This window comes from Thermococcus coalescens (assembly GCF_055392585.1).
The window spans coordinates 275,500-329,118 of sequence record NZ_AP043764.1 but is presented as its reverse complement, the minus strand read 5'-3'; the positions used below and the strand labels follow the sequence as shown (position 1 = coordinate 329,118).

Genomic DNA, 53,619 nt, shown 5'->3' with positions numbered 1-53,619 from the left:
CTTTCCATTAAAGCGGTCGTTCTCACCTATGTAGATGCGAAGGCGAAGCGTGTTCCAGTGCTCGACTTCAACCACAAGATCACCTCCTTGCAAGGACAAACCCGAGGAATATTAGGCCTATTGTGATTATAACGTTTGCCGAGATGTTCAGAAGGGCCAAAGAGTACTCCCTCTCGCGCAGGAGTGAAAAAGTCTCGTAGGAGAACGTCGAAAAAGTGCTTAGTGCCCCGCAGAAGCCCGTTCCAAAGAAGAGCCTCCACTCGGTTGAGATGCCTATGACCCAGAAGAGCAGGCCGTACAGATAACCCAGAATCAGGCTGGCTATGCTGTTTACGAGGAGGGTTCCAACTGGAAAGTCCCTGTAAACCGGAAGTATACCTGAGATATAGAACCTCGCCAGCGCGCCCAAGGCCCCACCGAGCATTATTGCGGCAATTATCCTGACGTTCATTTTTCTCACCCTGCGTTCTGGCCTTCCCGTTTCCCCGGGGTGCGTCGTGCGACCCCTACTTAAGATTTTGGGATGTCGAGATAGGGATCCCAACCTCTTCCATAGTCGTTTTCCCTTCGTACTGACGTTCCCTCTGGTATTCATTCCTGTTCTCCTGGGGACCTGTTTTGAGTCCACTGTGGTTGGTCGGATGTGCAGGCCACTTCAACTGTGGTGGCACTGGTTGGGAGGTTCGCGGCCGGAGTTCTGGATCCCTCTATTCTCCACAGAAAGCTTCTGGTTTGGGCTTTCCTCATTTTTTCCGCCGAAGTTGAGGTAGTAGTGTATCTTCTCCTCGACTTCGCTGTAGTCCCTCTTCGGAAGCCCCAGGTGTTCCCGGAGTCGTTTGTTCTCGGCGATCATAGCCGAAAGCTGTATCGCAAGGTTCTGGTTGTCCATTGCAATATAGTATGAGCGGAACTTTAGGGGGGACCATTTGCCTTCCAGCTCGTAGAGCTCCCCATCAAGCCGAGCTATCTCCTCCTGGAGCTTTTTAAACGTCGTCTCGTTGGCCTTGGGATCGTCATCAATGTAGCCGTGCAGGAGGATTATCCTGATCGCCTCCTCAACCCGGAAATCGTAGCGTTCACAGAGTTCCCTAATTTTCTCAAAGGTCCCGTCCGCAATCTTGAACGTTACCCGTCGCCAGCCCCTCTTTGGCCTTACCGTGATCTTCATTTCTTCATGGCCTCCAGCTCCGCTCTAAGCCTCTTGTTCTCCTCGCTGAGCTCTTTCCGGAATGCCATCAGAAATTCCTTGTCCCGCTTTGCCATCTTTTCAAACTCCACGAGTTCGGCATAGCTTGCCCTCATCTCAGCAAGCTTTTTCTCCACCCTGTCCTTTCCTTCGAGAAGGAGGCGGAGCTTCAGAACCCTGAGCGTCCTCTCCAGCCCCTCCAGGTCTCGGAACCTTCTCTCTATCTCGTGCTTGTTATCCCTTATGGCCTTCAGTTCCTCGTTTGTGACCTCTATCTCCACGGGAACACCCTCCTTGACTTTTTGTTGCCGGTTCTCTTCACTGTCACGCCCGTTTCAAGACCCTTCAGGGCTTCTATCGTCAGCGGAAGTGCCGATATCTCCTCCTTCGTTGGCCGCTCCCTGGCCCTGTAGTCGAACTTGTCAATGAACGCACCAAGCCTTTCCCTGAGTATCCTCAGCTTTTCAATATGGACCCTCTTCAGCCTTTCAGCCGCAGTGGGATTCTCCCGCTGGAGAATTTGAAGGAGCATTCTGTAATGATGCCTGCAAAGTACCGATTCGGAGCGCTCGTATTCGGGGAGGAGCTCTTCGACCCTTTCCGCAAACGCCTCTACCGTGCTTCTCTCCTTCTCCTCCATAAGCCTGCAGAGGAAGCATTCTCCCTCCTCCGGAGTCTCGCCCCGCTCAAGGTACGTTATGTACGTCCTGAGCATGTGCTCGTAGATTATGGCCACACCCAGCGGCCCCAGCAGCGGTTCCGAATACGCTTTTCCCAGGGTCTTCCATGCGTGGTAGGTGCAGAGACCGAGACTCTCCTTGAACTTCTCCCTCACGCCCGGGTTGTTCACGTGCTCATACAGTATCGTGTCTATCTCGGACTCCTCGTATTTGTGGAGTGTTCTGCAGACGGGACAGCCCTCTCCGAGGGCGTCCCTTAGGTACATACCTATCAAGTCCATGCCTACCACTCAGATGAATCTCTTCATGAAATCCAGTACCGCCAGGGCCCTATACGTGTTCTGGAAGTTTGAAATGCCCAGTTCCAGCGAACGCCTGAAGCCGCCGTTGGGGTTCTGGAGTGTCCGGATGAACCTTACGTGCCTCTTAGGACAGCTTGGCCTCTCTCCCTGCAGTTCCAGACCCCTCGTCGCGTAGAACGTCGGCTCAAGGTACGGTGGAAGGCTGTAGGGAACCTCCGTGAACCCGCCCCAGTCGCCGCAGAGCTCGCAGTTTCTAAAGTGGGGGCTCTTTGGCGGCCTGTATCCAAGGGCGTTCAGGGTATAGAGCGCCTGATACGTCATCGTTGTCGTTGGTTGCTTCACCCCGAACCCGTTCCCGTTCCTGAAGCGCATTACGAATTCCCTTATTTTCTCCCTTGTTTCACTGTCAAAGCGGTAGCCTATGGCCTTAAATGCCTTGACGACCCAGTACGTTGCCTCCAGCGGTGTTGCCGTTCCAAACTCCTCGCTCCCGCCCAGACCCACGGCGAACCTGTCCTCCAGGGGGCTGTACTTGGTAAAGATTATGTCCACATGCTTCATCGCCACGTCCTTTGCACCGAGGATCGCCAGACCTTCCATGGCCATGGCTATCGCAACGACCGCCGTCTGGGGCTGTATTGCGTTTTCAAAGAATTCGATGGTCTTTTCCTTCTCTGGAACCTCCAGACCCAGGAGATTGTGGATTTTTACGGCGTAATACGTGTCGTTGACGTTGGTGTCGTTGAGGACACTGACAAAACAGTATCCTCCGTCCTCATGGCGCCTCTCCTCTGTATACCTGATGATGAGATCAACGTTAACGAACCTTCCAATTTCATAAAGCTTCGAGCCCATTCTACCGCCTCCCCAAGTTTTTGACGGAGAACAGGCGTCATCAGCCCTTGGCGGGCGGTTCGGCTCGAAGCCCGGGCGGACGCCATCGCCCGAAAGACCATCTGAAAGACGTTTAAAAACGTTTGTGGTGCAATTACCTAATAACCTAAAAATTTAATAAGCATAAAACGGCCTTTCATTTGTGATGAAATCATGGAATTCATAGCCTTCACCTACGCTGGAAACTTCGTGAAGGAGGAGGTAATAAAGGAAGTTGTGTTCACCGTATTTGATGAGGCGAATCGTTTCTTTGAGGAGAACGGCCTTCCGCTCAGGTTTCTCTACATCGGAAAGCTAAAGCTGGAGCCCGGCTACCTGATAAACATATACACCTCCAGGGGGAAGATACGGGCTTATCCCATCGAAGTCCTTGTGGAGGTTCTCCACGCCAAGCTCCTCAACGAGATAGAGGAGAGGCCGAACATAAAGATGAACAAGATATTCGCCCTGACCACGTTCCCTCTCGTCTCCCGCAATCCGTATTTTGACTTCTACGAGAAGTTCTTGGGGATACACGAGACCCTGATCGGGTTGAGGGTAATGGTCCTGTCAATGAAGCCCTTCGAACCGCCGAAACTCTCCGGATTCCTGAAAAGGGCTGATGAGGAGGGTGTATCTGAAGAAGAAAAGGCCCGCATAAAAGGGGAGCTTGAGCTCTTCAAGAACCGCCTTCTCAAGGGTGTCCTCCACGAGGTTGGCCACAGCTTCGACCTCGGCCACTGCTCAAACCAGTGCGTCATGAACTCCCCATCAACGATGGAAGAATGGGACTCCAGAATGCTCGGCTACTGCGATTCCTGCTTTATCAGCCTCAAGAGGGCAGTCGAGTGGTCCGAACGCAGTCCCCGGAGGGAGTAGGGTAAAAAGTTTTAGGCCCTTGGGCGTTAGTTCACACTGATGTGGCTCGGCCGTGTTTCCAGGTGGGAAGAGGAAGGAGCAAGGGGGGCGCTGCCACGCTACTTCTCGATTCTTGAGGGGACGGAAGAGCCGGTCTTTTCCATAACAAAACGGGTTGAGGTCAGGTTTGAAGATAATCTCCCGCTTGATGAGCTGTGGAACCTCCATGCCGAGGGGATGGAGAGGTTAAGGGAAAACGACCTGAGGGAGAAACCGGAGAAAAACCTCCTGGAGCTCAAGGCGCTAATCGCCAGCAGGATCCTGGAATCCTGCACGCTGTGCGAGATAAAGTGCCACGTGAACAGGAGGGAGCACATTGGCTACTGCCGCGTGGGCGAGAGCCTCGTGGCGAGCGACTTCCTTCACTACGGTGAAGAACCGGAGCTCGTACCTTCCTACACTGTCTTCTTCTCCGGCTGCAACTTCCGCTGCGTCTTCTGCCAGAACTGGGACATAAGTCAGTACCGCGTCGGGATCGAGCACGTCCCCGAGTTTATGGCGCTGAAGATCGAGGAGGCGTTCAGGAGGGGAGCCAAGAACGTCAACTTCGTCGGCGGTGAACCGACGCCGAATCTACCTTTCATCATTGAGACTTTGAGGCACGTCAGCGTCCGGATCCCTGTCGTCTGGAACTCCAACATGTACATGAGCGAGGATGCCATGAGGCTCCTCGACGGCATTGTTGACGTTTATCTGGCCGACTTTAAATGGGGAAACGACGGGTGTGCCTTGAGGTATTCCAAGATTCCCCGCTACTGGGAGGTCGTTACTAGAAACTTCCTCCTTGCCGCGGAGCACTTTGGGGCTGAGTTCATCATAAGGCATCTGGTCCTTCCGGGCCATCTTGAATGCTGCACGCGGCCAGTGCTGGGGTGGATAGTGGAAAATCTCGGAAAAGACGTCAGGGTAAACGTCATGTTCCAGTACCGGCCGGAATACCGGGCTGGAGAATATCCGGAGATCAGTAGGGTGCTGGAGGGCAAAGAAAAGCGAAAAGCGGCTCGAATCGTCGAGGAACTTGGTTTCAGAAACGCCCTCGTTGGCTAGCCACCAGCTCTGGCAAGTCTCAGGGTTTTCATAAAGCGTTGGATCTCATCCTCCGTCCCCTCGATGAGGACACTCCATCGCGGCATGCCGTGGAACGGTTCCGTCTCTTCCACGCTGATGAAAACCCTAGCCCCTGACTTTCTGAGTATCTCCCCTAGCTCCCTCGGGGGAATTGCGGTTGTTATCTGCAGCCTCATACTCTAAACTCGACACGGTCGGTTTTATTATTTCCGGAACCGCAAAGTTTATAAAGGATTGTACATATGTAATATTGCAATTACACATGCAGAGGTGATGTGACATGAAGAAGTTGCTGGCTGGATTTATGGCATTGGCCGTGTTCGGCCTTGTATTTGGGGCCGTTGCGGCCTATCAGGGCACTCCGGGGCCGAACCCGGAGGTTGAGAGAAGCGCCACGCCAATGGCCTACGCCATGGGTATGGGTCATGGAAACTGTGCCATGATGGCCGGGGAAGGCACTCCCTACATGGGGCTCGGTGTTAAGTCCGCCAACCTAACCGAAGTCAGCGTTGACCCCGCCGAGGTAACCGACTACCTCGCCCAGGTTTCAATTGAGGAGTTCACGAACAACCGCGGCATAACCGTCCAGAAACTCGTCTACGACGGCGACTACGTTGGAAAGGTCGTTGGTGACTACAACCTCGGCGAGCTGGACGTTTATGCCGCCTACGAGACCCTACATGGGGTTAAGGTCTTCCTGGCCTATGATGGCAGCATAGTGGGCTTCGTTCTTATGAAGTGAGCCCGCTGCCTCCTTCACTTTTTGTTTTTAAGTCTGAAAATGCATCTCCTATGAACTGCCGACCAGCCTTTTCGCTTCCTCCAGAACCTTTGACGCGTGCCCTTTTGCCCGGACGTTGAGCTTCTTCCAGACAACTTCGCCCTTTGGGTTGAATATGAACGTGCTCCTTATCACTCCCTCGTACTCTCTCCCGTAGCGCTTTTTCCTACCCCAGGCACCGAGGGCTTTTATGAGCTCTGCCCCGGGGTCGCTGAGCAGCCGGATTCTTAGGCCGTGCTTCTCCTTGAATTTTACATGGCTCTCCACAGAGTCCTTTGAAACGCCGATAACCTGAAAGCCCAGCTTTTCGAACTCTGGGAGGAGCTCCGTGAACTCTTTTGCTTCCGTTGTGCAGCCGGGGGTGTTGTCCTTGGGGTAGACGTAGAGAACGGTCCATCTCCCGAGGACAGCATCTTTAAGACTTATCTCTTTTCCGTTCTCATCGAAGGCCCTGACCTCCAGCGGGTTCATACGACCACCGAATTAATTAGGGTAACCTAATTCATAAACGTTTCGGGTGGGATAAGGTTATTTAGGAGTTAGTCTGAATTGTACTTCCAGGTGGGAACATGAGGCTGCCATCTCACAAGACCAAGATCATAGCCACTATAGGCCCCTCATCCCTCAAGAGGAAGACCATAGAGGCCATGGTGAAGGCGGGAATGAGCGTCGCGCGCATAAACTTCGCCCACGGAGACCTCGAACAGCACGCCAGAACCGTCGAGCTTGTGAGGAGTGTCTCGGAGAGGCTCAACCGCCCCGTTGCTATTCTTGGGGACCTCCCGGGCGTTAAAATCCGCGTCGGTGAGATGGCCAACGGCTCCGTGACGCTCCGCCGCTGGCAGACGGTGACGCTGACGACGAGGGACGTTGTGGGCAACGAGGGGATCATACCGGTTCAGTTCAAGGACTTTCCCAAGATGGTTTCCAAGGGTGATGTCATATACCTCAGCGATGGGTTCATAGCGCTCCGGGTTGAGGAGGTCAGGGATACCGACGTGGTCTGCAAGGTTCTCGCCGGCGGAACGCTCTTCTCCCACAAGGGAATAAACGTCCCGAAGGCCCGTGTTGCCATAGACGCCGTCACTGACAGGGATCTGGGGTTCATAGAGTTCGCCATCGAGCACGGGGTGGATGCGATAGGCATAAGCTTCGTGGGTTCCGCATATGACGTCATTAAAGTCAGGAGGTTTGTCGAGGAGAAGGGAGGCAACGCCTTCATAATAGCCAAGATCGAGAGGCCCGACGCGGTTAGGAACTTTGACGACATACTCTGTGCCGCCGACGGGATAATGATAGCCCGCGGGGACCTTGGAGTTGAGATGCCCATTGAAAAGCTCCCGGTCCTTCAGAAGAAGCTGATACACAAGGCTAACATTGCAGGAAAGCCCGTGATAACCGCCACTCAGATGCTTGAAAGCATGACCGAGGAGAAGCTCCCCACGAGGGCGGAAGTTACGGATGTCGCCAACGCCATCCTCGACGGTACCGATGCAGTCATGCTCTCCGAGGAGACCGCCGTCGGAAAGTATCCAGTGGACACGGTTAGGATGATGGCCAAGATCGCAAAGACCACAGAGGCATACATGGACTCCCAGTGGTCCACCAGGGTAATGGAATGGAAGATGAAGGGCTGGAGCGAGAAGGGCCCCAAGAAGGGCACGATAAAGGACACCATAGCCAAGAGCATAATAGAGGCCCTGGACTCAATAGATATCAAATACATCCTCACTCCGACGAGAACCGGGGAGACTGCCCGACTGATATCGCGCTTCAGGCCCAAGCAGTGGGTTCTGGCCTTCGTAACTGACGGCTGGGTCGGCAACACCCTGATGTTCTCTTACGGGGTCTACCCCTTCGTCGTCGAGGAGACGAGCGAGGAGGAGATACTGAGGACCATCAGGGGCCTTGGCCTGGTTAAGGAGAACGACACCGTCCTCCTCACCAAGGGGACGCCCATAGGCAAGACCGTCGGAACGAACACCATCAGGATATTCATGGTCTGATGCATTTTCTGTGTTCTTTTTCCTAGTTTCAGGCTGACCCAGCGTCCGGGGGTTCTGGGGGCTGGCCAGGCCCGCTGGAAGAAAACACGCCGCCATTACTGACGAATCTGTTCACGAAATCTCTGAGACGCCTCTCCGGTACAAACAGTCTGATCCGTAGGTAGCTCCCCCAATCATCATGGACGATCCGAATCTCGGACTTGGAGTGAGCTAAAAGTTCTCTGAGGGCGTCGCTGTGTTCTGTTCCTAGTTGCCGTAGACGTTCACCTCAAAAATATGGGCCCCTTCGGGGTCCTGCCCCACATACCACAGCACTTCTCCCAAAACGATACCTACTTTTTTCATGGTGACCACCTGGCTTAATGATACCTGTGGATATTTAATCCATTGTGTTCCATTATTTCATGACACTTGTTTCCACAAGGATATTTTTGCATCTCTTGTCTTACGCAAATATTTAAAGAATATTCAATTTATAAGATTTTTCTGGCATTGATTGTGAAAAATGCATCAGCGAGTGGCCGGGACAACCTTAAAAGCCTCACTACAAAGGCTGTGCCATGAGGACGTTTATAGTCAAAGCCAACAAAGCTCATACCGCCCCCGACTTCAATCTCAAGGATCTCCCGGGAACGAGCGGCAGAATAGACCTCCTGTGCAGGGCTCTCAACTCAGCTTTCCTCCTCTCCTACGGCTTCAGAAAAAACGTCAGGGTGTGGCTGAGCCTCTACGGCCCGCCGAACCCGCCCAAGGCAATAAGGTTCGAGGGAAGTGAGATAAAGCCGAAGACCCTCAACCCCGATGAGCTCAGCACCGCCAAGCTGATAATTCGTGCGCTTAAAGCTTCCGAGGGCCTGAGGGAACCGAGCAAAGAGGTCCAGGTTCTGCCCGGCATCTACGTGAGCAACATGACCTTCGAGGACATCGTTAGAAGAACGCTCAAGGGTTCCGCCCTCTACTACCTCCGCGAGGAGGGGAAGCCGATAACCGGCGAGAGTTTCCCTCAGAACGTTGCCTTCGTCCTTGGCGATCATGAGGGGCTGAGGGAAGAAGACGAGGCCTTCCTTGATGGAATAGCACAAAAAATAAGCGTTGGGAGGAAGAGCTACCTGGCATCCCACGTGATTGCCTACGTAAACATTTTCCTCGATTCCCTCACTCCTCCGCCCTGAGCTTCAGTGAGGTGTGCTCCTGCTTGAGCTCCTCCAGCTTCTCAAGTATCTTTTCGCTGGTCTCCCTGAGCTGCAGTGCCAGCTCTTCAAGCTCCTTTATCTGCTCTTCCAGCGCCCTCTCGCGCTCCTCGATTTCCTCCATCGCCATTGCGAGCTTCTCCTCCTCGCTCTTCCTGTAGACTTCGATGCTCAGTCCCTCGTAGTCCCACTTGATGGTTCCATCTTCGATCCTGAACGGCACGGTTATCCTGATGACATCGCTCTTCTCAACGCCGAGCTCCTGGAGCTTCTCGAAGATTTTCTGGTTCAGCTCCCCCGCCGCCCTGACGACCTCCCTCGGGTCAACTTTCTTCCGCGTCAGTGCGAAGAGAACGCGTCTCACCTTGTAGGCGTAACCGGAGGCACGGACAAAGCCGGTACTCAGCCTCATGGCCACCACCATAAGTGTTTTATCCTTTGGGAAATAAATAACTAGCGGTGAGAAAAATGAACATCCTGATATTTGGCCCTCCCGGAAGCGGCAAGTCCACTCACTCCAGAACAATAACCGAGCGCTATGGTCTGACGTACGTCTCCTCTGGAGACATGATACGTGCTGAAATCGAACGTGGAAGCTCCCTCGGCAGGGAACTGGAGCGGTACCTTGCGCGGGGAGACCTGATACCGGACACGGTTGTCAACACACTGATAATCTCGCGGCTGAGGCGTGACAGGAGAAACTTCATCATAGACGGCTATCCAAGAACTGCGGAACAGGTTCTGGCCCTTGAGAACTACCTCTACGACCACGGCATGAGCATAGACGTCGCTATGGAGATATCCATCTCCAAGGAGGAGAGCGTTGAGAGAATCTCGGGAAGAAGAATCTGCTCCAAGTGCGGCGCGGTCTATCATCTCAGATACCGCCCTCCAAAGGTTCCGGGAAAGTGCGACGTCTGCGGCGGAAGACTCGTGCAGAGGGAAGACGACAGACCGGAGATAGTTGGAAGACGCTACGACCTCTACATAAGAAACATGGAGCCGATAATCAAGTTCTACAAGAAACAGGGCGTGTATGTAAGAATAGACGGACACGGCGGTATAAACGAGGTCTGGGAGAGGATAAGGCCCCTCCTGGATTATATCAGGAATCGGGAGTCCCTTTCCCGAGGAGGGCCATGAGCTCCCTGACTTCCTCACTCTGGGCGAGTTCCTCGGCTTCTTTCTCTATCTCAACCTTTCTTTTGAGAATCGAGGCCAGAGCCTTGTCCTCCGGGTCTATGATTTTGACCTCAAGCGGAAAGATCCTCCTGGTTAGGGTTTTGATGTATGTCCCCGCCTTGTATCTAATTTTCTTTTCAAGCTCGCCCTTTTCCTCCGGGGAAAGAAGACGGTCCGTTCTCAGGACTATCGTTAGCACGTGGGGCTCCTCGAAGGGCACCGTTACCGCAAGGGCTGAGAACTCCACGTTCCACTCCCTCAGGGTTATTACGAGTCCTTTTCCAAGGCGTTCCAGGGCTTCCTTTATTTTTTCCGGTCCATTGACGATCAGCTTCGGGGTCTTTTCGGGGCGGGCCTCCTCGGATCCTTCGTCGACCACCTTGAACCCCGAGATTGAAAACCTCACCCCGTAGACCCTACCGAGGGTCTCCGTGGCGTCCGATGCCAGCTTTTCCAGAAGGCCATAGACAAAAGGGTCGACTTCCATTGAGAGAAACCTCCGGAGCCCCCGAACCTTTAGAAGGAAGACAAGGTTCAGCACCCTCTCCTCGGGATGAACCAAAACTGTAAGCTCCTCCAATGACGCCCCAAAGACCTCTACGGCCTCTCTAATCCTCCCCGCAAAGAGCTTATCGATAATCGGGTAGTATTCAGGTGGATTGACGTTCAGCAATCTCAACACTCCGTAACGAAACTACGGCGAAATCACTTTAAGGGTTTCTCATCAATTAATACCGGTGATTCTTTATGAGAGTCAAATTTTATGCAACCTTCAGGGAGCTCATAGGGAGGAAGGAAGTGGAAGTTCACGGGGTGAAAACGGTTCGCGAGCTTATAGAATACCTGGCCGAACACTACAGCCCGGAAATCAGAAAACAGCTCCTGGAAACGGAGCGTGTCGCGGAAGGGAAGCCCGTTGATGGTATGATCCTTGTTAACGGCCACAACGTGCTCCACCTGAAGGGGCTCGATACTGAGCTTAAAGACGACGATGAGGTTCATATATTCCCTCCGGCCGGTGGTGGGTGATGGCGGTTGCCGAGATATGCCTCTTTCCACTCGGGACGGAGAGCCCAAGCGTCGGGAAATACCTTGAGCCTGTCATGGACGTTATAAGGGAGAGTGGACTGAAGCACCGGCTCTGCCCGATGGGTACGGTCGTTGAGGGCCCGGTGGAGGAAATTCTTGAGCTGGTAAAGGCCTGCCGCGAGGCTATCATCAAAGCCGGGGCAAAGAGGGTCGTCATAAGCCTCAGGATAGACGATAGGATCGACAAGCCCCTGACGATCGAGGGCAAGATGAGGGTGTAAGATGGCGGAGTACTTCGACAGAATAGCCGGCAGGTACGATGCCTGGTACAGAACAAAAACCGGGAGGTACGTTGACAGAATTGAGAAGTGGCTCGTTTTCTCCATGCTGCAGTCGAAATCGGGGAAAGCCCTCGACCTCGGCTGTGGGACGGGCAACTACACCCTTGAGCTGAAGAGGAGGGGCTTCGACGTGATCGGTCTGGATGCCAGCGAGGGCATGCTCAAGGTGGCCCGCTCCAAGGGGCTGAACTGCATAAAGGGCGACGCCTACAGTCTGCCCTTTCCCGACCGGAGCTTTGATCTGGTTCTCAGTGTCACGATGTTTGAGTTTATTTACGAGCCCGGGAGGGTCGTGGCGGAGATAAACCGTGTCCTGAGGCCGGGAGGCGAGGTTCTTATAGCGACGATGAACGGGCGGAGCGCCTGGTTCGTCTTCAAAAGACTTAAGAGCCTGTTCGTGGAGACCGCTTACAGGTACGCTCGCTTCTATACTCCCGGGGAGCTTGAAGACCTGCTCAGGAATGCCGGCTTTACCGATGTCCGGAGCGGTGGGGTGATATTCTTCCCGTCTTTCTGGCCGTTCCACGGCCTTGCCGAGAGCCTCGACAAAAAGCTTCACAACCGTTGCAAGGGCATCGCGGCTTTTATAGCGGTCAGGGGCGTGAAGCCTTGAAAAAGATACGCCTGGTGACCCGGGAGGAGGCCTGGGAGAGGGCGAATAGAATAAAAAAGGAGTACGAGGCGATTTACGGCATCGAGTTCGAACTTGAAGCGGCGTTTATACCGCTCTGCAGTATCGTGCCCACCCAGGCGGCGCTGAGTGAGGTCAAACTTCTGGTTGTTCTCCAGGAGATAAAGCACGGCTACAACGCTCCCATCATAGTCATACCCTACGGGGGCAGGTACTACCTCATAGACGGTCACCACAGGGCTTTTGCCCTGAAGAAACTGGGCTTTGACGAGGTTGAGGCCATCATCATCAGGCCAAGGGGAGAATTCGTCCCGGGCGTTATCAAAACAACAGAAAAAGAGGGGCTAAAAAGACTCGAAGACATGAAAATAGTGAGGGATTAACCCTCCCATATCACGTACTCCTTCTTTGTTATGAAGACAGGTTCTATCCTCTTCCTGACGATGACTACCTTGTCCTCACCGTACTTCTGGTAGAGCTTCTGGATGTATGTATCAAAGACTCCCTGTGGCATCGAAGCTTGGACGGTTATCTCGTTGTCCCCAGGGGCGACGCTTATGCCCTCCTTGACCGGAACGTAGGTTATGATGTCCTGGTGGGGCTCGAGGTAGAACTTCTCCTGGTAGATGTCCTTTCCGTTAGGCGCGATGTAATATACGACGCTCGCCCTAAGGTAGAGGTCAACAGTGCGCTCCTCTCTGAACGCGGCGGTGAGTTTGAGCTCCCCGCTCTCCCCTTCATCGAGAACGTAGCTGGGGTCGACGTTATTGCCATTGACGTAAACTGGCCCATCGAGGACCCCAACCGGCCCGTCCTGAACGAGGATGAAGCGGTACTTGGTGGCGTTTGGGACGGTCAGGTTGAGCTCGATGGGTGTCTCGTTGAGGTGGTTCATGTTGATGCCTTCGGCTAGGATCTCCCTCTTTACCAGCACGCTGCCGTTGTAGGCTTCAAAGATGAGCGTCGCGTCTTTGACGTCCCTTCCAAAGGCCGATATCCAGAGCCTCAGCTTTTGCTCTCCCAGCGGAAGCTTTCCACCGCCGAGGGTGCTGTAGAAGGCTTTCCATGTTCCGTTCTCAAATTTGTCAATCCTGTAAACCGCGAAGGGTCTGAACTCGTAAGTTGAAACGCCTCCATCCCGGTGGACAGGTTTGAAATTGGCAAAGAGCATCTGGGCGTCCCACGGCTCGAATGAGAAGGGTATCTGGAACGCCAGCCTCACGAAGTTGCTGAAGGCTATTTTCTGGTAGGCCAGAAGCCCGTAACCCTGGAAGATGTAGAGAACGTATGGTATATCGCCCCTGCCCTGTATGACCTGCCCCTTGGTGAGGTCTATCGTGAGCACCGGCTGATAGGAGTATTTCCCGGTGTTTATGTAAACCACAGTCTTTCCGCTCTCGTTGGCGTACTGAATATACTGGGCAGGGATGACCTGGAACATCGGGTTGCTCCTGTACTCGCCGTAGGTTATCGCACCGCCGAGGTAGCTTATGGCGTTGAACTTGTATATGTCCTGCTGCCAGACTATCATGTAGTTCAGCTCCCAGGCCTCGAAGTCCTGCTCGCTCTCGTTGCCGTAGTGGGAGAAGAAGTCCGCCACGATGTAACGCCTGTCGTAGGCGTGACCTCCATCCGTTGCCGAGCGTCTGTGGCTGAGGAGGCTGGACTCAATCCAGTAGCCGTAGTCCCACCAGCTCGTGGCGCTGTCGAGGGGGTTGCTGTTCTCCTTGAGCCAGTTGAGGGAGTTGACCCACTCTGCCGGAACTGAGCCCTGGCCCTTTGCGGTGTTCGTGGCTATGCTATTCATGTACTGGGCCCCGATAATCGGTAGCGGCAGGAACAGGAGCATCAGGAGAACTGCATAGAGTGCCTTGGTGGTCATGCTCTCCTTCATTTCCTCGACGAAGAGGAATATTTCCCCTATGGCGACTCCCGCCAGGAGCAGTATAGCCCCCGAGGCCTGGAACACGAAACGAACCGCGTTGAAGAGCAGGTAGAGGGAGCCGATGTAGTAGGTGACCAGGAATATCTCTTTGTGGCCGGTCAGGTCGTTTTTGGTAAGCTTCCTGACGAACCTCGCGGCGACTATGATGAACCCCACCGCGGAGAGGATGAATATTATTGCGTCCTTGGTCTTGACGCTGTAGTATGCGGTTATAGTGTTCCAATCGGTCTTCGCAAGCTCCGCAACCGTCTGGTAAAGTGGGTTGGACTGGTAGGCGGCACCCATAAACTTCAGGAGATCCCTTCCGAAGTAGCCGTAGAACGCCAGGAAGCCGACGATGGCTATGGCGAGTATCGTCCCGAACCTGTGCTTCTTATCTGAGTAGTTCAGTCCCATCCTCTCGCCGTATAGCATGACCGCCGCTAGGATGGAGAGGGCCATGAACGCCTCAATAGCAAAAATGAGAAAGCCTCTGATGCCAATGAAGCCGGTGTAGGAGATGGCTATTCCAAGGATCAGCGAGAGGCCGTAGATCGTGAAAAAGTCCCTCACAAAGCTCCTTAGGGAGTCGAGCATCCCGAAGGTGAAGAACACCACTATGGTTATGCCCGCCACCAGGAGGAGTATTCCGACACCGAACGTGCTCCCTGTCCATACCGCCATGTAGAGGACGCTGGTCAGCAGGAACAGGGCCCCGGAGAGTGTTTTCTTCAGGTTCCATTCCTTCTCATCGAGGTACACCATGAGGAGGAACACTGCATAGATGAAGAACATCATGAAGGGGCCTTCACCACGGTTGTTGCCGGAGTATGTCTTGCTGAAGTTGGCGTAGGAGAACATCATGAACGCCGCCGCCCAGAGGCCGGCCCAGTTGGAGTGGAGCTTCTTTCCGAGAAGGTAGACTCCTATGATGGTCATTGCTCCCACGAACGGCGGCCAGAGTTTGAACGCCCCCAGCTGGTCGTAGCCAAATACGGAGACTATCTTATAGAATATGGCCTGGACTGTGTAGAGGCCCAGGTAACCGCCCGCCTTTATTCCAGTGGGAGGGTCAGCGTAGGCAAAGTATTTGGGAATCCACTCGTTGATGGCTATCCTGTACATCTCGTAGTGGAAGAAGGTGTCCGGGTCGAGGAAGGTCTTGTAGTTCGAGGTGATGTTCCTTATCCTGAAGCCAACGTAGGCCAGCATGAGGACTATCAGGGGGAGGCCGTAGGCCTTGAACTTCTGATAGTACTCGGGGAGGGAAGTCTTTTCCCCTTTTTTCTTTCGTTTCTCTTTAATTTTCGTTTTTACCATCCAAACCACCTCATTCAACGGTGACCGATTTGGCCAGGTTTCTCGGCTTGTCGGGGTCGTTGCCCCTCAGGACAGCCAGATGATAAGCGAGTATCTGGAGCGGAACAACGTAAACTATCGGAGTGAGAAGCTCGTCCATTTCTGGCATTTTGATGAAGACGTCGGAGATCCTCTCCAGTTCATTCCTGTCCCCGATGCTTATTATATACGCCCCCCTCGCGCGGGACTCCTCTATGTTGCCCACCATCTTGTCAAAGGTCTTTCCGTCCGGTGCTATTGCAACCACTGGGACGCCATCCTCAAGAAGTGCCAGGGGGCCGTGCTTCAGCTCGCCCGCGCTTAGACCTTCCGCGTGGATGTAGCTTATCTCCTTGAGCTTGAGTGCTCCCTCAAGGGCCGTTGGGACGCTTATGCCCCTGCCGATGTAGAAGAAGTCCCGCTTTTTCCTGAGCTCCTCGGCCAGCTCCTTCAGTGACCCATCATGCCTGAGGGCGTCCTCTACAAGTTCTGGGACTGTGTTAAGCTCCCTCTCCAGCCTTTCGAGGTATTCCTCCCCGACGGTTCCAAGGATCCTCGCAAGTTCGATGGCGAGCATCGTGAGAACCGTCAGCTGGGTCGTGTAGGTTTTGGTGGCGGCGACGCCTATCTCCGGCCCGGCGTGTGTATACAGGGTGAGGTCAGCTATTCTGGTCGCCATGCTCCCGACAACGTTGACTATCGCGAGAACCTTCGCCCCTTTCCTCCTGGCCAGCTTCATAGCCGCTAGGGTATCGGCGGTCTCCCCGCTCTGGGTTATGGCTATCACGAGGGTATCCTCGTCCACCAGATCCTCGAACTCATAGCGGAACTCGCTGGCGTCCTCGACTATCGGGACCTTCCTGGCGAGCCTCTGGAAGAGATACTTGGCGACCAAACCGGCGTGATACGAGGTGCCCATGGCTATGATGAATATCTTCTCATATTTGGCCACCTCCTCTGCTATCGAACGGATTATCCCGGCATTCCCATGGAGGGCGTCCCTTATGGCCCTTGGCTGCTCGTATATCTCCTTGAGCATGAAGTGGGGGTAGCCGGCTTTTTCCGCCATCTCAAGGCTCCATTCTATCTCCTGGACTGGCTTTTCGACGATCTCCCCACTGTCGAGGTTCTTAACGACCCAAAAGTCCTTTCCCACTACGGCGTACTCTCTGTCGTCCAGAAACACGACACGGTTCGTGTACTCAAGGAAGGCCGGAACGTCGCTCGCTCCAAAGTTCTCCCCTTCCCCGATTCCAAGGACGAGGGGGCTCTCGTTCCTCACGAAGTACAGCCTGTCAGGCTCTTCGGTGTATATTATGCCGAGGGCGAATGAGCCCCTGAGCCTGAGAAGGGCCCTCCTCATGGCCTCCTCAAAGGTGCCCCCTGATTTGAGCTCCTCCTCTATGAGATGGGCTATAACTTCGGTGTCCGTGTCGCTGTTAAAGCGGTGACCGCGTTTAAGAAGCTCCTCGCGGAGCTCGCGGTGGTTCTCGATTATGCCGTTGTGGACGAGGGCAATCCTGCCTGTGCAGTCCCTCTGGGGATGAGCGTTAATATCGTTCGGGACCCCATGGGTGGCCCAGCGGGTGTGTCCTATTCCCCTTTTGCCGGGCATTTCGAGAAAGCCGAGCTTCTCAGCGAGTTCGTCTATCCTTCCGGCTCCCTTCTTTATGTAAAGCCTCCCGCCCTCTTCCGTGACTATTCCCGCGGAGTCATACCCCCTGTATTCGAGCCTTTTGAGGCCCTTGACGATAATCTGGGAGGCCCTGCCGTCTCCGATATAGCCGATTATACCGCACATTACCTTCCACCTGCCTCTCTTACTCTTTCCCTAAATAAATGCCGGAAGTTAAAAGCGTTTCTCAACGGTGGTTTTCTGGTGGGTTCATATGGCCTTTGGTTCAACCCTCGATGGGAGGAAAAGCCTTTATACCCTGCCGTCTATCCACTCCGGGTGTGCCGATGAACAGGAAGCTCGACGAGTTCCTTGAGGCAGTCTCATCAAAAGCCCCGGGAGACTCTGATAACGGCGGGAGAAGAAAAAGAAAAAAGCGCCTGAAGGCCACCAGCCTGGAGTCTTTCCTCCCCGAGGAATATGTGAACTATTTCAAGGAACTCCGCATAGGGTCAAAGAAGATAAGAAACGCCAGGATAGAGGAGCTATAACCCCTCTGCTATTATCGCCAGCTTTCCGAACTGGAATACAAAGGCCCTTCTGTCTCCCTTCAGGTTCGCCTCTATCCTCCTCCTGACCTTCCAGTACTCCCCCTCCGGCACGCTTATCCTGAGAGTTGCCCTTCCAAAGCCTTCTCTCCTGAGAAAGTCGTTTATCCTGACCGGATGGAAGGGCACAACGCCCACAACGGTGTAGGTTCTCTTGAGGTACGGGCTCCTGATTTCCTCTTCTCCGGTTGCTAAAATGCGCCTCTTCTCGCGAAGGAGCATTTTAACATCTGAGTTTAAGGCGTGGAACAGCTCGTTTATTAAATCGGCGTAGTCAACGCTCTGGGGGATCTCATAGAGGTACTGGCCGGGCTTTTCCGTCCACTCGACTATGTTCTCCAGGTCAGGGGCGCTCTCAAGCCTCGCCCCGGCAGGAAGTGTAACGGCGCTCCTCTCGGCCCGCGCCAGGGGTTCGGTGTAAAAGGTCAGCCGGTTGAGTGCGCCGAAGAGGTCGATGTACTCGAACTCTCCCCTCCATGGAACCCTCTCGCGCCTCATCTGGGGCGGCAGGTCGAAGATAAAAGCGTCCGTTTTGGATCTGTACGCCCTATACACCTCCAGGGGGCTTGGCAGGAGGTCTTCCAGCCTCCTCTCGGGCATCTCCGGCGGGCGAGCTGGATCCGAAAATATTACCTCCGCGTCTATCCTCTCGACGGTGTCCCTGCTGAGCGAGTCGGCGTTTATGAACTCGATGTTGTCCACGCCGTACTTCTCGGCGTTTCTCCGCGCGAACTCGACTTTTAGGGGGTCGATATCGATCCCGTATGCCTTATCGACCTTCATCGCGTAGAAAATCAGCTGAATTCCGATTCCGCAGGAGACGTCTGCTATGCTTCTGACTCCGAGTTTTTCCAGGCGTTCGGCACGGTATCTGGCCACTGCCTCGTGGGTGGCGTAGCGGAGGCCCTCCAAGTCCATCCAGAGGTCACCGCGGGAGAACTTGTCCCCTGCCCTTATCCTGGCCCTCGCTATCTCGGCTATGAGCTTCCACTCCTCACCGAGCTTGGCTCGGAGCTTTCTCTCGTCGAGCCCCCTTCTTATCATGTCCACCGCGAGTTGAACCTGCTCCTCGGTTATCATCATGTTCGAACCTCGGGGAGAGGCTTAAAAACGTTGCCGCGCTAATCTATCCGGTGGTAAAATGGACTGGAAAAGGGTCCTCTTCATCGCGATTTCGGCCGTTATACTGATCGGTTCATTCTGGTATCTCTACGATTTCGCATCCCGCACCGACCTCAGGGACTACATCGGAGACGAGGTGTGGTACGTTCCCGCGAGCAGGAACGTCCTCCACAGGCTTGGCGTTGAGCTTCGCTACGTGAATGAAACGACGAATTCGGCCGGGATAAACGTTATCTTCTCAGACACGAGCACCCGAATAAAATACCAGTACGACGTTGAAAAGATAGCCCTCCGCTACAACGCAACCTACGAGAGGGAGTACCTCAAGTTTCCGGGCGTGTACTTTGAGATACCTGTGGGCAACTTGGAGGGCTTCCTCAATGCCCTGTCCGCAGAAATACCGGCGGATGCCTACTACGTAGTCCCCGGCTACAGGTATCCCGACAAGGAGAACATCCAGAACTACCTAAACACCGAGCACCCCTTCCTGGGGAAGGATCTCATAATGCTGGGCATGCTTGTCGAGGACGAGCCCATAAACTGGCGCCTGCCTGGAATATTCGCCTTCGTCCTGATAGGCGTTCTGGTCGTTCTCGCAACTTACAGGATAAGCGGCAGCTACCTCGCGGCGCTTATAGCCCTCATATTTACCGTCGCGGACCCAACGCTCGAAGCCACCGCCGTAACGGCCATGCTGGACATCCACGTGGCGCTCTTCGTGGCGCTGTTCACGACGTTGCTGGTCTATGAGCGGAGGAAGTCTTCCGCCTTTGCGGTGGGCCTTGCCGCCGCCGCCAAGCTCAGTGGGGCGTTCGGCTATCCCGTGCTCCTCGTAAGGGCTTTTAAGGGTGAACGGAAGCTGACGGGCTTCATCCTCACCATAGCAGTTATTCCCGCACTGGGATTCCTCATCCCAAACCTGGTGGCCGTAAGGGCGGTGGGATTCGAGCAATGGGTGGACGACATACTGGGCAGCTTCCGCTGGCACCTCTCAAATAAGGGCGGCCATCCTGCGGCCTCACCTGTCTGGGACTGGTTCATAAACAAGAAGGCCTTCCCCTTCCACTACAACCCCAACGTGTTCGCCCAGACAGACCCGTTCCTGCTCCTCAGCATGGTTCTGTTCATACTCGCCCTTCCCTGGCTCTACAGGAGGAGGGGAAAGCTGCTGATACCGTACGGTGTCTTCTGGAGCACCGTTGGGTTCTTTGTCCTCCAGTACATCCTCGGTGGAACGACCCAGTTCAGCTTCTACGCCACGGTTCTCGTCCCGCCGGCCGCTATCGTCATGGGCGTTGCGTTGAAGGAGCTCCTCCGGTGGGAGGCCTTCACTGACTCCCTCTGGCTGTACCTTGAGTGGTTGCTGGAAGTGAAGGACAGGATAAGGCTGAGGCTGAGCCGTTAGATTTTGTTCTTCCATGAGAGGAAATCTCTGTCCTTTTATGTTCTTTTATGCAAGACTAATACCACAAATCCCCAGAAGTTACGGGGGAGGGCAGCAGGAAGTTCCATGGGAAGCGGAAGAAGTCTCGAAGAGGCAGAGGAGAAATATCAAAAATTACCTGCCGGGAACGATCTCAATCACGTCAACTCCCTTGAAGTCATCATCGAGCGTCGCAAGCTTCTCACAGTGGTATTCAAGTGCCGTCGCGAGTATCCTCGCGTCGTGGGGGAGGAGAGAATAGTTGTGAACCAGCGTGGCGATGGCGAGCCAGTCCCTCGAATCAGAAACGAGGAGAATGTTTTTCGCCTCGATTAACGCAAAAATCGTTGAGATTATCTCAGAAGCACTCTTCCTGGACTCTTAATTTCTCCTGAGTAGCTTTTGACTCTCCACACGGAGGATACGCAGTATTCCCTCTCGGCGGGCTTCCGCATCAGAACGTAGAAGAGCTCATCGAAGTGAGAAACCTTGAACTCCTTGGCCTTTACTCCACCGTTTCGCTTATGCTGAGAAAGGGAGAGGTTGAGAAAGCGGAGAAGTTCTTGAAGAAGTCCCCCTGTTAGGCTTTCCCCTTCAGGAACTCCTCCAGGCTCGTCTGCCCCCTCTTCTTTTCCTTCGGCTTTCCCTCGGCCTTCAGCTTATCCTCTATCTTCCTCAGCGTCTTCCAGCTCCTCCGCACTATCGGTGGAAACTCGCCGTGCTCGCGGTAATAGCTCTCAAGAAACGCCCTCGTCCTCGGGTCGCTCGGGTATCCAGAACCTATTTCCCCGTACTGTTCTTTCAGCTTCTCAATAGCCCTGTCGCGGGTCACCTTCGCTATTATAGAGGCCGCCGAGACGGGCACGAACTTGTCGTCCGCCCTGTGCTCCGCTATTATCTCAGCCTTGAAGTTCAGCTTTGCCTTTATCTCCTCGCCGAAGCGGACTTCCTTGACGTCGGCGGCGTCGATATAGACAACGTCGGGTTTAACCTTGAGCGAGTTGAGGGTCTTGACGAAGTTCTCCACCTCGAATTCGTTGAGCGTCCCCGAGCGGGAGTCTATCTCCTCCGGCCATAATTCAAGAATTACATAATCGTCTAAAAGTACAATTATCTCATCAAACAGCCTCTCTCTCCTTTTTGGGGTTAACCTTTTGGAGTCCTTAACGCCGAGCTCTTCGAGTTTGGGAACGTTAGCTTCATCAACAACTACAGCGGCAATAACCATCGGCCCTATCACCGGCCCCCGACCTGCCTCATCGATTCCAGCGAGTTTTCTGCCCAAGGTTTCACCTCCTGAAGAGAAGGACGCCGTAGATGACGCCCAGCATTATCGTTGCCAGACCGCTTGGCGGTATGTCTGTGAAGTAGGCAAGCACCACCGATGAGAGCTGTACCGCGAGGGTCAGCAGGAGGCTAGCGGCTAGAACCTTCCTCACGTCCGAACTCACCATCAGCGCTATCGCACCGGGAAGGACGGCTACAACCTGCAGGGTAATCAGCCCGACGGTCTGCACTATCAAAGCCCCGATTGCACCGACGAGGACGTAGAGGATCGTCAAATATGCCCTCGCGTTGCCCCCGTAGCTCTCCACCCCCTCAGGATCGAAGCTGAGGTACAGAAAGTCCCTGTACAGAAATAGCATGGCGAAGAAAAGCAGAGCGCCGCCGATGACGAGCACCGTGAGGTCGTTAAAGGTTATCAGGAATATTTCGCCCGTGAGGTACGAGACTATGCTCTGGCTGAGGGGAAAGTACGGCCTGTCCGCCATGACCTTGTACAGAACGCCGAATCCCAGGACTGTCAATCCTGCCACGAAACTGGCGACGATTCCCACCGCCGAGTCCGGGGAAAATCCGGCCTTTTCAAGCTGGGCTATGATGAGAACCACGGTGACCGTCACGGCCAGGGCTGTGAGCATTACCAGTGAGAGGTTCTCGAAGAGCAGTCCGAGTACCATCCCCAGAACCGCCCCGAAGAGAAGCGCGTGGAAGAGTGCATGTGTGAGAAAGGCCAGCCCCTTTGCGTTGATCAGGGGGCTGAGCATTCCAAGGAGAACGCTGACCATGATGCTCGCAAGTACTGCCCGCAGGAGGTATTCCGGGATCACAGCCCTCCACCCCCGTGGTCGTGGAGGTGTGCGTCGCCGGTTATGCAGAAGAGCCTGCCCTCGACCGGCACCACCCTGGCCAGTGGGCCGTAGACAGATTTGATAATGCTGTCCCGGATAACGTCTTCGGGCCTTCCGAAGGCGACGAGACGCCTGTTGAGGAGCATTACCCTGTCCCCGACCTCAAGGAGGGGGTTTATATCATGTGTAGTGATTATCATCGTTATGCCCCTCTCGTGCTTTATCCTCTCAAGAACGTTTGCGACCTCTACCCTCGCGCTTGGGTCGAGGGCCGAAAGGGGTTCATCGAGGAGGAGGAGCTTCGGGTCGCTTATGAGCGCTCTCGCGAGGAGGACCCTCTGCTTCTGTCCCCCGCTCAGCTCGCGGAAGAGTCTGTTCTCAAGGCCGGACAGCCCGACAAAGCCGAGAACCTCCACAGCTTTCTCCATAACCTCGTGGGGTATTTTAAAGTGCGCGAAGCCCCTCCTGTAGATGCTCCCCATCGCGACTACCTCTAAAGCCGTCAGCGGAACCTTCTCGTTGAGGCTGTGGCTCTGAGGGACGTAGCCTATCATGTCTCTCGCATCGCACGGAGGTCTGCCAAAGATCCGGAGCTTTCCGGAGTACTCCCTGTGAAAGCATGCTATGGTTTTGAGGAGCGTGGTCTTTCCGGCACCGTTCGGCCCGAGGAGGAGCAGCGTCTCGCCCTCTTCAAGCAGGAGGTCAACTCCCTCAACTGCGGGCCTGCCGTCGTAGGTTATCGTGAGGTTCTCGGCGATTACCGCTGCCATGAACATCTCCGGACTTCAGATTGAACCGCGCGCTTTTAAACTTTCATGTGTTATTTGTGAAGGGGATAAGGTATGGAGTCCATATCGAGGTGGCCCCGGTTTACAAGGCTTGCATTCCTTGCCGGCCTCGTGGGGGTAGTGGTCGGCATTCTCAGCCGCGATTCCTGGGGAACTGTGCTGATGGCCTTTATCACAGTCTCGATCGTGCCGGAGAACGTTCTCTCCAGAACGGAGGCGCTGGCCAAGTACTTGGCCGTGGGAGTCTTGGCAATCCTGGTGTGGTACGTTTCTCCGGGCCGGCTGCGCTGGGCGTTTCTGGTGCTAGGTGTCGTCTTGACCGCTTATTCCCTCAGGGGCTTTGTGCAAAAATTTTAAAAGCACAGACCTGTACTCCCATTAGAAAATTTTTGCAAGGCTCAAGTTTATAAGGGCTCGAACCTACTCGCTGGAGGTGATGCTCATGGCGTACCATAGGGGTGGAAGAGGAGGAAAGAAAAAGAACAGGCAGGTTCAGGGTGATGAGGTTATCCGCGTCCCCCTGCCAAAGGAAGGACAGCTCTTTGGAGTGATAGAACAGGCCCTGGGCTCCGGCTGGATGGACGTCCGCTGCGAGGACGGAAAAATCAGGAGATGCAGGATCCCGGGCAAACTGAAGAGGCGCATGTGGATGCGCGTTGGCGACGTCGTCATAGTCCAGCCCTGGCCGGTTCAGACTGACGAGAGAGGGGACATAGTGTACCGCTACACCAGAACCCAGGTCGACTGGCTCCTACGGAGGGGCAAGATAAGCCAGGACTTCCTCACCGGCGGCGAGATGCTCTTCTGAGCATGGCTCTGCGTGATAGCGATGCGCGAGGACATCATCGAGCGAGAGATCGAGGACATGCTCGGCCTCAGGGAGAGGCGCGAAAAGGACAGTGAGCTCTATAAAATAGCCAACGAGGTCTTCGACAGAACTACCAAAGAAACTCTGGCGTATCTTCACCGGAGGGGAAAAGTTGAGGTGCTTTACGGCGTAATCAGCACGGGGAAAGAAGCGAACGTCTTTGCCGGAATCGACAGCGAGGGCAAGAGGGTAGCGGTGAAGATATACAGGACATACACCACCGAGTTCAGGCGCATATGGGAGTACCTCGCCGCTGATCCGAGGGTGGGATATCTCCCCAAGGACATGAGAAAGCTCGTCTTCGTCTGGACGCGGCGGGAATTTAAGAACCTTCAGCGGGCTATAAAATATGCGGTTCGCGTTCCCGAGCCCGTGATCTTCCGCAACAACGTCCTTGTGATGGAGTTCATAGGTGACGAGCTACCCGCTCCAAGGCTCAAGGACATAGAGCGCGAGCTTGAGCCCAGCGAGTTCGAGGAGCTCTACGACTTCACGATGTGGGTCATCGAGAGGCTCTGGAAGAGGGGTGATATGGTTCACGGAGACCTGAGCGAGTACAACATACTGCTCCACGACGGGCCGGTGGTCATAGACTGGTCCCAGGCGACCGTTAAGAGGAACAGGATGAGCGTCGAGTTGCTGAAGAGGGACTTGAGGAACGTCATCAATTACTTCGGTAGGAAAGGCGTCGATGTTGATGATTTCGATGATAAGTTCCGTGAGCTGATAGAGTGAGGGTGAGAGTATGGACGAGTTTGAGAGACTCCTTAAGAAGTACGAGCGCGTTGACAAGGACGGCAGGCCCATCAGGAAAACTCCGGAGGAGGAGATAACCTACGCAGCCCTGGGAGAGCAGGAGGAGTTCGTGAGGATCCCCCGTGACAGGGTGGCGGTTGTCATAGGGAAGAAGGGACAGACCAAGAAGGAGATAGAGAGGAGAACGAAGACCAAGATAGAGATCGACAGCGAGACAGGTGAGGTGTTCATAACCGCCACGAAAGAGACCGACGACCCCCTGGCGGTGTGGAAGGCACGCGATGTTGTCATGGCCATCGGGAGGGGCTTCTCGCCGGAGAGGGCGTTCAGGCTCTTCAACGAGGGTGAAGTCCTTGAGGTGGTCAACCTTACCGACATAGTCATCGGCAATGACAAGAACGCCCTTCCGCGCGTCAGGGGAAGGATAATCGGGAGAAAAGGCAGAACGAGGGAGATAATCGAAGAGATGAGCGGGGCGGATGTGAGCGTTTACGGTAAGACGGTAGCCATAATCGGCAACCCAATTCAGGCTGAGGTTGCCAAAACCGCCATAGAAAAGCTCGCCAAGGGCTCTCCACACGGTGTCGTTTACAAATACCTGGAGCGCAGGAAGAAGGACCTTGAACTGGAAAGCATAAGCTATTACGAGGCCCTTGGCGGCGAACTGGAGAAAAACGGGGAGGAGTGAAAATGGCTGAAGCAAGTCAGCTGTTTAAGGAGTTCAAGGTTCAGAGTGTCAGCGAGTTCTTCAGACGGAACGCGGCCATGCTTGGCTACACCGGCAAGATACGCTCCCTGACCACGGTCGTTCACGAGGCGGTGACCAACTCCCTCGACGCCTGTGAGGAGGCCGGAATTCCTCCCTACATCCGCGTCGAGATAGAGGAGCTCGGGAGGGAGCACTACAAGGTCATCGTTGAGGACAACGGTCCGGGAATCCCGGAGAAGTACATAACCCACGTCTTCGGCAAGATGCTGGCAGGAACCAAGGCGCACAGGAACATACAGAGCCGCGGCCAGCAGGGTATAGGTATAAGCGGTGCCGTCATGTTCGCCCAGATAACGAGCGGAAAGGCAACTCGCGTCATAACCTCCACCGGCGGCGATAAAACCATTGAGGCATGGGTTAAGATCGACGTTGACAAAAACGAGGGTAAAATAGTCAAAAAGGAGAAGCATCCCAATCCAAAGGGCTGGCGCGGCACTAGGATAGAACTCGAGGTGAAGAACGTCCGCTACATACGCTCGAAGCAGGGCGTTTACTGGTACCTCAAGCTGACCGCCATAGCTAACCCCCACGCCCACATAGAGCTCATAGAGCCGGACGGAAAGCTCATAGTCTTTCCGAGGTCGAGCGAATACATCCCTGAACCGCCGGTCGAGATGAAGCCCCACCCGCGCGGCGTTCTCACGGACGACGTTTACAGGATGGCCAAGAAGACCCGGAGGAACACCGTGAAGCGCTTCCTCATCGGTGAGTTCTCAAGGATAAGCGACAAGAAGGTCGATGAGCTCATCGAGTACATAGCGGCGCTGAGGCTCATAAAGACCGAGGAGGACAAGAACGTCCAGGAGCAGCTCTACGAGAGGCTCATGAAGGGCGAGGTCAAGGCCGTTCTCCGCTCCTTCAGGGGATACACGAAGGTGGTCAAGCAGGTGGCGAAGCTTATGGAGAAGCCGCCCGAAAAGCTCAGCTGGCACGAGGCGGAGGAGATAGTCGAGGCCTTCAAGTACATGAAGTTCCTGGCCCCGCCGACCCACGGCCTTAGGCCTATCGGCGAGGAGAACATCGAGAAGGGCCTCAGGGGGATCCTCAAGCCGGAGTTCGTCACCGCTGTAACGAGGTCCCCGAAGGTCTACTCCGGCGGAATACCCTTCCAGGTTGAGGTGGGTTTGGCTTACGGGGGTGAAATCCCGAGTGGCTTTGAGCTCCTCCGCTATGCCAACAGGGTCCCGCTGCTCTTCGATGCGGGCTCGTGTGTAACAACTCTCGCGGCGCGGTCGATAGACTGGAGGCGCTACAAGGTCGACGACCTGGAGAGGGCGCCGGTGGTTCTCATGATTAACGTCATCAGCGTCCACGTCCCATACACCGGCACTGGAAAGCAGAGCATAGCCAACGTCGAGGAGATCCAGAACGAGATAAGGCTGGCCATAATGGACGCCGCCAGAAGGCTCCAGACGTATCTCAGCGGCAAGCACAGGAAGCTCTACCAGGTCAAGAGGAAGAAGACCTTTGAGAAGTACGTGCCCGAGATAGCGAGGGCCCTGAGCATCCTGACGGGAGAGGAGGCGGATGCCGTTAAGAGCTACTTCCTGACTTTCATAGAGAGCCGCTTTGCATCCAAAGAGGGTGAGCTTAAAGAGGTGAGCGAGAATGCCTAAATCCAAAGCCGTCAAACGAGAGAAGCCCAGGGAGCGCTTTTCCTACGACCCGACGAGAGTGCTCACCAAGCTTGAGGAGTACGGAAGGAGGGTCCTTGAGGACATAAAGGCCGGGAAGAACCCCTACTTTGACATCCCGATGCGCGGACTGAACAACGTCTACTTTGACGAGAAGAGGCGCGTTATCAGGATGGGTGACAAGCTCTCAAGGCGCTACTTCCTCAACGTGGCCCACGCCAGAAAGTTCATGCAGACGCTCCTCATAATGGCCTACGTTAAAAGGCTGGTAAGCGAGGGCAAGCACGCCAGCCTTCGTGAAGCCTACTACGCCAACAAGCACACCATCCCAGGAACGAAGGAGAACACCTTCGAGGATCAGCGCGAGAGCGACCCCATAATCGAGGATCTGGAGAGGATGCTCGGCGTCCTGCGTGAGGAGATGCACCTCACCGCTGACAGGCGTGGCTACATCTACGGCGACATAGTCATACGCGACGGCGAGGACGAGTTCAACACCAGCAAGCTCGGTATGGGCGGCTGGGCAGTCCCCGGAACCGTCGAGCACCTCCAGTTCGTCGAGGTCAACGTCGACTACGCGCTCGTTGTCGAGACGGCCGCTATGGCCGACAGGCTGATTGAGGAAAAGTTCCCGAAGAAGGAGAAGGCCCTCATCATAGCAACGCAGGGACAGGCCTCGCGCGGCGTCAGGAGGCTCATCCACAGGCTCCACTACGAGGAGGGACTGCCGATTATAGTCTTCACCGACGGAGACCCCTACGGTTGGTACATCTACTCCACAATAAAGCAGGGCTCAATCAACCTTGCATACCTCAGCGACAAGCTGGCAACGCCCGAGGCGAAGTTCGTGGGAATGACGATGGACGACATAGAGAGATACGGTCTCAGGAACGTCACCGAGAAGCTCAAGGGAATTCCTCCGAACAAGAAGGGCGGCCCAACCGGCGACTACAAGCGTATTCTGGAGGAGATGGAGTACCCGTGGTTCCAGAACAGGGAGTGGCAGAGGCAGCTCAAGATGGCCGTTAAGATGGGGGTCAGGATAGAGCAGCAGGCCTTAGCGAATAAGAGCCTTGAGTTCGTGGCGAAGAGGTACCTGCCTGAGAAGATAAACAACGGTGAGCTCCTGCCATGACGACGACTGAGGAACTCGTCGCGCAGGTGAACAAGATACTGGACGACATCGGGATAGACATGGACGGGTTATTTGAGACCTTCGACATCCCGTCCATTTCTTACCGCCTCAGGGAAAACCTATCCCTCCTCCAGGAGCTTGAAGACGACCTATCAAGGAGGGTTGGTGAGACCACTCCCTCCGTCAGGGGCGTGAGCAAGCGCGACCGCGATCCCCACATCCAGTGGATCTACAAGAAGAAGCGCAACAGGGTTCTTGCCCTCGAAAGGCTCCGCGCGGCAATAACCGCCCACAAGATGGCCATTGCCCTCATCTCCGCCAACTACACCTTCTTCCTCGGAAAGAAACCGGTGACCCTCAAGGAGCTCACGAAGGAGAACGTTGAGGACGTCGATGCCGTCCCGAGAAACGTTGGACTCGGCAGGATAGAGATTCTACCTCACTTAGCCTACTCCGGTGACGTCCTGAGGCTCCTCGCCAGGGAAAGCATAGCGGTCAGAGAGTCGTTCAAGTTCATAAAGGGCAAGCTCCGCGAGAAGGGAACCGTTAGGACTCGCGGGCTCAGGATAGAGGTCGAGTACTGGGAGAACAACAGGCTCAAAAAGGCGAGGCTCGACCTCCCTGCTGATGCCGACATAGAGGGGGAGCTGAGAAAACGCTATGGGAGACGCTTCCGCTGGCGCGTTCTCAGCTTCGTCAAGACGAAGGGGGTGCTCATAAACAACCACTACACAGTTGACAATCTCTCTCTGGCCTACTCCGTCCTCGACCCCGAGACCGGTGCCGAAAAACTTGGCCTCGACCTCTTCCGCTACTACTTTCTGACCTCCGAGAATGAGAGGGAAACCCTCGGCCTTTATCCCAACATAAAGCTCTGCATAGACTGCCACTACTCAATATTTGACCTCCCCTTCCGGAACGAGCCAGGCTTCAGAACCGGCCACGGCAGTATGCTCATCATAAGGAAGTGCGAGATGGAGAATGCCCTCGTTGGAAAAAGGAAGGACATAACCAACATCCCCAACTACCTGCTGGGTGCTGTTCTCCTCTACGGGATGAGCGAGTACAGAGAGGACAGAGTCGCCGAGCTCCTCGGCGTTCCGAGAGACGAACTTGAGGAGGCCATCAGGAAGTTCGTGATTTCCGGCCTTCATAGAACCCTTTTTGCCAACACGAAGAAGTTTGAGAAGTTTCTGCCGAAGAGCGATAAGGCCAAACAGTTTTTGGCCCTCCTTCAGGGGTGAGTCTATGAGGGTGGAGGTCAAGGCCCGTAACAATTCCGAGCTCATAAGGAAGCTCAACGAAGTTCTGAGCGAGGAGGTTACGGAGGTCTACGTAAACCTCCGTCCGACGAAGGAGATACTCGTGAGAATTCTTGAGCGAGCTCCCAACGTCAGGCGCATAAGCTGTCCCCCGAGCCTCTACCCCAAGGTCTCCAAGAAAGCGATTAACGCCCTCGCACAGATGGGTATAGAGCTCGTTCCCGAGGGCTACCCCCGGGGGAGGCCCAGGAAATATGATGAGAAGACCATTAAGGAGGTTCAAAACCTCATAATGAACGGTGTTCCTCCAAAGGAGATAAGCGCCAGGATGGGCATCCCGCTCCGGACGGTTTACTACATGATCGAGCAGCTGGGTGTCCGGCAATGGAGAGAGTGAGGAGCCTGTACCTGGTTCTTTTTGCGTCTTTTATCCTGGTCTCCGCACTCCTGGGCAGGACGACGGTTCACGGGGGCACTACGGTTTTCAACTTCGAATGGGTCTTTTTCTTCGCGAACCTGTTTCTGTTTGCGGCCGCAGGTTACGTGCTGAAGATGCTTCTTGAGGGAAACTTTGAGAGGGGGGCGCGTGAAACCAGGAGGGGCAACATTCTCGCCGGCGCAATAATTCTGCTCTCGATTTTCGTTGCTCTCAAACTACTCTTCGAAAAGAAGCCGGAAGAGCTCGTGAACGGCGGCAGGGTTGGAGAAACCCTCTCGGGGGTTTGGTACAACGTTACCTCCGGAGACTTCGTCGTCACACTGCGGGAGCTCCCAGGGATATTCTATTTCATCCCCTTCATGGTCTTCGTCCTGTTTCTTCTCACCGTAAAGAGGCGGAAGAGGTACGTCACACCCTTCGAGGTCAGGTTTGAGCCAGCGCTAACGTACGACTCCATAGAGGGCACCCCCGCGGAGAGGGTAATAAGGATGTACAAGAACGTCGTGGCCGGCCTCGTTATGAGGGGCTATCCGTATCAGAAGAGCTGGACACACTGGGAGCACGAGAAAAAGCTGAGGAAGGTCTTTCCTGACCTTGAAGACCTCGACGTCCTCACGAGGATATTCGAGAAGGCCAAATACGCCCGCAGGCTGGACGAGACCGATGTCGCGGCCGCCCGCGAGAGCTACGAGAGGCTGATGTCCTTCCTGCAATAGTCGATGTGGAGCGGAGAAAACTTAATAACCGGATCGCCTTTATTTCTATTGGTGGTTGTAATGATCCGTCCCGTGCCGATGAAGACCTCGATGTATTCCATAAACAGGTTCTTGGACGCCGAGTATGGGGACTTTGGCTTCGTCGTTGAAGACCTGAAGCTCTTTCCCACCGGGGGATATCTGGCAGTTATGGTAAGACTGGACGACGACTCAAGGTTTATACACGTTTTTGGGGCAAGAGGGCAGCCTCTCGAAGGCTGGGAAAAGGGCATTCCAGTGCCCTGTGCGGACGAGGTGGTAATGCTCCCTGAGGAGAGAAGACTCGCAGTCTTTACAAAGTGCGGGACGGGAGGGGTCAAAATATACCCACTCCAGGCAGCCGATCCTGAATCCGAGGCGCTCTCAGTAACGTTTACCAGACTGCCTCTTTATGTCAGCTTTACCCCCAGGGGGAGGCTTGTGGTGTTCTGCGATTACAAGGTGGAATACTTTGCGTCTGCGGGTATTGAGGTCATTAAGATTCCAACACCACATGATGGCTTTGCGTACATCCATTCGGTAAAGGACACGGAGGACTCGCTTTATCTGCTCTATACATTCAGAGAGAATCAAAAGCCGCGCCTAGAGCTGGGAAAGGTTCCCCTTCCAGTGTTCCCTTACTACTCTCCCCAAGAGTTCTGGGACAGCATTGAGACTCTCTCAAAATCCAGCATCGTGCTCCGGGGAGGAAGACCTGTAGGGGACATATGGTTGAAAAACGGCTCTTTTATGGCAGCCCTCGGTACCAAGGGGGGGAATGAGGTTTACATTATGAGTTCCGCTGGGACGAAAGTGGCGCTGCTTCCGGGGGAGCTGGTGTTCCTCTCATTTACCTCAAGGGGACTTTTTGTCATAACGGGCATTTATGGGGGAAACCTTAAGGCCGGGCTTGTACCTTTTGATGTCATTAACACAGCCAGAAGAATAGGAGTGGACGACTTCCTGGGAAATGGGGTTCTGGGAAGGTATGTCCCGGGGGTCGTTGATCCAAAGTTTGCCGGAATCTCAGTGGATGGCAAAATCCTCTACTTTGGGAGGAGCGGGGGCAGAAGTTCGGGTGGGACTTTTTACTACTTCCTCCGGAGGGACGTGGACTATCTTTATCAGCTCGAGGTGTCTGAAGCGCAGGGTTGGGAAGTCAAATCCAAGGAAGCGGCCCCCAAACTTGGGCTGGAGGGGCACAAAAAAGGACATGTGCCCGGGAGAGTCAGGGGGACGTTTCTCGAGCCCCTGCTCAGGAGGTTCAAGCAGGTCATCATCTACGGGCCGCCCGGTACAGGTAAAACATATCTGGCGCTTAAAACCGCCAAAAACGCGGAGTTTGTCACCTTCCATCAGTCTTACAGTTATGAGGATTTTGTGGAGGGGTTCCGACCCTTTGAGAAAGGGGGAAGTGTTGTATACGGTGTCTCCGACGGGGTATTTAAGCGCCTGACAGTGCGGGCAATATACGACTCCCTGCCGGATGAACTCCGGGAACGCGAAAACAAAGCCGGGTATGAAGATATGAAGCTGGCCGTCCAGAAGTTCCTGGAGGAAAGGAAAAAAGGGAAAAAGACTGCTATTAAGCCCCGGAGGGAATTCTACATGATAATTGACGAGATAAACCGGGGCAATATAAGCAGAATACTGGGTGAGCTGATAACCCTCCTCGATCCCGATAAACGGCTGGGTGCCCCAAACGAGACCATAGTGACCCTGCCCTACTCGGGAGAACTTTTTGCCCTGCCCCCCAACCTGTACATAGTTGCCACCATGAACTCGGCGGACAGGAGCATAGCGATGCTCGATATTGCACTCAGGAGGAGGTTTGCCTTCGTGGAACTGTCCCCGGATCCCGGGAAGCTCAGAGGGATGCATGTGGATGGGATAGACCTGGAACACCTCCTGACGAGAATAAACTCCATCATCGAGCAGGAAAAGGGCAAGGACTACACCATAGGGCACGGGTACTTTCTCGGTGTTCCCTCCGCGGACGACCCAAGGCAGGCGCTCTACCAGGTATTTTACCACAAGGTTCTGCCCCTTTTCCAGGAGTACTTTTACGGGAACTGGGAGCACCTCAGATCCCTCTATCCGGGCTTTGAGTTCATAGACGAAAGGGGGAGGATAATTCGGATGGATATTGACGAATTCATGGATGCCCTCCGCAGGCTGGTGGGGTCGGAATGAGGGCGGTGACCCTTTACGAATTCCAGAGGAAGTACCTCCAGAGCCTCAGGGCTGAGGGCATAGAGGTCTCCCCTTCAGAACTCCAGAGGTTTTTTGAGTTCATCAACAGGATCTACGGTCATGAAAATGACGTCCTGAGCCTGAGATACGACGTCAGCAGGGGTGATTACTACATCCAGGCCCATGGAAGTGTGGGCTTTGCATACTACCTTGGGGATGAGCCGTTCATGATACAGATCCTTCCAAAACCATACAGGCGCGACCCCGACCAGAGGCGCTCCATGAAGCTGTTCCTCAGCCTGCTCAACCTGAGCGGCAGTCTGGGTATGAGCCCACGCGATATAGAGCTAGCCGTCTCCACCTACCATGACAAAGGCGAGCTGATCCATGAGCTGTTCTTTTACCTCTACGTTTCCCAGCTGGGGAGGAAGATATTCCACGGTATGTATCAGGAGTACAGTGAGCTTGAAGAGAGCACCAAGACCATCCGGGGGAGGGTGCTCCTTTCGCGCTTGATAAGGACAGCGCCGGGAGGACTGGACATCCCCGTTAGGCATTCAGTCCTTGGAATCGACAACCCGCTGAACAGAATACTGAGGGCCGCACTTGAGGTGGTAATGGAGAATTCAGAGTGGGAGGGTGTGAGAAGGGCAGCTAACTCCCTTCTTGAGTACTTTAGAGGGGTCGGACAGCTCAATCAAAACGATTTCAGCAGGGTGTCCTTCAACCCCCTGAACGAGAGGTTCAGGCCGGTCTACATCCTTGCAACAATAATCCTCAGGGGGTTCAGCAGAAGAAGTCAGAGGAGCACGGCGCAGCAGGGAGTCTTTATAGATATGGCGCACCTATTTGAGAACCTGGTGTATCACACAATAAAGAGGGCCCTGGCGGGAGAGGCGATAGTCTACAGGAACCATGTCCTTCCCCACATTGTTAAGGATTCCCGGAATGTGGAGGCAGAACTGGGCGCTGTTTTTACTTTTGGACCTCCGCTTCCGGATATCTTAGTCGTAACAGATTCCGGGAAATGCGTGGTTGAGGTCAAGTACCGCAGTCTCCTTGTAAAAATGAAGGGAAAGTTGCGAAGAAAGCTCGTGCGGAACAGCGAGGAGCTTTATCAGATATACTCCTATTCGCGCCTCGCCGGCGGAAGTGCGGCGATCGTTTATCCCCGCCTGGAGGGAGCGTACAACCACTGGATCCCGGATATGTTTGAGCCCTCCGGTGAGACCCTCAGCTTCTTCGACGGTACTCCATTTGGACTCTTTGGATACGAGCTCTCCAGAGTCGGAACGGACGTGTTTGTAACCCGAAACGGTGTCGTTTTGAGAGATCCGGTTGCCAGGAACCTCAGGGAACACCTGCTGTCTTTATGTGAGGGGAAATAGGTGGAAGCACATCACGGCGTACATTTAAAAAGCCCCCTTCCTAGATGCCCCTAAAAAAGAAGGGTGATGTTCATGCCGATATTCGAGACCCAGGAGGAAGTTCCAGAGGTCAAAGAGCACCTTCACCGCGTTGGGATAACCAACCTGCGCACCGTGGCGAGAATAAACTGGAAGGGCAGGGTCTATACCTTCCTTCCCGTGTTCGAGATAACCATCGACGTCCCGGAGGAGAAGAAGGGCATCCACATGAGCAGGCTCGTGGAGAGCATAACCGAGGCCATGAGCGAGGCCGTCGAGGAAGAGGTTAGGGAGGCCCACACCTCGCTTGAGGAACTCGGCAGGGCGATAATCAGACGCCTTGAGGGCAAGCACCCCCACAAGCGCGCCGAAGTCTGGATAAGGACGCACCTCATAATCCCGCGCGAGACGCCGGCGAGCAAAAGGCTCTCCTACGAGCCATACGATGTGGAAGTCGGCGTAATCAAGAACTACGACGGCTCCTTCGAAAAGGTTCTCCGCGTCAAGGTGATAGGCAACACCGCCTGCCCCCACGCGATGGCCAACAACAACGGAAAGACCCACATACAGAGGGCCTTGGGGGAGCTTGAGGTCAGAACAGCCTTCAACGAGGAGATTGCCCTTGAGGACATGATAGACGTTGTTGAGAGCTCCTTCAGCCACCCAACGTACACCCTCCTCAAGACGGTGGACGAGAACGCGGTTGTTCAGGGCATGTTCGCCAACCCCAAGTTCGTCGAGGACGTTGCCAGGGAGATATTCGCCAAGGCGAAGGAGCGCTTCAACGGCAGAATCCACGTGAAGGTCATCAGCAACGAGAGCATCCACAAGCACGACGTTATAGCCGAGACGTGGAGCTGAAGGAAAAAGCTTTTTACAGTTTTTCCATAACTCCAGACGGTGGGAGTATGGGTGTCTCCATCAACGAAGTCCTTCACAGGATAGACGAGATAGAAAGATTCCTGCGGAAGCTCATAGAGGTCAACCTCCAGCTCATCGAGGAGGTCGAGCCAGAGGAGTGGGAAGAGGAAGCGATAAAAGAGCGTAGAGAGGACGACTTCGTTGAGTGGGACGTGGTAAAGCATGGGGTTTGAGAACAGAGTTCTTATAAGCAGAAAAGCGCTGAAAGAACTCTCCTCATTACCTGATGCTGAAAGGGAGCTTCTCAAGGATCGAATATCAAAGCTCGCCTTCTTCCCCCTCGCTCGTCTGGACGTTCAGAAGCTTAAGGGCTATGCAAACGTCTACCGCCTCAGAGTTGGAGAGTATCGGGTGATCTTTGAGTACGACAAAAAGGAACACATTGTAAAGGTCCTGAAGGTTGGCAAGCGAGAGAACGTGTACTGAGACACTGCCCCCACGGTAACCCTGGGGAGAGGTTGAGTTCGAGATTCAATATTTTTCCGGCACCTTTGTTCCCCGTGATTTTTTCGTCCATACAGCACTATCTGTCAAATTAATTCGACAAAATATTTATAATAGGGTTATTAATTTGGCGAATATCATTTAAATGCGTGACATTATACCACCATCTCCTCAATCTTCCCGAGTTTTTTTTGGAATTTGACATTCAACTTCGAAGTAAAAGTTAAATATAACTATGGCAGTATAAATAATCGCCTGTATGGGCGTATCAACAGCCCCTCGGGCAGGAGGGTCGGCACCATGAAGAAGCTGGTTGCCGTGCTGTTCGGTCTGCTGGTAGTGGCGGCAGGATTCGCGGCAGCAACTCAGTGGGCTGTTACTTCGGTTAGAGGATACAACAGCGACTCGTATGGATACTCTTGGACAGAGATCGGGGTTAAGTATGATGTCCAGCATCCTTACACCAACTACGACATCACATACAGACGCGGTGGAGGAGGAGCGTATCCAGGACACATATTGACAAAGATTAGAGTCATAGCCGAGCCAAATGGTGCTGAGACCATAGTGTACATCGATGGTTCACACACGGTTACATCGTCTGCTGGATGGCCTTATATTTAATTCCTTTTCTTATTTTGTCCCTAAATGTTCAACTCCAGGTGATCACGATGGCAAAGGCAACTCTTTCAATTCTAGTGTCTATAATGCTAATCTTGAGCGTAGGCCAGTATGCCCTAGCAATCCCTTACTGGGCTGGTAACGCTTCCCTCACCTACGAAGCAACATACTATGCCCCGTATGTTGATTATCGCCTTTCACAGGGAGACAGGCTGGAGTGGATAACAACATCCATCCTGGTCTACAACTACTCGGATGTGCTTTACATAATTAAAACCTACGGATCAACAATACTGAAGTTCCATCTGAAAGGAGATGGCCGGTTTGTGGACGTTACAGCTGAGATAATCCTCAAGAATGTTAACGTGAGCGCCTTTCTACCCCCTGGCATTTCTCCCCCTTCATTCTGGGACGAATCAAAGGTCATATCCATGAAGACCGTGAATAGTCATTACCCTGGATTCGAAGACTGGAAGTGGTATATTTTCCATCTCAGGGAACTCACAATAGCCGGGAAGTACAGGATACGGGTTAATGACAGCATTGTGATAAAAGACGGCACCGTTTACGGCCATACGATGCTCTGGGACGACCCCATGAGCCCCCTTATCAACGGCTCCTCTTTTTCAATCCACCCCCTCAGCACAAAAATAAAGAGCGTTCAAATTGACAATGATAATGTTTTCAAGACTCGGAACATAACAATTGAACCCCCCACCAAGCTCGTGGTCACGACACCCTACTCCTATAACCTAACCCAACACCTGAGGAAGGACTTTCTGATTGAGAATAACCCATACTCAGCGATGATTTTCAGGTTCGATGCCTCCAGAGGAATCCTTCTTTCAACGTTTCAGGAGGCGCCCGATTTCTGGGCACTAGGCGTTCTGAGCGCAAGTTTCGTCGATGAGTACTCTCTGTACCATGTTGAAGTTAAAGGTGATAACTTCTACCTCACGGGACTCGTATTAGAGAACTTCACAACAAAAGTTGAGAGTTCGGAAGAAGATATCCACTACCCACGCACCAAAACGGAGCTTAAGTGGATGTTCTATGCAAGCATTGTAACACTAGTTGGGGTTTTAGTATGGAACCTGAAGCTGTTGAGGGTGGGCAGGCAATGAGGCGGGCGTTAAAAGTTGCAGTCCTGACCATATTGATGCTCTTGGAGCCTCCATTGACCATCGCAACACCATACTGGGCCAAGCCGGGAGTTTACGTTAAGTACGCCGCATTGAGACACGAAGAAATTGCCCAGAAGTATGCATCAGCGGGTGCATCCCTCTCAACGGGTGATGTTGTTCTTGAGGTTAACGGCACATACATCCAGATGTCTGCCCTGGGAGACACGTATTTGACGTTCACCATCGTGGGCGACAAGGGGGACTACCTGCTCATGAAGCTGAGTTTAGAGATGTTTAACGTAACAATAAAGCAGTTTGGCGACAAGACGGTAGTGCTGTGGCCGGAATCGGCTTTGATCTCAAAGAAGAACCTTAACAACGAGACGTTATTCAACGTCACAGAGGCAAGATACTCATGCACCTACAAGATTAGAAAGGATGACGGCATGGTCTTCGATACGGCAGGCACGAACTACGGGCACACAATCCTCTGGGACGATCTGGGCAACGCTCCTATAACGGTGGATCAGCCGTTTCAGCTTGTTGGCTTCGCGGGCAATTCCGTCTCAAAGGTAGTGAACGTTACTCCTCTTGACGTGGCTGTAATCACTAAAACCTCCAATTTCACGAAGCCTGTGATCTACGTCAGAACCGCGGGGGGTGGCAGTGTAAAGACCCCGGTTGGGGAGGTTTCGTTCTCGGGGACCGATGCGATCCTGTATTTTGACGGATCCACAGGCATGTTCGTTACTGGCTTTTTCCCGACAGCCCCGGATCTCGCGGCGTGCGGTGTTAAGCTGGTATACTTTATGGACCAGTGGGGCATGTACATGAGCAGGAACCACAAGGAGGAGGGGAAGCTCTACACCTACGGAATAGGGTTTTACGACACCAATGCAGAGTTCGGAGCCGCTGAGACGGTACAGTTTTCAAAGTCTGAAACGGACACTAGGTACCTATACACGGCCGTTGCCCTTCTCCTGGTGCTTGCACTGTTTGTGGCATGGAGGAAGAGGCAATGAAGACCCTCTGGGGTTTGGGAGTTTTATTTACGATATCTCTTCTTGTTTTCCCGGCATATGCAACACCATACTGGGCCAAACCGGGAGTCTATGTTAAGTACGCCGCCCTTTCCTATGAACCGTATGTGCAGTACAAGGAATCCTTAGGTGTTAAGGAGCGGCCGATGACAATGATACTGTTCTACAACCACAGTGGGATCCCTTTCAACATTCACGCGACGGGGGACGTTTTTCTCGTCTTTCGAATAGAGCACGACAACGGAACCCATTTAGAGATAGCCTTCCTGCTGACGGCTCACAACGCTACCGTTGATGTCATAATGGAGAACGGTACCGGCCTGCCGGCATTCTGGAACGAGTCGGAGGTGGTTTCATTTAAAGCCAATAAAACCTGGTGGCCCGGAGGGGTGGAGTACAAGATTGTCCTGAAATCTCTGGAAATCAGTGGGAGTTACTATATACGAAAGCGGGATGGCATGGTCATCGGACGGGATGGGAGGACTTATGGACACACGTTCCTCTGGTACGACCCCACCGAAAACATCAACGATGCCCCTTACGTGAATCTAACACCCGTTGCGCCGCCCCTCTACCTCAACGGAACCCTCGGGACCGACAAGAAGCTTGTGACGTACTACGGTACCTTCGGCCCACCAATCGGCAGGGTGGTACTGGCCCAGAGGGATCCCGGCCCAATTCAGGTGTGCTTTTCCGCAGGCAACCGGAGGGAATGCCCCTTTGGAACGGGCGGCAGTGAAATTATCGGCGGATTCACGTATGATCCAGCCAGTGGAATAACCCTAGCGGGCGATATGCTGATACCCCCCGCGGACATTAGAACCGCTGGCATAATCTACGCGCTCTTCAGCGACCTCAAGGGATGTTACTTCAACGAGGTAAATGCGGACTACTCTGTGTATCCGGTTCTCCAGCTCTACGACACCAACGCCGAGTTTCAGGAGGTGGAGGAAGTTCCGTTCTCAAAGCAAGGAACAGGGTTCAAATACGTTTTCTACGGATCCCTTATGCTCGTCGGCCTTGTGACGATAGCCAGGTTTGGAAAAAGGAGGTGATGAAATGGGGAGGCTCTACACCCTCTTCCGCTGGGAGATGAACGACCTGATAAAGGCAATCCTGTTGTTTTTCGGGATACTGCTGGCTGGAATGTCAATGAAGCAGTCCCTCATTGGGGTTAGCAATTCCATGGGATTCGCCTCGGGAACGGATATACAGCTCTTTGGGGCCTCGCGTTCCACCGGGGTGTCAACCGCCATCCAGGGACTCCTTTCACTCAACGATGTCTGGACGCTGATGAGCTTCCTCGTCCTGCTACTCGGTGCGCTGACGTTCCGCTACGACAGGGACAGCGGCGTGGCGCGTTCGGTTTACTCCCTCCCTTACTCTAACGACGAAATCTTCGGCGTCAAGCTCCTCTCTTTCCTCATCTACGGGTTCCTGATGGTCCTTCTGCCCTTCGTGTACATGGCCTTCACGACTTACGCCAGCATGGCCGGCTACCTCCCCGAGATAACCTCGAACTTCCTCGGTGATGCACTGCTCCTCGTTGCGTTCCTGGTGCTCTACATGATGGCGGTCGCCACGCTGGTTTCCCTTGCCTCCCCCAACGCCTTCCTTGCCTTCATGGTGGGCTTTGCCATCATATACGCACCCAGAATTTTGGGGAACTCCAGCATGCCCCCTCAGCTCTTCATCGATGCCATCTCACGGAGCGGGAGCTCGAACTTCACGCCATTCACCGCGCAGTACCTCGGCTGGGGTCTTCTGGTTCCGCTGGCGCTCTTTGCCCTCTCGTGGATTCTTATCAGGAGGAGGGATGTGGTGTGAGGTTCTGGGCGGCTCTGCTCGCGGCGATGCTGATGCTCACCGCCGGCTCCCTCTGGGTCTACAGCTCCTACGAGGACAGAGTTGGCTCGATAGGGCCGGTCTTCCTCCCTCCTGTGGAGCACCAGGGAAACGTCACCAGCATCAGCACGATAACCGCGCACACACCAACCAGCTCGCTTGTGGAGGCTTCCTGCAACGGCAACGGGATAGTTGAGGTCTACGACGTCATCACCGGAAAACAGGTGGACAGGCACGCCGTCTACGGCCACGCAAAGTACCAGTTCATCCTCCCCAGGGAGGGGGACTACCTGATAATCAACAACGGTACGGACAAGGTGACCTGCTCCTTCCGCTTCATCAAGAACTACCCGACCAGGGAGGTTCAGAACGCGGTCTATGTGAGCGGCTCGGTCTTCGCCCTTCTCCTCGCCCTCGTGGTCTGGAGGTGGGTCAGATGACGCTGATAGAGGCCAAAGACCTCAGGAAGATCTTCGGCAGCATAAGGGCGCTCGACGGGGTGACGGTTGAAATCCCCAATGGGATAACCCTCATCCTCGGTCCCAACGGCGGCGGAAAGAGCACCTTCCTCAAGCTCGCGACGGGGGTTTACAGACCCACGAGCGGCGAGATACGGGTGTTTGGGGAAAGACCCTGGAACAACGGAAAGCTGAAGGCCCGCTTTGGCGTTGCCTACGACCCGCCGGCCTTTCCTCAGTTCGTCATCGGGCGCGAGTGGCTCACACTGTTCGCGGAGAGCAAGGGCTTTGGTGAGGAAGAGGCCGAAAGGGCTGCGGAGCTCTTTGACGCGAGGTCCTTCCTCGACAAGAGGATAAGCGGCTATTCCTCGGGGATGCTCAAGAGGCTTTCACTCGCCCAGGCATTCGTGGGACGGCCGGAGCTCATATTCCTCGACGAGCCCCTGGCGAACATAGACTTCGACAGCATGGAAAGGGTCATTGAGATAATCGATGACATGAAGAGCAGGACGAACTTCGTGGTAATCAGCCACATCTGGGAGCCGATAATGCCTATAGCAGACTGGGTGGTCGTCATAGGAAACGGGAAGCTCGTTCTGAGCGGAAAGGCCGAAGAAGTGCAGGAAGAAGTCGAGAGGCTCTTCAAGCCGCGCATAAGGCGTTCAAAAGGGGGAGGGACCCCGGGGGATCCCTCCCGTGGGCAGGAGGGTCGGCAGACTCCTGCCAACGGTTGAGTTTTCGAGGACTACATTTATTAATTTTTCCTCCCACGTTGGCGTGATGAACATGAAGCTCATCCACGATCCCCTGCATGGCCACATCGAGCTCGACGACTTCGCCCTCAGGCTCGTGGATACGCCGGAGTTTCAGAGGCTCAGGAGGATAACCCAGCTCGGTTTGGTTTACCTCGCCTACCCCTCCGCCAGGCACACCCGCTTCGAGCACTCGCTCGGAACCTTCCACCTCGCCAAGAGGATACGCGAGCACAATCCTGAAATCGAGGAAGGAGCCGTCTACGCGGCCCTGCTCCACGACCTCGGCCACTACCCCTTCTCCCACACGCTTGAGGACCTCTACCCCAGGCACGAGGAGAACACACGCTGGATTGTGGAGCACGGTGAGATCGGAGATGTTGTCCGCGAGCGCTATTCTCCCGGGGAGTTTTTCAAACTCCTAAAGCACCCCCTCGTGAGCGGCGACATCGATGCCGACCGGATGGACTACCTCGTGCGTGACGCGTACTACACCGGCGCCGCCTACGGGCTCGTCGATCTGGACAGACTCGTGAGAAACCTCCGCTACGATGGGGAAAAGCTGGTGGTCGGGAAAAAGGGCATCATGGCCGCGCAGAGCCTCCTCCTAGCGAGAAGCATGATGTATCCGACGGTTTACCAGCACCACACGTCGAAGATAGCCGGGGCGATGCTCGTGAAGGCTGTTGAACTGGAGTCTATACCCTGCGAAGAAATCCGCACGATGGACGAGATCGACCTCGTATCGAGGCTTCGGGGGAGTGAGAGACCAGAGGTGCGGGAGCTGATAAATGCCATCGACGACAGGAGGCTCTACAAGCGCGTTCTTTACACCGGCGAAGACCCCGGTGAGGATGCCATTGGAGAGCTGAAGGATGAGCTCGAATCCGAGTTCGGCCACCTGGCGATAGTGGACTATCCCCCGAAGCCGAAGTTTGGAGAAAAGAACGCCTTTGTTGAGGCAGAAGGCGAGCTTAAGCGGTTGAGTGAGGTTTCGCCGCTCGTCCGCTCTCTGGTCGAGCTGAAGGACGCCCACTGGCGCTGGGGTGTCTACGCGAGGGCGGACGTGGTGGAAAGGGTTGAGAAATTCCTGCGGGCCGGGTTCATTCCATAACCCAAAACCTTAAGTAGTTTGAACGTCCGGAGCATCTCTCCATTTCTCCACTGGGAAAGATTTATAACCGGCCTTCTTAAGTGAGTGGTGAACAAGCTCATCAGGTTAGAAGGTGGTGTAAATGGGAAGAAGGGAAGAGATGATTGCGAAGATCAAGGAGCTCATGACCCAGCCCGAGAGGATCAGGAACATGGGTATTGCCGCTCACATTGACCACGGTAAGACCACACTCAGCGACAACCTGCTCGCTGGGGCGGGAATGATCAGCGAGGAGCTTGCCGGAAAGCAGCTCGTCCTTGACTTCGACGAGCAGGAGCAGGCGAGGGGAATCACCATCAACGCTGCAAACGTTTCGATGGTTCACAACTACGAGGGCCAGGACTACCTCATCAACCTCATAGACACCCCGGGTCACGTCGACTTCGGCGGTGACGTTACCAGGGCCATGCGTGCCATCGACGGTGCGATCATAGTCGTTGATGCCGTCGAGGGAGTCATGCCCCAGACCGAGACCGTTCTCAGGCAGGCTCTCAGGGAGTACGTTAAGCCCGTCCTCTTCATCAACAAGGTTGACCGTCTCATCAAGGAGCTCAAGCTCGGCCCGAACGAGATACTCAACCGCTTCGCCAAGATAATCACCGACGTCAACAGGCTCATCAAGAAGTACGCCCCGGAGGAGTTCAGGAGCCAGTGGATGGTCAGGGTTGAGGACGGTAGTGTTGCCTTCGGTAGCGCTTACTACAACTGGGCCCTCAGCGTCCCCTACATGAAGAAGACCGGCGTCTCCTTCAAGGACATAGTTGAGCTCACCAACGCAGGCGACCTCAAGACCCTCAGGCAGAAGGCCCCGCTCCACGTCGTCGTCCTCGATATGGTCGTTAAGCACCTGCCGAACCCCCTTGAGGCCCAGAAATACAGGATTCCTCACCTCTGGAGGGGCGACGTTGAGAGCGAGATCGGCCAGGCCATGCTCAAGTGCGACCCGAAGGGCAAGATGGTCATGGTCGTTACCAAGATCATCCTTGACAAGCACGCCGGTGAGGTCTCGACCGGCCGTGTCTGGAGCGGTACCGTGAAGACTGGCCAGGAGGTCTACCTCATCAACGCCAAGAGGAAGGCCAGAATCCAGCAGGTCGGCATCTACATGGGCCCCGAGAGGGTCAACATGGAGGCCGTTCCGGCAGGAAACATAGTCGCAGTCACCGGTCTGAGAGATGCCATGGCCGGTGAGACCGTCGCCCAGGAGCAGATCGAGCCCTTCGAGGCCCTCCACTACACCAGCGAGCCGGTCGTTACCGTTGCCATTGAGGCCAAGAACGTCAAGGATCTTCCGAAGCTCATCGAGGCGCTTAGACAGCTCGCCAAGGAGGATCCAACCCTGCACGTCAAGATCGACGAGGAGACCGGCCAGCACCTCCTCAGCGGTATGGGTGAGCTCCACCTTGAGGTCAAGCTCGTCAAGCTCAAGGAGGACTGGAAGCTCGACGTCGACGTTTCCCCGCCGATCGTCGTTTACCGCGAGAGCGTCAGCAAGATGAGCCCGATAGTCGAAGGAAAGAGTCCGAACAAGCACAACAGGTTCTACATTACCGTCGAGCCGCTTCCGGACGAGATATACCAGGCCATCCGTGAGGGCCTCATCCCCGAGGGCAGGCCCAAGAACCCGAAGGAGGTAGCCAAAAAGCTCGCCGAGCTCGGTATGGACTACGAGGTCGCCAAGGGCATCGTCGACATCTACAACGGCAACATGTTCCTCGACAACACCAAGGGTATCCAGTACCTCAACGAGGTCATGGATCTCCTCGTTGACGGATTCCACCAGGCCATGGACGAGGGTCCGCTCGCCAGGGAGCCTGTCATGAAGGTGATGGTAAGGCTCCACGACGCCAAGATCCACGAGGACAACGTCCACCGCGGTCCGGCCCAGATATACCCGGCCATCAGGGGCGCCATCCAGTGTGCCATAATGAAGGCCGGGCCGATCCTCTACGAGCCCTACCAGAAGGTCATCATCAACGTTCCCTACGAGTACATGGGCGCCGTCAGCAGGGAGATCAACCAGAGGCGCGGCCAGCTCATCGACATGAGGCAGGAAGGCGAGGTCATGATCATCATCGCCGAGGCCCCGGTCGCCGAGATGTTCGGATTCGCTGGCGCGATCCGCGGTGCCACCAGTGGAAGGGCCCTCTGGAGCACCGAGCACGCGGGCTTCAAGCGCGTCCCGAACGAGCTCGCCGTCAACATCATCAGGCAGATCAGGCAGAGGAAGGGCCTCGACCCGAACCCGCCGAAGGAGCAGGACGTCTGCCCGCAGCAGTGAGGGCTTTTCGCCCTCCAAGCTTTTCTCTTCCGGCTTTTAACCTTTCACACGTTCGTTCCTGCCAGATCACCCTTAACCAAACGCGGGTTTTATGGCTGACCGTGAGACACTGGCGTTATGGCCTCTGAAGGATGGGTACTGGTGATGGAGGCTGAACTTGCGGGTTCGCCCTAAAAATTGACAGATTCCTGCCAACGCCCATTAGTTAACTTTTTAAACCCGCTTCGTAACTTAGGGTCGGAACTCATGAGGCCTCCCCGAGAAACGGTGGGTTTCCCGCCCGAGGGGGCCGAGGTTCGAAAGATTTAAAAAGCCATCCTAGTCAACGAGACTAGACCAAAATATGGAGGTGTATGGAAATGGCTAAGGAGAAGCCGCACGTTAACATCGTCTTTATAGGCCACGTCGACCACGGAAAGAGCACCACAATTGGAAGGCTGCTCTTCGACACCGCCAACATACCGGAGAACATCATCAAGAAGTTCGAGGAGATGGGTGAGAAGGGTAAGTCCTTCAAGTTTGCCTGGGTCATGGACAGGCTCAAGGAGGAGCGCGAGAGGGGTATCACCATCGACGTCGCCCACACCAAGTTCGAGACCCCGCACAGGTACATCACCATCATCGACGCTCCGGGCCACAGGGACTTCGTTAAGAACATGATCACCGGTGCCAGCCAGGCCGACGCCGCCGTTCTCGTGGTTGCCGCCACCGACGGTGTCATGCCGCAGACCAAGGAGCACGCCTTCCTTGCCAGAACCCTCGGTATCGGCCACATCATCGTCGCCATCAACAAGATGGACATGGTCAACTACGACGAGAAGAAGTTTAAGCAGGTCGCTGAGCAGGTCAAGAAGCTCCTCATGATGCTCGGCTACAAGGACTTCCCGATCATCCCGATCAGTGCCTGGGAGGGTGACAACGTCGTCAAGAAGAGCGAGAACATGCCCTGGTACAACGGCCCGACCCTCATCGACGCCCTTGACCAGATACCCGAGCCGCCGAAGCCGACCGACAAGCCGCTCCGCATCCCGATCCAGGACGTCTACTCCATCAAGGGTGTCGGTACCGTCCCGGTCGGCCGTGTCGAGACCGGTGTCCTCCGCGTCGGTGACGTCGTCATCTTCGAGCCGGCCTCAACGATCTTCCACAAGCCGATCCAGGGTGAGGTCAAGAGCATCGAGATGCACCACGAGGCCATGCAGGAGGCCCTTCCGGGTGACAACATCGGATTCAACGTCCGTGGCGTTGGTAAGAACGACATAAAGCGCGGTGACGTTGCCGGACACAGCGACAACCCGCCGACCGTCGTCAGGCCGAAGGACACCTTCAAGGCCCAGATCATCGTCCTCAACCACCCGACCGCCATCACCGTCGGCTACACCCCGGTCCTCCACGCGCACACCCTCCAGGTCGCCGTCAGGTTCGAGCAGCTCCTCGCCAAGCTCGACCCGAGGACCGGCAACATCGTCGAGGAGAACCCGCAGTTCATCAAGACCGGTGACTCCGCCATCGTCGTCCTCAGGCCGACCAAGCCGATGGTCATCGAGCCGGTCAAGGAGATCCCGCAGATGGGCAGGTTCGCCATCCGTGACATGGGCCAGACCGTCGCTGCAGGTATGGTCATATCCATCCAGAAGGGCGAGTGAAGCCCTTCTCTGACCTTTCCTTTACTTCCTTGAACTTTTGGGAGGGACTGAAATGCAGAAGGCAAGGATTAAGCTCGCAAGCACCAACATTAAGGCCCTCAACGAGGTCACCGACCAGATCAAGCAGATAGCCGAGAGGACCGGCGTCAGGATGAGCGGCCCGATACCGCTTCCGACCAAGAGGATAAGGATCACCACCAGGAAGAGCCCGGACGGCGAGGGCACCGCAACCTTCGACAAGTTTGAGCTCCGCGTTCACAAGAGGCTCGTCGACATCGAGGCCGACGAAAGGGCCATGCGCCAGATCATGCGCATCCGCGTTCCGGAAGACGTCACCATCGAGATCGAGCTCATCTCCTGATTCCTCTCATTTATGCGCCGGGGTAGCCTAGCCTGGGAAGGCGCGGGCCTGGAGAGTCCGTGGGCGTTAGCCCGCCAGGGTTCAAATCCCTGCCCCGGCGCCACAACGAAAGACAAGGGGGCTCCGCCCCCTTATCTCTCTGTACTCTCAAACCCCCGATGCGGGGTTCCACCCCGCAACCCCGCTTTTTCTCAAACTACTGGGGGGCTAACGCCCCCACACCCCCAGAATTATGCAGAAACAGAAACCTACTAGCAGTATACTGATATCCAGACTTCTCTAAGCCTTATCTCGTTGTACTGGAGTGCAATCAGCTCTCACCCAGTATTTTAGCTATCAGCAGAGTAATAATACCCACCACTCCGAGGACTCCAACAAAAAGCCACCCATTCCAATGGATCTTGCTACGTCAATATCAAGCATCATCCATCCAGTGATCATAATGACTAAGAATACCATAAAAGCCTCAATGATTTCCTCGGGTTCTGCACTCCTTCTCCACCCCCCAAAATCTGAATCATCCTCTTCGGCCTCACTATTGACATCCCAATCCTCTTGAAGTAATCTCTAACGTTTTTAAGCTTCCGATCCTCCAGCATGTCGTGGAAGTCCCTATCCATAGTAACAAAGTAGTTCATCCCGTGTTTTATCGCAGTCGTTAATAGAATCGCATCGTGAGCGCTCAGTCCTGCCCTTGCCACGAAGAAGGGGTAATATTCAAGGTCAAAGAGCTCATCGTCAAGGACGTTCAGCTTCTCCTCAAGTATGTTAGAGGCATCGATAACTCCCTCAAGGAAGCTCTCAAATTCATCATCTGTTAAAAGGTACTCCTTAAAGTAACGCCCCCAGTAAATGGCCGCAACCCCGTCGAGGCGCATCTTTTCGTACACAATAAAATCCACAAGGGCTTTCGTCATCTCTGCCAAAGTTAGGCGTGATATGTAGAACTCTACCTCATTGAACTCTCCCCTTAGAACTTTCTCAATAAAAGTATAAGACTGCTGTAACTTCCTGTACCTCTCGGCCACATCTTCTCCTCGCTCTTCCATCATCTTCTTGATAACGAGCCAGTGAACTACTGTGTTCGTATCAACGAACACCTTTACCATGGCCGTTCAGCCCAGAAGACTCCATACCGACTTTCCCTTTTTAGTGCTTTTCCTCTTTGGTGGGTGCCATAACCCGATTATCTTATATCGTCCATCTGGCTGGACTTCAGCAATGTAGTACTTTCCAGTGAGTGGATTGTGGATCCGCTTGGTCTTTTTCTTTTTAGACTTTTTCTTTGTGGCCATTTTTCTCACCGGATTATCATGGATTGAAGCATTAATAATCCTTGCTCCTAATACTCAACTCCCTATTTCTTCAACCTTCGCGAGTTTCCCGTTTCGAAGGTTTGACTCCAGAGCAAAGAAACGAAGAGCCCTAACCCCCGCTCAAAACCGGCATGACCTTTATCTCGTCCGTGTCCTCGACCTCGGCGTCGCCCCTCGCGGGGTGGCCGTTTATCATGATTATCTTCTCGTGGAACTCGTCGTAGCGCGGAATGACCTCGCGCAGAATTTCATCGACCCTCCTTTTTCCCTCTATCTTTACGTTGAGCTCTCTTGCCTTTGCGAGGTGGGCGAACGCCCCCATAATCCTTATCCTGACCATTCTCATCACCGGTGGAAGTTCTTGGGGGAGGCTAAAAAGCTTGCTGGAAATTGAAGGAAAAAGAGGGAATCACTCGAGCTTGGTGATCTGTTCGAGCTCCGGAATAACGAAGTCGAGGCCGAGCTCCCTGAGGGTCTCCTTCTTCGGGATTCCGCGCTCGTCCCAGCCGCGGAGCCTGTAGTACTCGCTGAGCAGCTCGTCGTACTTCTCCCTGTCGAGGTGCTGGCCTTTGTAGGGCCCGCTCTTGAGGCCCTCGATGAACCACCTCTTGGGCGGGTAGTCCATGTGCCTGCCCCACTTCTCGCCCAGCTCTCTGACCCAGTAGGCCCTGATGAGGGCGTAGACCCTGTCCGCTGCTTTATACAGGTCGTCCCAGGTGTACCTGACGCCGGTGATGGCCTCGAGGAGCTTCGGATAGTAGTCGAGGCTCAGGCCGACCTCGACCCACGGGAGCCTGCACGCGGTGAGCATCTCAAAGAGACCTCCTCTGAGGCGCTGGAGCTCAATGACCTTGGCGGCCTTCTCCGGGTCGTAGGTGACCTTGTACTCGACCTTCTTGGCCTGCTCGCCCTCGATCGGCGCGGTGCCGATTTCCCATGCGATGACCCAGGCCTCCTTGTGGTGGGCGCCGATGGAGCTGGTGGCGAATGCTAAGGCCATGGCCGGGTAGATGTAGCTGTTGTATCCGCTGACCTCAAGGCCTTTGGCGTGCATGGCAAAGCTGTCATCACCGAGCTTTTCGGCCATCCTCATGACGCCCTCGGCGGCAAAGTTGCCGAGCTCGCCGCTCCTGAAGGCGATGTCCTCGACGAGCTGCTTGGCGCCCTCGAAGTCCCCGAAGGTTGGGCCTTCCTTGAGGAGTCCCCTCTCAACGGCCTCCATCACGAAGGAAATCGAGACGCCAAGAGAGATCGTGTCAAGGCCGTACATGTCGGCGAGCCTGTTGAGAACCGAGACCTCGTTGAGCTTTCCAATGCCCAGATTGGAGCCAAGAAGGGCAACGTTCTCGTAGTCAAGCTCGCTCTCCTTTCCTTCAGCGTCAAGGACGACGTTTCCACACGGCATGTTACAGTAGGGGCATCCCCTCTGCTTGACCTTCATGCCCTCCATGGTGTATCCGTCTATGGAGCGGGCGAACTCGAATGAACCGTCCTGGAAGTTCCGGGTCGGCAGTGCCGAGTTCTCGTTCGTCCACTCAACCGCTGCCATCGTCCCCTGCCTGTGCCAGAACGGATACGCGGGGGAGTTGAGTATCGCCTGGTAGGCCTCCCTTGAGAGCTCGCTCAGCTTCTTCTTGTCAGCGACCGGAATCTCCTTGGTGCCCCTTATGACGACGGCCTTGAGCTTCTTGCTTCCCATGACCGCACCCATACCGGGCCTTCCTGCTGCCCTTCCCTCCTGGGACATGACGACGGCGTAGCGGACGAGGTTCTCTCCGCCGGGGCCGATGCTGAGGATTCCGACGTTCTTGCCGTGTATCTTTTTGAGCTCCTCCTCGGTCTTGAAGGTGTCGAGGCCCCAGAGGCCTTCGGCGCTGAGTATGCTAACGTTGTCGTTTTCGATGTAGAGGTAGACGGGCTTCTTGGCCCTGCCCTCAACGACTATCGCGTCATAGCCTGCCTTCCTCAGGTGGACGGTCGCCATGGTACCGAGGTTGCCGTCACCGTATCCGCCGGTGAGCGGGCTCTTGGCCGCGACGACGAGCTTACCGCCGCTCGGAGTCGGGAGGCCGTTGAAAGGTCCGGCAGCAAAGACGAGCTTGTTGTCCGGGCCGAGCGGGTCGGCACCCTTAACTTCGTCCCAGAGGATCTTGACGGCGAGACCTCTACCACCGATGAACTGCTGCGCTATTTCAGGAGAATACTCCTGCACGTGAACCTTGTTGTTGGTCAGGTCGACCCTGAGGATTCTTCCCCACCATCCCTTCATTGCCATATCAGAATCACCTCGAAAGATTTTCGGCTTGAAGGATATAAGGTCTTCGCAAAAGGAAGCGTTTCATACTCAATACGGAGTTAAGTTCATTTGTTAACTGCGCTGCTCGCGGCGGTGCAGATGTGTCCAAAGGTTTATGTGTCCTGTTCTCAAAGATGCACCGGTGGACGGGATGAAAGAGGAGCTGAAGGCCTGTAAAAACTGCCGCTGGTTCGGTGCAATAGACTCGTACTTTCCGACGCAGGGAATATGCAGAAGACACATGAAAACTGTTCACATGAACTTCGTATGCGACGACTGGGAGCCCCTGTGGGGTGGGACGAGGTAGGGCTTATTTCTTGAAAACCCTAACGTCAACGACGACGTGCCAGACACCGGGGGCGTAGCGCTTGATGACCAGCTCTTTGAGCTTTTCCGCCTCGTAGCCGTGCTCCCTGGCTATATCCCGGAACGTCCTGAAAGGCTCATCCGGCATCAGCCTCTCGGGCACGGTGTTGTGGTAGTGGATCACGGCCTCGTCCTTCGCTATGCTGAGCGCCTTGGGGATGAACTCGTGGGTCGTCACGACGTAGCCCATGATGACCCTGTCCGCTATGTCCTCGCCGGGGAAGTCGCGGTTGTCGATGTTGTAGGCGGTCATCCTGTCCTGAACCCGGTTCAGCTCAATGTTTTCAACGAGAAAGCGGAATGTATACGGGCTCTTCTCTATCGCTATGACCCGGGCCTTCCCGTGGACGGCCATCGGGAGGCTGAGGTGCCCGATTCCGGCGAACATATCCACCACCAGTTCTCCGGGCCTGGCCACCCTTGCCATCCTGACGCGCTCCTTGACGTTGGCCGGGGAGAACATTATCCTTGCCGCGTCCAGCTTGTATCTTATGCCGTTCTCCACGTGCACCGTCACGGTGTCGTTTCCGTAAAGTATCTCGTAGTTGGTCTCCCTGAACTCGCCGCCTATGCGCCCCTTCCTGAGGACGGTCTTGACTCCGAGGACTTCCGCGTAGACCTCCGCTATTCGATGCCTGTAGGGTTCGAGGTCGGGGCGGATGGGAAGGATCAGCACATCCCCTATCCGAACCCAGTGCTTTGGGAGTATCTCCACCAGCTCCTCCGGGAGCTCGTGGGACAAAATCTCCCTGATGCGGGGCTTTATCAGTTGCGTCTTCGTCATCGGCCTTACTCAGGCCTGAAACTTTAAAAAACCTTCTCCCGTCATTTCGGCAAAAAGCGAGGAGAAATCCTTAAAAACCTAAAGGACGAATTTAGACCGAGAAATCCTCCGGAGGTCGATGAGGAGTATGGATGATGAGCCTTCAAGTAGTTGGTTTTCCCGCCTGTTTAAGTCACGTGAAAAACCCGCCCTTCTTGAGCAGAAGCTGAGCCGTGAGGCATACGAGGATTACCGGCGGCTTTTAATGAAAGCCCGTCCGGAGGTGAACGGCTCGAAGCTCACCATCAGGCTCTCAAACGGAACCGTTGAGCTTGAACGCGGCGTCCTGCGTGTTAAAGCCCGGAACAGGAAGACCGCGGAGAAAATACTCCGCAACCTTCACCACTACGAGCAGCCGCCGAGCCTCTGGCCGGCTTACGGCCTGAGCTACTCGCTCAAGAGGAAGAAGGGCACCATACTCTGATTTCGTTCTCCCTCCATTTCGACCTTTTTCCCAAAGATTTAAATGGTGGGTTAGTCTTAACTCTCCAAGCGGATGACGACCCTTGCCCAGTCTGATGGGTGATGACGTCGGTATTAGCTGACGCAGGGGCGGCGAGGTTCGCGGGCCGATGACCCGCCCCGTCCCCGGAGGGAATGGAATGACGGCGAATGAGAATCACAACGAAAACGACGGGTTTATCGAGTTTTACGCCAGCGAGGCCCTGACCTGCCCGAGGAGGATATACTTCAGGCTGAAGGGCTACCCAGAGAGGTGGCCTGACTTCGTTAGGGTGAGGCTGAACCAGGGGATAAACACCCACAACGTTCTCGGTGAGATACTGGAGAGACGGTTCGGTTTTGAGCTTGAGAAGCACATGGTACTCCGCTCCAGCAGGCTCGGTTTTGAGATACACGGCAGGGTTGATGCCATACGGGACTTCCCCATCGAGATAAAGGGAAAGACAAGCCTCCCGAGGAGCCCCTACGACTACCACCTTGCCCAGCTTAACGTATACCTTCGCTGGGCCGAGGCAGAGTACGGCTACCTCTATTACATCAAGCTCCACGAGGAGCCAATGAAGGTCATCAGCAAAATCGATTTTTCCCGCTTTCCAATCGTTAAGGGGCCGAACTTCAAAGCTTTTGAGGTTCCCTACGACGGCAAGCTCTTCCGGGAGACGCTGAAGCACTTCTACTCGGTCAAGCGCGCATACGAGAAGGGAAATCCCCCGAAGGGGTGGAACGACTATACCTGCAGGTTCTGCCCGTACAGGTACCTGTGCTACCCGGACGGGGAGGAATAGCTCATCCTCCCCTGAGCTTCCACTTCAGCCCCCTATCGACTGTGCCCTCGATTTCTCCGCTGTTGTAGAGCGTCGCTATGAAAGCCCTCAGCGGGACGAGGTTCAGTGCGAGCTTCTGGGGAGTGGGTTTCACCCCGTAGTGCTCCATAATCCTGAAGGCCAGTTCGTCGATGCCCATTGGGCTCTTGAGGAGGTCTAGTATGAGGCTCTCTATCTCTTCGACGCGCCCGAGATTGAAGTCGAGCAGTTCCGTCGCCTCTTCGCCCCTCACCGCCTTTCCGTGGGAGGGGATGAGCAGGAGGCCCTTCTCTGCATAATTCTGCAATTCTTTAATTGAAGCTTTAAATAGCTCAGGGTCGATGAGATACGGCAGCCCCACTGTATTTATGATCCTCTCCCCAAAGAACGCATCTCCAGCGTAGATGAGGCCGTTCTCCTCGTCCAGAAAGCCCGTCATTCCCGGGGAGTGGCCGTTCAGCTTGACGACCTTAAAACCGAACAGCTCATCCCCCCACTCGAAGACCGCATGAGCCTTGACCTCCTCCGGGAACTGGAAGACAAGAAAACCCTCCGGCGCTTTTGATCCGAAGGT

General features: G+C 54.8%; 63 protein-coding genes, 1 tRNA gene and 1 riboswitch (2 of these 65 cut by a window edge). Of the genes, 41 read left to right on the top strand and 23 right to left on the bottom strand.

From position 1 onward, the window contains the following. The 6 genes from ACZ5M3_RS01880 to ACZ5M3_RS01855 all read right to left on the bottom strand — a co-directional run. Window positions 1–75, bottom strand: partial view of a DUF190 domain-containing protein gene (locus ACZ5M3_RS01880; protein WP_464840030.1) — the beginning only. Its footprint begins 306 nt before the window's first position; only the first 75 of its 381 coding nucleotides appear in the window; its start codon is at window positions 73–75; its stop codon lies beyond the left edge, outside the window. 4 nt (window positions 76–79) lie between these two features. Then, on the bottom strand, window positions 80–451 hold the full coding sequence (crcB, locus tag ACZ5M3_RS01875) for a fluoride efflux transporter CrcB (RefSeq protein ID WP_464840029.1): 372 nt from the start codon (window positions 449–451) through the stop codon (window positions 80–82). Window positions 452–655: 204 nt separating this feature from the next. Continuing rightward, a complete protein-coding gene (locus tag ACZ5M3_RS01870; protein WP_464840028.1) occupies window positions 656–1,168 on the bottom strand; it encodes a hypothetical protein in 513 nt (170 codons plus the stop codon). Beyond that, window positions 1,165–1,467: a hypothetical protein gene (locus ACZ5M3_RS01865; protein ID WP_464840027.1), complete on the bottom strand. Its 303-nt coding sequence runs from the start codon at window positions 1,465–1,467 to the stop codon at window positions 1,165–1,167. Before ACZ5M3_RS01865 ends, ACZ5M3_RS01870 begins: the two co-directional genes overlap by 4 nt. Then, window positions 1,458–2,147, bottom strand: coding sequence for a DUF6062 family protein (locus ACZ5M3_RS01860; protein ID WP_464840026.1), 690 nt, complete (start codon window positions 2,145–2,147; stop codon window positions 1,458–1,460). Before ACZ5M3_RS01860 ends, ACZ5M3_RS01865 begins: the two co-directional genes overlap by 10 nt. Window positions 2,148–2,156: 9 nt before the next feature. After that, window positions 2,157–3,023, bottom strand: coding sequence for a prenyltransferase/squalene oxidase repeat-containing protein (locus tag ACZ5M3_RS01855; RefSeq protein WP_464840025.1), 867 nt, complete (start codon window positions 3,021–3,023; stop codon window positions 2,157–2,159). Window positions 3,024–3,047: 24 nt separating this feature from the next. Further along, window positions 3,048–3,122: riboswitch (Fluoride riboswitch) on the bottom strand. Between the two features lie 93 nt (window positions 3,123–3,215). Here ACZ5M3_RS01855 and ACZ5M3_RS01850 point away from each other — a divergent pair. After that, window positions 3,216–3,920, top strand: a complete 705-nt coding sequence (locus ACZ5M3_RS01850) for a zinc metalloprotease (RefSeq protein WP_464840024.1) — start codon at window positions 3,216–3,218, stop codon at window positions 3,918–3,920. 39 nt (window positions 3,921–3,959) lie between these two features. Then, complete coding sequence (locus ACZ5M3_RS01845; protein ID WP_464840023.1) at window positions 3,960–5,006, top strand: radical SAM protein; 1,047 nt, start codon at window positions 3,960–3,962, stop codon at window positions 5,004–5,006. Here ACZ5M3_RS01845 and ACZ5M3_RS01840 read toward each other — a convergent pair. Continuing rightward, window positions 5,003–5,203 (bottom strand): TIGR04140 family protein, encoded by a 201-nt coding sequence (locus tag ACZ5M3_RS01840; protein ID WP_464840022.1) that lies wholly within the window; start codon window positions 5,201–5,203, stop codon window positions 5,003–5,005. The genes ACZ5M3_RS01845 and ACZ5M3_RS01840 overlap by 4 nt on opposite strands. A 104-nt stretch (window positions 5,204–5,307) precedes the next feature. On the opposite strand from ACZ5M3_RS01840, the gene ACZ5M3_RS01835 reads away from it, so the two are divergent. Beyond that, on the top strand, window positions 5,308–5,769 hold the full coding sequence (locus tag ACZ5M3_RS01835) for a hypothetical protein (RefSeq protein ID WP_464840021.1): 462 nt from the start codon (window positions 5,308–5,310) through the stop codon (window positions 5,767–5,769). 48 nt (window positions 5,770–5,817) lie between these two features. Here ACZ5M3_RS01835 and ACZ5M3_RS01830 read toward each other — a convergent pair whose 3' ends face one another. Continuing rightward, the gene (locus ACZ5M3_RS01830) at window positions 5,818–6,279 is read right to left on the bottom strand and encodes a peroxiredoxin (RefSeq protein ID WP_464840020.1); all 462 of its coding nucleotides are present in this window, start codon (window positions 6,277–6,279) and stop codon (window positions 5,818–5,820) included. 98 nt (window positions 6,280–6,377) lie between these two features. Here ACZ5M3_RS01830 and pyk point away from each other — a divergent pair, with 98 nt between their 5' ends. Beyond that, window positions 6,378–7,814 carry a pyruvate kinase gene (gene pyk / locus ACZ5M3_RS01825; protein WP_464840019.1) on the top strand — a complete coding sequence of 479 codons (1,437 nt, stop codon included), beginning with the start codon at window positions 6,378–6,380 and terminating at the stop codon, window positions 7,812–7,814. Window positions 7,815–8,374: 560 nt separating this feature from the next. Next, entirely contained in the window at window positions 8,375–8,986 is a 612-nt protein-coding gene (trmY, locus tag ACZ5M3_RS01820; protein ID WP_464840018.1) for a tRNA (pseudouridine(54)-N(1))-methyltransferase TrmY, read from the top strand. On the opposite strand, the gene ACZ5M3_RS01815 is transcribed toward trmY, so the two are convergent. Continuing rightward, window positions 8,970–9,416 carry a single- stranded DNA-binding family protein gene (locus ACZ5M3_RS01815; protein WP_297093025.1) on the bottom strand — a complete coding sequence of 149 codons (447 nt, stop codon included), beginning with the start codon at window positions 9,414–9,416 and terminating at the stop codon, window positions 8,970–8,972. The two genes, trmY and ACZ5M3_RS01815, sit on opposite strands and share 17 nt — an antisense overlap. 56 nt (window positions 9,417–9,472) lie before the next feature. On the opposite strand from ACZ5M3_RS01815, the gene ACZ5M3_RS01810 reads away from it, so the two are divergent. After that, entirely contained in the window at window positions 9,473–10,147 is a 675-nt protein-coding gene (locus ACZ5M3_RS01810; protein WP_464841024.1) for an adenylate kinase, read from the top strand. Here ACZ5M3_RS01810 and ACZ5M3_RS01805 read toward each other — a convergent pair. After that, window positions 10,110–10,868, bottom strand: coding sequence for a hypothetical protein (locus ACZ5M3_RS01805; protein ID WP_464840017.1), 759 nt, complete (start codon window positions 10,866–10,868; stop codon window positions 10,110–10,112). The two genes, ACZ5M3_RS01810 and ACZ5M3_RS01805, sit on opposite strands and share 38 nt — an antisense overlap. A gap of 65 nt (window positions 10,869–10,933) precedes the next feature. Here ACZ5M3_RS01805 and ACZ5M3_RS01800 point away from each other — a divergent pair, with 65 nt between their 5' ends. The 4 genes from ACZ5M3_RS01800 to ACZ5M3_RS01785 are packed head-to-tail and all read left to right on the top strand — an operon-like array spanning window position 10,934 to window position 12,570. Continuing rightward, window positions 10,934–11,215, top strand: a complete 282-nt coding sequence (locus ACZ5M3_RS01800; protein WP_464840016.1) for a ubiquitin-like small modifier protein 1 — start codon at window positions 10,934–10,936, stop codon at window positions 11,213–11,215. Further along, complete coding sequence (locus ACZ5M3_RS01795; RefSeq protein ID WP_464840015.1) at window positions 11,215–11,496, top strand: MTH1187 family thiamine-binding protein; 282 nt, start codon at window positions 11,215–11,217, stop codon at window positions 11,494–11,496. The genes ACZ5M3_RS01800 and ACZ5M3_RS01795 overlap by 1 nt, the downstream gene beginning before the upstream one ends. 1 nt (window position 11,497) lies before the next feature. Further along, window positions 11,498–12,169 (top strand): class I SAM-dependent methyltransferase, encoded by a 672-nt coding sequence (locus ACZ5M3_RS01790; protein WP_464840014.1) that lies wholly within the window; start codon window positions 11,498–11,500, stop codon window positions 12,167–12,169. Then, window positions 12,166–12,570, top strand: coding sequence for a ParB/RepB/Spo0J family partition protein (locus tag ACZ5M3_RS01785; protein WP_464840013.1), 405 nt, complete (start codon window positions 12,166–12,168; stop codon window positions 12,568–12,570). Before ACZ5M3_RS01790 ends, ACZ5M3_RS01785 begins: the two co-directional genes overlap by 4 nt. Here the strand turns inward: ACZ5M3_RS01785 and ACZ5M3_RS01780 are convergent. Continuing rightward, on the bottom strand, window positions 12,567–15,431 hold the full coding sequence (locus ACZ5M3_RS01780; protein WP_464840012.1) for a peptide transporter: 2,865 nt from the start codon (window positions 15,429–15,431) through the stop codon (window positions 12,567–12,569). The two genes, ACZ5M3_RS01785 and ACZ5M3_RS01780, sit on opposite strands and share 4 nt — an antisense overlap. Window positions 15,432–15,441: 10 nt before the next feature. After that, entirely contained in the window at window positions 15,442–17,250 is a 1,809-nt protein-coding gene (glmS, locus tag ACZ5M3_RS01775) for a glutamine--fructose-6-phosphate transaminase (isomerizing) (protein WP_464840011.1), read from the bottom strand. Between the two features lie 161 nt (window positions 17,251–17,411). Here glmS and ACZ5M3_RS01770 point away from each other — a divergent pair, with 161 nt between their 5' ends. Then, complete coding sequence (locus tag ACZ5M3_RS01770) at window positions 17,412–17,615, top strand: PCNA-inhibitor (RefSeq protein WP_464841023.1); 204 nt, start codon at window positions 17,412–17,414, stop codon at window positions 17,613–17,615. On the opposite strand, the gene ACZ5M3_RS01765 is transcribed toward ACZ5M3_RS01770, so the two are convergent. Then, the gene (locus ACZ5M3_RS01765; RefSeq protein WP_464840010.1) at window positions 17,610–18,752 is read right to left on the bottom strand and encodes a methyltransferase domain-containing protein; all 1,143 of its coding nucleotides are present in this window, start codon (window positions 18,750–18,752) and stop codon (window positions 17,610–17,612) included. The two genes, ACZ5M3_RS01770 and ACZ5M3_RS01765, sit on opposite strands and share 6 nt — an antisense overlap. Window positions 18,753–18,813: 61 nt before the next feature. Between ACZ5M3_RS01765 and ACZ5M3_RS01760 the strand changes: the two genes are divergently transcribed. Continuing rightward, entirely contained in the window at window positions 18,814–20,199 is a 1,386-nt protein-coding gene (locus ACZ5M3_RS01760) for a dolichyl-phosphate-mannose--protein mannosyltransferase (RefSeq protein ID WP_464840009.1), read from the top strand. Window positions 20,200–20,352: 153 nt separating this feature from the next. Here the strand turns inward: ACZ5M3_RS01760 and ACZ5M3_RS01755 are convergent, their stop codons facing one another. The 4 genes from ACZ5M3_RS01755 to ACZ5M3_RS01740 all read right to left on the bottom strand — a co-directional run bounded on the left by ACZ5M3_RS01755 (window position 20,353) and on the right by ACZ5M3_RS01740 (window position 23,119). Next, window positions 20,353–20,499, bottom strand: a complete 147-nt coding sequence (locus ACZ5M3_RS01755) for a PIN domain-containing protein (protein ID WP_464841022.1) — start codon at window positions 20,497–20,499, stop codon at window positions 20,353–20,355. 298 nt (window positions 20,500–20,797) lie between these two features. Continuing rightward, a complete protein-coding gene (rnhB, locus tag ACZ5M3_RS01750; RefSeq protein ID WP_464841021.1) occupies window positions 20,798–21,445 on the bottom strand; it encodes a ribonuclease HII in 648 nt (215 codons plus the stop codon). Window positions 21,446–21,506: 61 nt separating this feature from the next. Beyond that, window positions 21,507–22,328 carry a metal ABC transporter permease gene (locus tag ACZ5M3_RS01745; protein ID WP_464840008.1) on the bottom strand — a complete coding sequence of 274 codons (822 nt, stop codon included), beginning with the start codon at window positions 22,326–22,328 and terminating at the stop codon, window positions 21,507–21,509. Then, window positions 22,325–23,119 carry a metal ABC transporter ATP-binding protein gene (locus ACZ5M3_RS01740; RefSeq protein ID WP_464841020.1) on the bottom strand — a complete coding sequence of 265 codons (795 nt, stop codon included), beginning with the start codon at window positions 23,117–23,119 and terminating at the stop codon, window positions 22,325–22,327. The genes ACZ5M3_RS01745 and ACZ5M3_RS01740 overlap by 4 nt, the downstream gene beginning before the upstream one ends. Window positions 23,120–23,191: 72 nt before the next feature. Between ACZ5M3_RS01740 and ACZ5M3_RS01735 the strand changes: the two genes are divergently transcribed. The 26 genes from ACZ5M3_RS01735 (at window position 23,192) to ACZ5M3_RS01610 (ending at window position 47,082) form a co-directional block, all read left to right on the top strand. Next, a complete protein-coding gene (locus tag ACZ5M3_RS01735; RefSeq protein ID WP_464840007.1) occupies window positions 23,192–23,494 on the top strand; it encodes a hypothetical protein in 303 nt (100 codons plus the stop codon). An 85-nt stretch (window positions 23,495–23,579) separates the two neighbouring features. Beyond that, entirely contained in the window at window positions 23,580–23,945 is a 366-nt protein-coding gene (eif1A, locus tag ACZ5M3_RS01730; protein WP_464841019.1) for a translation initiation factor eIF-1A, read from the top strand. 21 nt (window positions 23,946–23,966) lie between these two features. Next, window positions 23,967–24,740: a serine protein kinase RIO gene (locus ACZ5M3_RS01725; protein ID WP_464841018.1), complete on the top strand. Its 774-nt coding sequence runs from the start codon at window positions 23,967–23,969 to the stop codon at window positions 24,738–24,740. Between the two features lie 10 nt (window positions 24,741–24,750). Further along, entirely contained in the window at window positions 24,751–25,449 is a 699-nt protein-coding gene (locus tag ACZ5M3_RS01720) for a KH domain-containing protein (RefSeq protein ID WP_464840006.1), read from the top strand. A gap of 2 nt (window positions 25,450–25,451) precedes the next feature. Further along, window positions 25,452–27,146 carry a DNA topoisomerase VI subunit B gene (gene top6B / locus ACZ5M3_RS01715; RefSeq protein WP_464840005.1) on the top strand — a complete coding sequence of 565 codons (1,695 nt, stop codon included), beginning with the start codon at window positions 25,452–25,454 and terminating at the stop codon, window positions 27,144–27,146. Next, the gene (locus tag ACZ5M3_RS01710; protein WP_464840004.1) at window positions 27,139–28,299 is read left to right on the top strand and encodes a DNA topoisomerase IV subunit A; all 1,161 of its coding nucleotides are present in this window, start codon (window positions 27,139–27,141) and stop codon (window positions 28,297–28,299) included. The genes top6B and ACZ5M3_RS01710 overlap by 8 nt, the downstream gene beginning before the upstream one ends. Further along, entirely contained in the window at window positions 28,296–29,543 is a 1,248-nt protein-coding gene (locus ACZ5M3_RS01705; RefSeq protein WP_464840003.1) for a DUF530 family protein, read from the top strand. The genes ACZ5M3_RS01710 and ACZ5M3_RS01705 overlap by 4 nt, the downstream gene beginning before the upstream one ends. Before the next feature lie 4 nt (window positions 29,544–29,547). Then, entirely contained in the window at window positions 29,548–29,958 is a 411-nt protein-coding gene (locus ACZ5M3_RS01700; protein ID WP_297093042.1) for a DUF1699 family protein, read from the top strand. Further along, a complete protein-coding gene (locus ACZ5M3_RS01695; protein ID WP_464840002.1) occupies window positions 29,946–30,716 on the top strand; it encodes a DUF4129 domain-containing protein in 771 nt (256 codons plus the stop codon). The genes ACZ5M3_RS01700 and ACZ5M3_RS01695 overlap by 13 nt, the downstream gene beginning before the upstream one ends. A 60-nt stretch (window positions 30,717–30,776) precedes the next feature. Next, window positions 30,777–32,927 carry an McrB family protein gene (locus ACZ5M3_RS01690; protein ID WP_464841017.1) on the top strand — a complete coding sequence of 717 codons (2,151 nt, stop codon included), beginning with the start codon at window positions 30,777–30,779 and terminating at the stop codon, window positions 32,925–32,927. Next, complete coding sequence (locus tag ACZ5M3_RS01685) at window positions 32,924–34,315, top strand: 5-methylcytosine restriction system specificity protein McrC (protein WP_464840001.1); 1,392 nt, start codon at window positions 32,924–32,926, stop codon at window positions 34,313–34,315. The genes ACZ5M3_RS01690 and ACZ5M3_RS01685 overlap by 4 nt, the downstream gene beginning before the upstream one ends. 72 nt (window positions 34,316–34,387) lie before the next feature. Next, window positions 34,388–35,194, top strand: coding sequence for a GTP cyclohydrolase IV (locus tag ACZ5M3_RS01680; RefSeq protein WP_464841016.1), 807 nt, complete (start codon window positions 34,388–34,390; stop codon window positions 35,192–35,194). A gap of 47 nt (window positions 35,195–35,241) precedes the next feature. Then, on the top strand, window positions 35,242–35,427 hold the full coding sequence (locus tag ACZ5M3_RS01675; RefSeq protein WP_464840000.1) for a hypothetical protein: 186 nt from the start codon (window positions 35,242–35,244) through the stop codon (window positions 35,425–35,427). Then, on the top strand, window positions 35,417–35,680 hold the full coding sequence (locus tag ACZ5M3_RS01670) for a type II toxin-antitoxin system RelE family toxin (protein WP_464839999.1): 264 nt from the start codon (window positions 35,417–35,419) through the stop codon (window positions 35,678–35,680). Before ACZ5M3_RS01675 ends, ACZ5M3_RS01670 begins: the two co-directional genes overlap by 11 nt. Window positions 35,681–35,998: 318 nt before the next feature. Then, a complete protein-coding gene (locus ACZ5M3_RS01665) occupies window positions 35,999–36,322 on the top strand; it encodes a hypothetical protein (RefSeq protein ID WP_464839998.1) in 324 nt (107 codons plus the stop codon). Window positions 36,323–36,369: 47 nt separating this feature from the next. Further along, window positions 36,370–37,443, top strand: a complete 1,074-nt coding sequence (locus ACZ5M3_RS01660) for a hypothetical protein (protein ID WP_464839996.1) — start codon at window positions 36,370–36,372, stop codon at window positions 37,441–37,443. Then, a complete protein-coding gene (locus tag ACZ5M3_RS01655; RefSeq protein WP_464839994.1) occupies window positions 37,407–38,465 on the top strand; it encodes a hypothetical protein in 1,059 nt (352 codons plus the stop codon). Before ACZ5M3_RS01660 ends, ACZ5M3_RS01655 begins: the two co-directional genes overlap by 37 nt. 164 nt (window positions 38,466–38,629) lie before the next feature. Further along, window positions 38,630–39,538: a hypothetical protein gene (locus ACZ5M3_RS01650; protein WP_464839993.1), complete on the top strand. Its 909-nt coding sequence runs from the start codon at window positions 38,630–38,632 to the stop codon at window positions 39,536–39,538. A 4-nt stretch (window positions 39,539–39,542) separates the two neighbouring features. Further along, complete coding sequence (locus ACZ5M3_RS01645) at window positions 39,543–40,310, top strand: hypothetical protein (protein WP_464839991.1); 768 nt, start codon at window positions 39,543–39,545, stop codon at window positions 40,308–40,310. Then, window positions 40,307–40,768: a hypothetical protein gene (locus tag ACZ5M3_RS01640; protein ID WP_464839990.1), complete on the top strand. Its 462-nt coding sequence runs from the start codon at window positions 40,307–40,309 to the stop codon at window positions 40,766–40,768. The genes ACZ5M3_RS01645 and ACZ5M3_RS01640 overlap by 4 nt, the downstream gene beginning before the upstream one ends. Continuing rightward, window positions 40,765–41,520, top strand: a complete 756-nt coding sequence (locus tag ACZ5M3_RS01635; protein WP_464839988.1) for an ABC transporter ATP-binding protein — start codon at window positions 40,765–40,767, stop codon at window positions 41,518–41,520. Before ACZ5M3_RS01640 ends, ACZ5M3_RS01635 begins: the two co-directional genes overlap by 4 nt. A gap of 52 nt (window positions 41,521–41,572) precedes the next feature. Then, window positions 41,573–42,652, top strand: a complete 1,080-nt coding sequence (locus tag ACZ5M3_RS01630; RefSeq protein WP_464841015.1) for an HD domain-containing protein — start codon at window positions 41,573–41,575, stop codon at window positions 42,650–42,652. A gap of 121 nt (window positions 42,653–42,773) precedes the next feature. Further along, the gene (locus ACZ5M3_RS01625) at window positions 42,774–44,972 is read left to right on the top strand and encodes an elongation factor EF-2 (RefSeq protein WP_464839987.1); all 2,199 of its coding nucleotides are present in this window, start codon (window positions 42,774–42,776) and stop codon (window positions 44,970–44,972) included. Between the two features lie 359 nt (window positions 44,973–45,331). Next, entirely contained in the window at window positions 45,332–46,618 is a 1,287-nt protein-coding gene (gene tuf / locus ACZ5M3_RS01620; RefSeq protein WP_464839985.1) for a translation elongation factor EF-1 subunit alpha, read from the top strand. Between the two features lie 52 nt (window positions 46,619–46,670). Next, window positions 46,671–46,979: a 30S ribosomal protein S10 gene (gene rpsJ, locus ACZ5M3_RS01615; RefSeq protein ID WP_055429342.1), complete on the top strand. Its 309-nt coding sequence runs from the start codon at window positions 46,671–46,673 to the stop codon at window positions 46,977–46,979. A gap of 16 nt (window positions 46,980–46,995) precedes the next feature. Further along, window positions 46,996–47,082: transfer RNA gene (locus tag ACZ5M3_RS01610), tRNA-Ser, on the top strand. 343 nt (window positions 47,083–47,425) lie between these two features. Here the strand turns inward: ACZ5M3_RS01610 and ACZ5M3_RS01605 are convergent. The 4 genes from ACZ5M3_RS01605 to for form a co-directional block, all read right to left on the bottom strand. Beyond that, window positions 47,426–48,088, bottom strand: coding sequence for a PIN domain-containing protein (locus tag ACZ5M3_RS01605; protein ID WP_464839984.1), 663 nt, complete (start codon window positions 48,086–48,088; stop codon window positions 47,426–47,428). Between the two features lie 6 nt (window positions 48,089–48,094). Continuing rightward, complete coding sequence (locus ACZ5M3_RS01600; protein WP_464839982.1) at window positions 48,095–48,283, bottom strand: hypothetical protein; 189 nt, start codon at window positions 48,281–48,283, stop codon at window positions 48,095–48,097. Window positions 48,284–48,404: 121 nt separating this feature from the next. Further along, a complete protein-coding gene (locus ACZ5M3_RS01595) occupies window positions 48,405–48,635 on the bottom strand; it encodes a MoaD/ThiS family protein (RefSeq protein WP_464841014.1) in 231 nt (76 codons plus the stop codon). A gap of 69 nt (window positions 48,636–48,704) precedes the next feature. Further along, on the bottom strand, window positions 48,705–50,564 hold the full coding sequence (for, locus tag ACZ5M3_RS01590; RefSeq protein ID WP_464841013.1) for a tungsten-containing formaldehyde ferredoxin oxidoreductase: 1,860 nt from the start codon (window positions 50,562–50,564) through the stop codon (window positions 48,705–48,707). A 169-nt stretch (window positions 50,565–50,733) separates the two neighbouring features. On the opposite strand from for, the gene ACZ5M3_RS01585 reads away from it, so the two are divergent. Continuing rightward, window positions 50,734–50,898 (top strand): hypothetical protein, encoded by a 165-nt coding sequence (locus tag ACZ5M3_RS01585; RefSeq protein ID WP_464841087.1) that lies wholly within the window; start codon window positions 50,734–50,736, stop codon window positions 50,896–50,898. 3 nt (window positions 50,899–50,901) lie between these two features. Here ACZ5M3_RS01585 and taw2 read toward each other — a convergent pair whose 3' ends face one another. Beyond that, window positions 50,902–51,741: a tRNA(Phe) (4-demethylwyosine(37)-C(7)) aminocarboxypropyltransferase Taw2 gene (gene taw2 / locus ACZ5M3_RS01580; RefSeq protein WP_464839981.1), complete on the bottom strand. Its 840-nt coding sequence runs from the start codon at window positions 51,739–51,741 to the stop codon at window positions 50,902–50,904. Between the two features lie 127 nt (window positions 51,742–51,868). On the opposite strand from taw2, the gene ACZ5M3_RS01575 reads away from it, so the two are divergent. Together ACZ5M3_RS01575 and cas4 are read left to right on the top strand one after the other, a co-directional pair. After that, window positions 51,869–52,204 (top strand): PIN domain-containing protein, encoded by a 336-nt coding sequence (locus ACZ5M3_RS01575; protein ID WP_297093081.1) that lies wholly within the window; start codon window positions 51,869–51,871, stop codon window positions 52,202–52,204. Window positions 52,205–52,382: 178 nt separating this feature from the next. Continuing rightward, window positions 52,383–53,027, top strand: a complete 645-nt coding sequence (gene cas4 / locus ACZ5M3_RS01570) for a CRISPR-associated protein Cas4 (protein WP_464839980.1) — start codon at window positions 52,383–52,385, stop codon at window positions 53,025–53,027. A 1-nt stretch (window position 53,028) separates the two neighbouring features. On the opposite strand, the gene ACZ5M3_RS01565 is transcribed toward cas4, so the two are convergent. Beyond that, window positions 53,029–53,619, bottom strand: the 3' portion of a protein-coding gene (locus ACZ5M3_RS01565) for an MBL fold metallo-hydrolase (RefSeq protein WP_464839978.1). It continues 288 nt past the right edge of the window; the window shows 591 of its 879 coding nt (coding positions 289–879); its start codon lies off the right edge, out of view; its stop codon occupies window positions 53,029–53,031.

What these genes read in the sequence shown, in the direction of transcription:
- ACZ5M3_RS01780 (WP_464840012.1), bottom strand. Translation starts at nt 15,431, where the DNA reads ATGGTAAAAACGAAAATTAAAGAGAAACGAAAGAAAAAAGGGGAAAAG.
- ACZ5M3_RS01740 (WP_464841020.1), bottom strand. Translation starts at nt 23,119, where the DNA reads ATGGCAGCGGTAATCGCCGAGAACCTCACGATAACCTACGACGGCAGG.
- ACZ5M3_RS01760 (WP_464840009.1), top strand. Translation starts at nt 18,814, where the DNA reads ATGGACTGGAAAAGGGTCCTCTTCATCGCGATTTCGGCCGTTATACTG.
- ACZ5M3_RS01660 (WP_464839996.1), top strand. Translation starts at nt 36,370, where the DNA reads ATGGCAAAGGCAACTCTTTCAATTCTAGTGTCTATAATGCTAATCTTG.
- ACZ5M3_RS01810 (WP_464841024.1), top strand. Translation starts at nt 9,473, where the DNA reads ATGAACATCCTGATATTTGGCCCTCCCGGAAGCGGCAAGTCCACTCAC.
- rpsJ (WP_055429342.1), top strand. Translation starts at nt 46,671, where the DNA reads ATGCAGAAGGCAAGGATTAAGCTCGCAAGCACCAACATTAAGGCCCTC.
- ACZ5M3_RS01595 (WP_464841014.1), bottom strand. Translation starts at nt 48,635, where the DNA reads ATGGTCAGGATAAGGATTATGGGGGCGTTCGCCCACCTCGCAAAGGCA.
- ACZ5M3_RS01675 (WP_464840000.1), top strand. Translation starts at nt 35,242, where the DNA reads ATGGGTGTCTCCATCAACGAAGTCCTTCACAGGATAGACGAGATAGAA.
- pyk (WP_464840019.1), top strand. Translation starts at nt 6,378, where the DNA reads ATGAGGCTGCCATCTCACAAGACCAAGATCATAGCCACTATAGGCCCC.
- trmY (WP_464840018.1), top strand. Translation starts at nt 8,375, where the DNA reads ATGAGGACGTTTATAGTCAAAGCCAACAAAGCTCATACCGCCCCCGAC.
- ACZ5M3_RS01850 (WP_464840024.1), top strand. Translation starts at nt 3,216, where the DNA reads ATGGAATTCATAGCCTTCACCTACGCTGGAAACTTCGTGAAGGAGGAG.
- cas4 (WP_464839980.1), top strand. Translation starts at nt 52,383, where the DNA reads ATGACGGCGAATGAGAATCACAACGAAAACGACGGGTTTATCGAGTTT.
- ACZ5M3_RS01695 (WP_464840002.1), top strand. Translation starts at nt 29,946, where the DNA reads ATGGAGAGAGTGAGGAGCCTGTACCTGGTTCTTTTTGCGTCTTTTATC.
- ACZ5M3_RS01705 (WP_464840003.1), top strand. Translation starts at nt 28,296, where the DNA reads ATGACGACGACTGAGGAACTCGTCGCGCAGGTGAACAAGATACTGGAC.
- ACZ5M3_RS01795 (WP_464840015.1), top strand. Translation starts at nt 11,215, where the DNA reads ATGGCGGTTGCCGAGATATGCCTCTTTCCACTCGGGACGGAGAGCCCA.
- ACZ5M3_RS01650 (WP_464839993.1), top strand. Translation starts at nt 38,630, where the DNA reads ATGACAATGATACTGTTCTACAACCACAGTGGGATCCCTTTCAACATT.
- ACZ5M3_RS01655 (WP_464839994.1), top strand. Translation starts at nt 37,407, where the DNA reads ATGGAACCTGAAGCTGTTGAGGGTGGGCAGGCAATGAGGCGGGCGTTA.
- ACZ5M3_RS01790 (WP_464840014.1), top strand. Translation starts at nt 11,498, where the DNA reads ATGGCGGAGTACTTCGACAGAATAGCCGGCAGGTACGATGCCTGGTAC.
- tuf (WP_464839985.1), top strand. Translation starts at nt 45,332, where the DNA reads ATGGCTAAGGAGAAGCCGCACGTTAACATCGTCTTTATAGGCCACGTC.
- for (WP_464841013.1), bottom strand. Translation starts at nt 50,564, where the DNA reads ATGAAGGGATGGTGGGGAAGAATCCTCAGGGTCGACCTGACCAACAAC.
- ACZ5M3_RS01770 (WP_464841023.1), top strand. Translation starts at nt 17,412, where the DNA reads ATGAACAGGAAGCTCGACGAGTTCCTTGAGGCAGTCTCATCAAAAGCC.
- ACZ5M3_RS01800 (WP_464840016.1), top strand. Translation starts at nt 10,934, where the DNA reads ATGAGAGTCAAATTTTATGCAACCTTCAGGGAGCTCATAGGGAGGAAG.
- rnhB (WP_464841021.1), bottom strand. Translation starts at nt 21,445, where the DNA reads ATGGTTATTGCCGCTGTAGTTGTTGATGAAGCTAACGTTCCCAAACTC.
- ACZ5M3_RS01835 (WP_464840021.1), top strand. Translation starts at nt 5,308, where the DNA reads ATGAAGAAGTTGCTGGCTGGATTTATGGCATTGGCCGTGTTCGGCCTT.
- ACZ5M3_RS01665 (WP_464839998.1), top strand. Translation starts at nt 35,999, where the DNA reads ATGAAGAAGCTGGTTGCCGTGCTGTTCGGTCTGCTGGTAGTGGCGGCA.
- ACZ5M3_RS01735 (WP_464840007.1), top strand. Translation starts at nt 23,192, where the DNA reads ATGGAGTCCATATCGAGGTGGCCCCGGTTTACAAGGCTTGCATTCCTT.
- ACZ5M3_RS01710 (WP_464840004.1), top strand. Translation starts at nt 27,139, where the DNA reads ATGCCTAAATCCAAAGCCGTCAAACGAGAGAAGCCCAGGGAGCGCTTT.
- ACZ5M3_RS01870 (WP_464840028.1), bottom strand. Translation starts at nt 1,168, where the DNA reads ATGAAGATCACGGTAAGGCCAAAGAGGGGCTGGCGACGGGTAACGTTC.
- ACZ5M3_RS01680 (WP_464841016.1), top strand. Translation starts at nt 34,388, where the DNA reads ATGCCGATATTCGAGACCCAGGAGGAAGTTCCAGAGGTCAAAGAGCAC.
- ACZ5M3_RS01630 (WP_464841015.1), top strand. Translation starts at nt 41,573, where the DNA reads ATGAAGCTCATCCACGATCCCCTGCATGGCCACATCGAGCTCGACGAC.
- ACZ5M3_RS01720 (WP_464840006.1), top strand. Translation starts at nt 24,751, where the DNA reads ATGGACGAGTTTGAGAGACTCCTTAAGAAGTACGAGCGCGTTGACAAG.
- ACZ5M3_RS01635 (WP_464839988.1), top strand. Translation starts at nt 40,765, where the DNA reads ATGACGCTGATAGAGGCCAAAGACCTCAGGAAGATCTTCGGCAGCATA.
- eif1A (WP_464841019.1), top strand. Translation starts at nt 23,580, where the DNA reads ATGGCGTACCATAGGGGTGGAAGAGGAGGAAAGAAAAAGAACAGGCAG.
- glmS (WP_464840011.1), bottom strand. Translation starts at nt 17,250, where the DNA reads ATGTGCGGTATAATCGGCTATATCGGAGACGGCAGGGCCTCCCAGATT.
- ACZ5M3_RS01765 (WP_464840010.1), bottom strand. Translation starts at nt 18,752, where the DNA reads ATGATAACCGAGGAGCAGGTTCAACTCGCGGTGGACATGATAAGAAGG.
- ACZ5M3_RS01855 (WP_464840025.1), bottom strand. Translation starts at nt 3,023, where the DNA reads ATGGGCTCGAAGCTTTATGAAATTGGAAGGTTCGTTAACGTTGATCTC.
- ACZ5M3_RS01690 (WP_464841017.1), top strand. Translation starts at nt 30,777, where the DNA reads ATGATCCGTCCCGTGCCGATGAAGACCTCGATGTATTCCATAAACAGG.
- ACZ5M3_RS01830 (WP_464840020.1), bottom strand. Translation starts at nt 6,279, where the DNA reads ATGAACCCGCTGGAGGTCAGGGCCTTCGATGAGAACGGAAAAGAGATA.
- ACZ5M3_RS01575 (WP_297093081.1), top strand. Translation starts at nt 51,869, where the DNA reads ATGGATGATGAGCCTTCAAGTAGTTGGTTTTCCCGCCTGTTTAAGTCA.
- ACZ5M3_RS01645 (WP_464839991.1), top strand. Translation starts at nt 39,543, where the DNA reads ATGGGGAGGCTCTACACCCTCTTCCGCTGGGAGATGAACGACCTGATA.
- crcB (WP_464840029.1), bottom strand. Translation starts at nt 451, where the DNA reads ATGAACGTCAGGATAATTGCCGCAATAATGCTCGGTGGGGCCTTGGGC.
- ACZ5M3_RS01605 (WP_464839984.1), bottom strand. Translation starts at nt 48,088, where the DNA reads ATGGTAAAGGTGTTCGTTGATACGAACACAGTAGTTCACTGGCTCGTT.
- ACZ5M3_RS01725 (WP_464841018.1), top strand. Translation starts at nt 23,967, where the DNA reads ATGCGCGAGGACATCATCGAGCGAGAGATCGAGGACATGCTCGGCCTC.
- ACZ5M3_RS01815 (WP_297093025.1), bottom strand. Translation starts at nt 9,416, where the DNA reads ATGAGGCTGAGTACCGGCTTTGTCCGTGCCTCCGGTTACGCCTACAAG.
- taw2 (WP_464839981.1), bottom strand. Translation starts at nt 51,741, where the DNA reads ATGACGAAGACGCAACTGATAAAGCCCCGCATCAGGGAGATTTTGTCC.
- ACZ5M3_RS01840 (WP_464840022.1), bottom strand. Translation starts at nt 5,203, where the DNA reads ATGAGGCTGCAGATAACAACCGCAATTCCCCCGAGGGAGCTAGGGGAG.
- ACZ5M3_RS01685 (WP_464840001.1), top strand. Translation starts at nt 32,924, where the DNA reads ATGAGGGCGGTGACCCTTTACGAATTCCAGAGGAAGTACCTCCAGAGC.
- top6B (WP_464840005.1), top strand. Translation starts at nt 25,452, where the DNA reads ATGGCTGAAGCAAGTCAGCTGTTTAAGGAGTTCAAGGTTCAGAGTGTC.
- ACZ5M3_RS01860 (WP_464840026.1), bottom strand. Translation starts at nt 2,147, where the DNA reads ATGGACTTGATAGGTATGTACCTAAGGGACGCCCTCGGAGAGGGCTGT.
- ACZ5M3_RS01625 (WP_464839987.1), top strand. Translation starts at nt 42,774, where the DNA reads ATGGGAAGAAGGGAAGAGATGATTGCGAAGATCAAGGAGCTCATGACC.
- ACZ5M3_RS01700 (WP_297093042.1), top strand. Translation starts at nt 29,548, where the DNA reads ATGAGGGTGGAGGTCAAGGCCCGTAACAATTCCGAGCTCATAAGGAAG.
- ACZ5M3_RS01670 (WP_464839999.1), top strand. Translation starts at nt 35,417, where the DNA reads ATGGGGTTTGAGAACAGAGTTCTTATAAGCAGAAAAGCGCTGAAAGAA.
- ACZ5M3_RS01845 (WP_464840023.1), top strand. Translation starts at nt 3,960, where the DNA reads ATGTGGCTCGGCCGTGTTTCCAGGTGGGAAGAGGAAGGAGCAAGGGGG.